Source organism: Actinoplanes sp. NPDC051475 (assembly GCF_040689425.1).
Taxonomy (GTDB): Bacteria; Actinomycetota; Actinomycetes; order Mycobacteriales; family Micromonosporaceae; genus Actinoplanes.
Genome location: NZ_JBFAZZ010000009.1, coordinates 228,158 through 284,302, shown reverse-complemented (window position 1 = coordinate 284,302; position 56,145 = coordinate 228,158). Strand labels below are relative to the sequence as shown.

The 56,145-nt window shown below is 72.4% G+C and carries 51 protein-coding genes and 2 pseudogenes (2 of these 53 only partly in view); 29 read left to right on the top strand and 24 right to left on the bottom strand.

Features of this window, described 5'->3' with window-relative positions:
• The 3 genes in view from AB0368_RS20500 to AB0368_RS20490 are tightly spaced (at most 10 nt apart) and all read left to right on the top strand, a layout consistent with a single transcriptional unit that may run on beyond the window.
• Positions 1-1,040, top strand: the 3' portion of a protein-coding gene (locus AB0368_RS20500) for a MoxR family ATPase (RefSeq protein WP_366155486.1). It extends 178 nt beyond the left edge of the window; 1,040 of the gene's 1,218 nt are visible here — the last part of the coding sequence; its start codon lies beyond the left edge, outside the window; it ends in the stop codon at positions 1,038-1,040.
• Between the two features lie 10 nt (positions 1,041-1,050).
• On the top strand, positions 1,051-2,067 hold the full coding sequence (locus AB0368_RS20495) for a DUF58 domain-containing protein (protein ID WP_366155485.1): 1,017 nt from the start codon (positions 1,051-1,053) through the stop codon (positions 2,065-2,067).
• Positions 2,064-3,014: a VWA domain-containing protein gene (locus AB0368_RS20490; RefSeq protein WP_366155484.1), complete on the top strand. Its 951-nt coding sequence runs from the start codon at positions 2,064-2,066 to the stop codon at positions 3,012-3,014. Before AB0368_RS20495 ends, AB0368_RS20490 begins: the two co-directional genes overlap by 4 nt.
• 56 nt (positions 3,015-3,070) lie before the next feature.
• Here AB0368_RS20490 and AB0368_RS20485 read toward each other — a convergent pair whose 3' ends face one another.
• Positions 3,071-3,469: a hypothetical protein gene (locus AB0368_RS20485; protein ID WP_366155483.1), complete on the bottom strand. Its 399-nt coding sequence runs from the start codon at positions 3,467-3,469 to the stop codon at positions 3,071-3,073.
• A gap of 262 nt (positions 3,470-3,731) precedes the next feature.
• On the opposite strand from AB0368_RS20485, the gene nhaA reads away from it, so the two are divergent.
• Positions 3,732-4,997 (top strand): Na+/H+ antiporter NhaA, encoded by a 1,266-nt coding sequence (gene nhaA / locus AB0368_RS20480; protein WP_366155482.1) that lies wholly within the window; start codon positions 3,732-3,734, stop codon positions 4,995-4,997.
• Between the two features lie 10 nt (positions 4,998-5,007).
• Here the strand turns inward: nhaA and AB0368_RS20475 are convergent, their stop codons facing one another.
• Positions 5,008-5,565, bottom strand: a complete 558-nt coding sequence (locus AB0368_RS20475; protein WP_366155481.1) for a F420-dependent NADP reductase — start codon at positions 5,563-5,565, stop codon at positions 5,008-5,010.
• Positions 5,566-5,730: 165 nt separating this feature from the next.
• On the opposite strand from AB0368_RS20475, the gene AB0368_RS20470 reads away from it, so the two are divergent.
• The 7 genes from AB0368_RS20470 to AB0368_RS20440 all read left to right on the top strand — a co-directional run bounded on the left by AB0368_RS20470 (position 5,731) and on the right by AB0368_RS20440 (position 15,830).
• A complete protein-coding gene (locus tag AB0368_RS20470; protein ID WP_366155480.1) occupies positions 5,731-6,735 on the top strand; it encodes a multicopper oxidase domain-containing protein in 1,005 nt (334 codons plus the stop codon).
• Complete coding sequence (locus AB0368_RS20465) at positions 6,732-10,649, top strand: ThuA domain-containing protein (protein WP_366155479.1); 3,918 nt, start codon at positions 6,732-6,734, stop codon at positions 10,647-10,649. Before AB0368_RS20470 ends, AB0368_RS20465 begins: the two co-directional genes overlap by 4 nt.
• Complete coding sequence (locus AB0368_RS20460) at positions 10,646-12,187, top strand: plastocyanin/azurin family copper-binding protein (protein ID WP_366155478.1); 1,542 nt, start codon at positions 10,646-10,648, stop codon at positions 12,185-12,187. The genes AB0368_RS20465 and AB0368_RS20460 overlap by 4 nt, the downstream gene beginning before the upstream one ends.
• Complete coding sequence (locus AB0368_RS20455; RefSeq protein WP_366155477.1) at positions 12,184-13,164, top strand: hypothetical protein; 981 nt, start codon at positions 12,184-12,186, stop codon at positions 13,162-13,164. The genes AB0368_RS20460 and AB0368_RS20455 overlap by 4 nt, the downstream gene beginning before the upstream one ends.
• On the top strand, positions 13,130-13,642 hold the full coding sequence (locus tag AB0368_RS20450) for a hypothetical protein (protein WP_366155476.1): 513 nt from the start codon (positions 13,130-13,132) through the stop codon (positions 13,640-13,642). The genes AB0368_RS20455 and AB0368_RS20450 overlap by 35 nt, the downstream gene beginning before the upstream one ends.
• A gap of 68 nt (positions 13,643-13,710) precedes the next feature.
• Entirely contained in the window at positions 13,711-14,490 is a 780-nt protein-coding gene (locus AB0368_RS20445) for a hypothetical protein (protein WP_366155475.1), read from the top strand.
• A 29-nt stretch (positions 14,491-14,519) separates the two neighbouring features.
• Positions 14,520-15,830, top strand: a complete 1,311-nt coding sequence (locus AB0368_RS20440) for a neutral zinc metallopeptidase (RefSeq protein WP_366155474.1) — start codon at positions 14,520-14,522, stop codon at positions 15,828-15,830.
• 7 nt (positions 15,831-15,837) lie between these two features.
• On the opposite strand, the gene AB0368_RS20435 is transcribed toward AB0368_RS20440, so the two are convergent.
• A complete protein-coding gene (locus AB0368_RS20435) occupies positions 15,838-16,932 on the bottom strand; it encodes a neprosin family prolyl endopeptidase (protein WP_366155473.1) in 1,095 nt (364 codons plus the stop codon).
• A gap of 290 nt (positions 16,933-17,222) precedes the next feature.
• Here AB0368_RS20435 and AB0368_RS20430 point away from each other — a divergent pair, with 290 nt between their 5' ends.
• A complete protein-coding gene (locus AB0368_RS20430; RefSeq protein ID WP_366155472.1) occupies positions 17,223-18,371 on the top strand; it encodes a HAMP domain-containing sensor histidine kinase in 1,149 nt (382 codons plus the stop codon).
• Here the strand turns inward: AB0368_RS20430 and AB0368_RS20425 are convergent.
• Complete coding sequence (locus tag AB0368_RS20425; protein WP_366155471.1) at positions 18,324-19,520, bottom strand: serine hydrolase domain-containing protein; 1,197 nt, start codon at positions 19,518-19,520, stop codon at positions 18,324-18,326. The genes AB0368_RS20430 and AB0368_RS20425 overlap by 48 nt on opposite strands.
• 229 nt (positions 19,521-19,749) lie before the next feature.
• Between AB0368_RS20425 and AB0368_RS20420 the strand changes: the two genes are divergently transcribed.
• On the top strand, positions 19,750-21,723 hold the full coding sequence (locus AB0368_RS20420; RefSeq protein WP_366155470.1) for a GGDEF domain-containing protein: 1,974 nt from the start codon (positions 19,750-19,752) through the stop codon (positions 21,721-21,723).
• Here AB0368_RS20420 and AB0368_RS20415 read toward each other — a convergent pair.
• From AB0368_RS20415 to AB0368_RS20375, 9 genes and pseudogenes are all read right to left on the bottom strand, one after another.
• Positions 21,697-23,007 carry a tannase/feruloyl esterase family alpha/beta hydrolase gene (locus AB0368_RS20415; RefSeq protein ID WP_366155469.1) on the bottom strand — a complete coding sequence of 437 codons (1,311 nt, stop codon included), beginning with the start codon at positions 23,005-23,007 and terminating at the stop codon, positions 21,697-21,699. The genes AB0368_RS20420 and AB0368_RS20415 overlap by 27 nt on opposite strands.
• A gap of 26 nt (positions 23,008-23,033) precedes the next feature.
• Positions 23,034-24,914, bottom strand: coding sequence for a helix-turn-helix domain-containing protein (locus AB0368_RS20410; RefSeq protein WP_366155468.1), 1,881 nt, complete (start codon positions 24,912-24,914; stop codon positions 23,034-23,036).
• Positions 24,899-25,654, bottom strand: a complete 756-nt coding sequence (locus AB0368_RS20405) for a 3-hydroxybutyrate dehydrogenase (RefSeq protein WP_366155467.1) — start codon at positions 25,652-25,654, stop codon at positions 24,899-24,901. Before AB0368_RS20405 ends, AB0368_RS20410 begins: the two co-directional genes overlap by 16 nt.
• A 62-nt stretch (positions 25,655-25,716) precedes the next feature.
• Positions 25,717-26,640, bottom strand: a pseudogene (locus tag AB0368_RS20400) (branched-chain amino acid ABC transporter permease); the annotation flags it as partial.
• Positions 26,637-27,509, bottom strand: a complete 873-nt coding sequence (locus tag AB0368_RS20395; RefSeq protein ID WP_366155466.1) for a branched-chain amino acid ABC transporter permease — start codon at positions 27,507-27,509, stop codon at positions 26,637-26,639. The pseudogene AB0368_RS20400 and the gene AB0368_RS20395, both read right to left, overlap by 4 nt.
• Complete coding sequence (locus AB0368_RS20390) at positions 27,509-28,762, bottom strand: ABC transporter substrate-binding protein (RefSeq protein ID WP_366155465.1); 1,254 nt, start codon at positions 28,760-28,762, stop codon at positions 27,509-27,511. Before AB0368_RS20390 ends, AB0368_RS20395 begins: the two co-directional genes overlap by 1 nt.
• 10 nt (positions 28,763-28,772) lie before the next feature.
• Positions 28,773-29,468: an ABC transporter ATP-binding protein gene (locus AB0368_RS20385; RefSeq protein WP_366155464.1), complete on the bottom strand. Its 696-nt coding sequence runs from the start codon at positions 29,466-29,468 to the stop codon at positions 28,773-28,775.
• Entirely contained in the window at positions 29,455-30,213 is a 759-nt protein-coding gene (locus tag AB0368_RS20380) for an ABC transporter ATP-binding protein (protein WP_366155463.1), read from the bottom strand. The genes AB0368_RS20385 and AB0368_RS20380 overlap by 14 nt, the downstream gene beginning before the upstream one ends.
• Positions 30,214-30,311: 98 nt before the next feature.
• Positions 30,312-31,280, bottom strand: coding sequence for a PHB depolymerase family esterase (locus AB0368_RS20375; protein ID WP_366155462.1), 969 nt, complete (start codon positions 31,278-31,280; stop codon positions 30,312-30,314).
• 145 nt (positions 31,281-31,425) lie between these two features.
• Between AB0368_RS20375 and AB0368_RS20370 the strand changes: the two genes are divergently transcribed.
• A complete protein-coding gene (locus AB0368_RS20370; protein WP_366155461.1) occupies positions 31,426-33,684 on the top strand; it encodes an EAL domain-containing protein in 2,259 nt (752 codons plus the stop codon).
• A 4-nt stretch (positions 33,685-33,688) separates the two neighbouring features.
• Here AB0368_RS20370 and AB0368_RS20365 read toward each other — a convergent pair whose 3' ends face one another.
• Together AB0368_RS20365 and AB0368_RS20360 are read right to left on the bottom strand one after the other, a co-directional pair.
• The gene (locus AB0368_RS20365; protein ID WP_366155460.1) at positions 33,689-34,441 is read right to left on the bottom strand and encodes an endonuclease/exonuclease/phosphatase family protein; all 753 of its coding nucleotides are present in this window, start codon (positions 34,439-34,441) and stop codon (positions 33,689-33,691) included.
• Between the two features lie 13 nt (positions 34,442-34,454).
• Positions 34,455-35,393 (bottom strand): LysR family transcriptional regulator, encoded by a 939-nt coding sequence (locus AB0368_RS20360; protein ID WP_366155459.1) that lies wholly within the window; start codon positions 35,391-35,393, stop codon positions 34,455-34,457.
• 50 nt (positions 35,394-35,443) lie between these two features.
• On the opposite strand from AB0368_RS20360, the gene AB0368_RS20355 reads away from it, so the two are divergent.
• Complete coding sequence (locus AB0368_RS20355) at positions 35,444-36,112, top strand: type 1 glutamine amidotransferase domain-containing protein (protein WP_366155458.1); 669 nt, start codon at positions 35,444-35,446, stop codon at positions 36,110-36,112.
• 22 nt (positions 36,113-36,134) lie between these two features.
• On the opposite strand, the gene AB0368_RS20350 is transcribed toward AB0368_RS20355, so the two are convergent.
• Together AB0368_RS20350 and AB0368_RS20345 are read right to left on the bottom strand one after the other, a co-directional pair.
• Positions 36,135-36,485, bottom strand: a complete 351-nt coding sequence (locus AB0368_RS20350) for an STAS domain-containing protein (protein ID WP_366155457.1) — start codon at positions 36,483-36,485, stop codon at positions 36,135-36,137.
• A 120-nt stretch (positions 36,486-36,605) separates the two neighbouring features.
• Positions 36,606-37,958: an AI-2E family transporter gene (locus AB0368_RS20345; protein WP_366155456.1), complete on the bottom strand. Its 1,353-nt coding sequence runs from the start codon at positions 37,956-37,958 to the stop codon at positions 36,606-36,608.
• A gap of 123 nt (positions 37,959-38,081) precedes the next feature.
• On the opposite strand from AB0368_RS20345, the gene AB0368_RS20340 reads away from it, so the two are divergent.
• The 3 genes from AB0368_RS20340 to AB0368_RS20330 are packed head-to-tail and all read left to right on the top strand — an operon-like array spanning position 38,082 to position 40,983.
• Positions 38,082-39,479 carry a ferric reductase-like transmembrane domain-containing protein gene (locus AB0368_RS20340; RefSeq protein WP_366155455.1) on the top strand — a complete coding sequence of 466 codons (1,398 nt, stop codon included), beginning with the start codon at positions 38,082-38,084 and terminating at the stop codon, positions 39,477-39,479.
• A gap of 17 nt (positions 39,480-39,496) precedes the next feature.
• Positions 39,497-39,949 carry an FMN-binding protein gene (locus AB0368_RS20335; protein WP_366155454.1) on the top strand — a complete coding sequence of 151 codons (453 nt, stop codon included), beginning with the start codon at positions 39,497-39,499 and terminating at the stop codon, positions 39,947-39,949.
• A gap of 26 nt (positions 39,950-39,975) precedes the next feature.
• Positions 39,976-40,983 carry a nitronate monooxygenase gene (locus AB0368_RS20330; protein ID WP_366155453.1) on the top strand — a complete coding sequence of 336 codons (1,008 nt, stop codon included), beginning with the start codon at positions 39,976-39,978 and terminating at the stop codon, positions 40,981-40,983.
• Between the two features lie 484 nt (positions 40,984-41,467).
• Here AB0368_RS20330 and AB0368_RS20325 read toward each other — a convergent pair whose 3' ends face one another.
• From AB0368_RS20325 to AB0368_RS20305, 5 genes and pseudogenes are all read right to left on the bottom strand, one after another.
• The gene (locus AB0368_RS20325; protein ID WP_366155545.1) at positions 41,468-42,514 is read right to left on the bottom strand and encodes an acyltransferase family protein; all 1,047 of its coding nucleotides are present in this window, start codon (positions 42,512-42,514) and stop codon (positions 41,468-41,470) included.
• Positions 42,511-43,125 (bottom strand): alpha/beta hydrolase, encoded by a 615-nt coding sequence (locus AB0368_RS20320; protein WP_366155452.1) that lies wholly within the window; start codon positions 43,123-43,125, stop codon positions 42,511-42,513. Before AB0368_RS20320 ends, AB0368_RS20325 begins: the two co-directional genes overlap by 4 nt.
• Before the next feature lie 25 nt (positions 43,126-43,150).
• A pseudogene (locus AB0368_RS20315) lies at positions 43,151-43,264 on the bottom strand (hypothetical protein); the annotation flags it as partial.
• A 191-nt stretch (positions 43,265-43,455) separates the two neighbouring features.
• Positions 43,456-44,115 carry a response regulator transcription factor gene (locus AB0368_RS20310; RefSeq protein ID WP_366155451.1) on the bottom strand — a complete coding sequence of 220 codons (660 nt, stop codon included), beginning with the start codon at positions 44,113-44,115 and terminating at the stop codon, positions 43,456-43,458.
• Complete coding sequence (locus AB0368_RS20305) at positions 44,112-45,329, bottom strand: histidine kinase (protein ID WP_366155450.1); 1,218 nt, start codon at positions 45,327-45,329, stop codon at positions 44,112-44,114. The genes AB0368_RS20310 and AB0368_RS20305 overlap by 4 nt, the downstream gene beginning before the upstream one ends.
• A 162-nt stretch (positions 45,330-45,491) precedes the next feature.
• Here AB0368_RS20305 and AB0368_RS20300 point away from each other — a divergent pair, with 162 nt between their 5' ends.
• The 8 genes from AB0368_RS20300 to AB0368_RS20265 all read left to right on the top strand — a co-directional run bounded on the left by AB0368_RS20300 (position 45,492) and on the right by AB0368_RS20265 (position 53,401).
• Entirely contained in the window at positions 45,492-46,196 is a 705-nt protein-coding gene (locus tag AB0368_RS20300) for a beta-ketoacyl-ACP reductase (protein ID WP_366155449.1), read from the top strand.
• A 21-nt stretch (positions 46,197-46,217) separates the two neighbouring features.
• Positions 46,218-46,985 carry an enoyl-ACP reductase FabI gene (gene fabI, locus AB0368_RS20295; RefSeq protein ID WP_366155448.1) on the top strand — a complete coding sequence of 256 codons (768 nt, stop codon included), beginning with the start codon at positions 46,218-46,220 and terminating at the stop codon, positions 46,983-46,985.
• A gap of 87 nt (positions 46,986-47,072) precedes the next feature.
• Entirely contained in the window at positions 47,073-47,627 is a 555-nt protein-coding gene (locus AB0368_RS20290) for a PadR family transcriptional regulator (RefSeq protein WP_366155447.1), read from the top strand.
• Between the two features lie 14 nt (positions 47,628-47,641).
• Positions 47,642-49,354: an acyl-CoA dehydrogenase family protein gene (locus AB0368_RS20285; RefSeq protein WP_366155446.1), complete on the top strand. Its 1,713-nt coding sequence runs from the start codon at positions 47,642-47,644 to the stop codon at positions 49,352-49,354.
• Between the two features lie 32 nt (positions 49,355-49,386).
• Positions 49,387-50,415, top strand: coding sequence for a ferrochelatase (locus AB0368_RS20280; protein ID WP_366155445.1), 1,029 nt, complete (start codon positions 49,387-49,389; stop codon positions 50,413-50,415).
• Positions 50,412-51,191: an HAD-IIA family hydrolase gene (locus AB0368_RS20275; protein WP_366155444.1), complete on the top strand. Its 780-nt coding sequence runs from the start codon at positions 50,412-50,414 to the stop codon at positions 51,189-51,191. Before AB0368_RS20280 ends, AB0368_RS20275 begins: the two co-directional genes overlap by 4 nt.
• A 2-nt stretch (positions 51,192-51,193) precedes the next feature.
• Positions 51,194-51,802 carry an SAM-dependent methyltransferase gene (locus tag AB0368_RS20270; protein WP_366155443.1) on the top strand — a complete coding sequence of 203 codons (609 nt, stop codon included), beginning with the start codon at positions 51,194-51,196 and terminating at the stop codon, positions 51,800-51,802.
• 72 nt (positions 51,803-51,874) lie between these two features.
• On the top strand, positions 51,875-53,401 hold the full coding sequence (locus AB0368_RS20265; protein ID WP_366155442.1) for a SpoIIE family protein phosphatase: 1,527 nt from the start codon (positions 51,875-51,877) through the stop codon (positions 53,399-53,401).
• A 9-nt stretch (positions 53,402-53,410) separates the two neighbouring features.
• Here AB0368_RS20265 and AB0368_RS20260 read toward each other — a convergent pair whose 3' ends face one another.
• Both AB0368_RS20260 and AB0368_RS20255 read right to left on the bottom strand, forming a co-directional pair.
• Entirely contained in the window at positions 53,411-53,797 is a 387-nt protein-coding gene (locus tag AB0368_RS20260) for an ATP-binding protein (RefSeq protein WP_366155441.1), read from the bottom strand.
• Positions 53,790-54,119 carry an STAS domain-containing protein gene (locus tag AB0368_RS20255; RefSeq protein ID WP_366155440.1) on the bottom strand — a complete coding sequence of 110 codons (330 nt, stop codon included), beginning with the start codon at positions 54,117-54,119 and terminating at the stop codon, positions 53,790-53,792. The genes AB0368_RS20260 and AB0368_RS20255 overlap by 8 nt, the downstream gene beginning before the upstream one ends.
• Before the next feature lie 333 nt (positions 54,120-54,452).
• On the opposite strand from AB0368_RS20255, the gene AB0368_RS20250 reads away from it, so the two are divergent.
• From AB0368_RS20250 to AB0368_RS20240, 3 genes are all read left to right on the top strand, one after another.
• Positions 54,453-54,974, top strand: coding sequence for an alpha/beta hydrolase (locus AB0368_RS20250; RefSeq protein WP_366155439.1), 522 nt, complete (start codon positions 54,453-54,455; stop codon positions 54,972-54,974).
• On the top strand, positions 54,938-55,354 hold the full coding sequence (locus AB0368_RS20245) for a MarR family transcriptional regulator (protein ID WP_366155438.1): 417 nt from the start codon (positions 54,938-54,940) through the stop codon (positions 55,352-55,354). The genes AB0368_RS20250 and AB0368_RS20245 overlap by 37 nt, the downstream gene beginning before the upstream one ends.
• A gap of 67 nt (positions 55,355-55,421) precedes the next feature.
• On the top strand, positions 55,422-56,145 hold the 5' portion of the coding sequence (locus AB0368_RS20240) for a methyl-accepting chemotaxis protein (protein ID WP_366155437.1). The gene runs 464 nt beyond the window's last position; only the first 724 of its 1,188 coding nucleotides appear in the window; it begins with the start codon at positions 55,422-55,424; the stop codon falls past the right edge of the window.

Sequence of the window (56,145 nt, the reverse complement as noted above, 5' to 3'; positions counted from 1 at the left end):
GCCTGCTCGAGGGCGTACCCGGGGTGGCCAAGACGCTCGCGGTCGAGACCTTGGCCCGGGTGGTCGGCGGTACGTTCTCCCGGGTGCAGTTCACCCCGGACCTGGTCCCGGCCGACATCGTCGGCACCCGGATCTACCGGCAGTCCAGCGAGAAGTTCGACGTCGAGCTCGGCCCGGTGTTCGTCAACTTCCTGCTCGCCGACGAGATCAACCGGGCCCCGGCGAAGGTGCAGTCCGCCCTGCTCGAGGTCATGGCCGAGCACCAGGTGTCGATCGGCGGCGAGACCCACTCGGTGCCTGATCCGTTCCTGGTCATGGCGACCCAGAACCCGATCGAGCAGGAGGGCGTCTACCCGCTGCCGGAGGCGCAGCGTGACCGCTTCCTGATGAAGATCCTCGTGGGCTACCCGACCGACGCCGAGGAGCGCGAGATCGTGTACCGGATGGGGGTCAGCGCGCCCGAGCCGAAGCCGATCTTCACCCCGGAGGACCTGCTCGCGCTCCAGCGCCGCGCCGACCAGGTGTTCGTCCACAACGCGCTGGTCGACTACACCGTGCGACTGGTGCTCGCGACGCGCGCCCCGGCCCAGCACGGCATGCCGGACGTGGCGCAGCTGATCCAGTACGGCGCCAGCCCCCGTGCCTCGCTGGGCATCGTGCGCGCCACCCGGGCCATCGCGCTGCTGCGCGGCCGGGACTACGCGCTGCCGCAGGACGTGCTGGACATCGCGCCCGACATCCTGCGGCACCGGCTCGTGCTCAGCTACGACGCGCTCGCCGACGACATCCCGGCGGACCACATCGTCGCCCGGATCATGGGCAGCGTGCCGATGCCGACGGTGGCCTCGCGCCAGGACGCGGCCGCGGGGAACGGCCACAACGCGCCGGCGTCCGGAATCCCGGCCGGCGTCCCGGCGAGCGGCGTACCGGCGTTCGGCGCGCCCATGCCGACCGGCGGACACGCGCCGGCCGGCGGCGGGCCCGCGTACGGCGCGCAGCCGCACCATCCACAGCAGCCGGCCTGGCCGGGACAGCAGTGACGGTCGGTCCGTGACCACCGCCGAGCTCCCGCCACCGGCCGCCGGCCCCGGCACGGCCCGGGCCGAGGCCGTCCTTTCGCGCCTCCAGCTGCTCGTCACCCGCAAGCTCGACGGGCTCCTGCAGGGCGACTACGCCGGCCTGCTGCCGGGACCGGGCAGCGAGGCGGGGGAGAGCCGGGAGTACCGGCCGGGCGACGACGTGCGCCGGATGGACTGGCCGGTCACCGCCCGCACCACGCAGCCGCACGTGCGGCGTACGGTCGCCGACCGCGAGCTGGAGACGTGGATGGCGATCGACCTGTCGGCCAGCCTCGACTTCGGCACGGCCCGGTACCTCAAGCGTGACCTGGTCCTGGCGGCCGCCACGGCGATGGCCCACCTGACCGTGCGGGGCGGCAACCGGATCGGCGCGGTGGTCGGCACCGGACCGGGCCGGGTGCCGGCGGAGACCGGTGGGGGCTTCCCGTGGCGCCGCCGCCGGCCGGATCCGGTCGCCGTCCCCCGGACGCCTCCGGTGGTACGCATGCCGGCGCGCCCCGGCCGCAAGGAGGCGCAGGGGCTGCTGCGGGCGATCGCGCGTACGGAGATCCGCCCCGGCCGCACCGACCTGGGCGAGCTGATCGACATGCTGAACCGGCCGCCGCGCCGACGGGGTGTGGCCGTGGTCATCTCCGACTTCCTGGCCCCGGCGGAGTCCTGGGCGCGACCCGTGCGCAAGCTCGGCGTACGCCACGACGTGCTGGCCATCGAGGTCGTCGACCCGCGGGAGCTGGAGCTGCCGGACGTCGGTGTGCTGACCCTCGCCGACCCGGAGACCGGCGTGCTGCACGAGGTGCAGACGGCCGACCCGGCGCTGCGGGCCCGCTACGCGGAGGCGGCGGGGCAGCAGCGGGGCGAGATAGCCCGGGCACTGCGCGCGGCCGGCGCCGCCCATCTGAGACTGCGTACCGACACCGACTGGCTGCTCGACATCGTTCGCTTCGTGGCGGCCCAACGACACGCTCGCACCCGGGGGACCACCCGATGATCCGTTTCCTGCAGCCGTGGTGGCTGCTCACCGTGCTCCCCGTCCTGCTGGTCCTGGGCGTCTACGTCTGGCGCCAGTTCCGCAGACGCCATTACGCGATGAAGTTCACCAACGTCGATCTGCTGCGCTCGCTGGCGCCGAAGGGCCTGGGCTGGCGGCGGCACGCGGCGGCGGGCGCGTTCCTGCTGAGCCTGGTCGCGCTGGCGCTCGCCATGGCCCGCCCGTCGATCGACCGCGAGGAGCCGCTGGAGCGCGCGACGGTGATGCTCGCCATCGACGTGTCGCTGTCGATGGAGGCCGACGACGTGCAGCCGAACCGCATCGAGGCGGCTCAGGAGGCGGCGAAGGCGTTCGTGCAGGAGCTGCCGCCGAGTTACAACCTGGGCCTGGTGAGCTTCGCGAAGTCGGCGAACGTCCTGGTCTCACCGACGAAGGACCGCGAGGCGGTGATCGCGGGAATCGACGGCCTGACGCTGGCCGAGGCGACGGCGACGGGCGAGGCGGTGTTCACGTCCCTGGACGCGATCCGCTCGGTCCCGGCGGACGGCGCGAACGGCGCGCCGCCGGCCCGCATCCTGCTGCTGTCGGACGGCTACCGGACGTCGGGCCGCTCGGTGGAGGACGCGGGAGCGGCGGCGGGGGCGGCGAACGTGCCGGTGTCGACGATCGCGTTCGGCACGGACGCCGGCATCGCCAACATCGCCGGCGACCTCAAGCCGGTTCCGGTCGACCGACTGTCATTGCAGGAGCTGGCGAAGGCCACCAACGGCCACTTCTACGAGGCGGCATCCCTCGACGAACTGCGTGGGGTATACGAGGACATCGGTACCTCGATCGGCCATCGGGTGCAGAGTCAGGAAATCACCCAGTGGTATGCCGGATTCGCCTTGCTGTTCGGCCTTATGGCAGCGGCTGCCAGCCTGCTGTGGACCTCAAGGCTGCCTTGACCTTCGAATGTGGCGGTCTTCTTCGCGAAGAAGACCGCCACATTGTTTATCTGTACTTAGGCCTGAATGAATTTAACGGAGCTGGCCTTGTTGTTCAGCCAGGCGTCGACACCGGTGAATTTGGTGCCCACCTGCGACCCGAGACCGATGCTCCGGCCGGTGCAGTTGCTGGTGTCGTAGATGAACAAGACGCCGTCGCCGAAGGTGTTGTTGAACGCGAGACTCGCCTTGTTGTTGAAGCCTTCGGGGCTCAGCTGCCGGCAACCGGAGATCTGGCTGGGAGTCTGCCGCCAGACTTGGCCGCCCCAGCTGGATGTGTCCGTCAGGCACACTGTGCCGTGATACGGCATGCAGTCCGATTGGGCGGCCATGGCGGGCGAAGCGACAATGGCGCTGCCGGCGATGGTCGTGGCCGCTACCGCGATTGTCGCGAAGACCCTGCTTCGTAGATTCAATTGTCTTCCTTACCAGGGTTGTGCCGAGATGCCGTTGCAGCAACGGACACTTCGGCGACTAAGGGGGCTATCCCACACGATCGAGTAACCGAAAACAACCCTTGACAACGGAAGCGGGTTGTGCGGGCCTACGGCGTAGGTGAACCGGGCGATAGTCGCCCTGATCGCGGCGCGGGGCGGCCGCTGCCGGTAGGGTGGACAGCGGTGCGCCGGGAAGTCTGGTCGGCAAGTGGATCGACGGACCCCGGAAATCGGAGCAAGCGTGCCCTACAACGTCCTCAGTCGCGGTTCGTGGTCCGAGGCCCGGCGGATCGCCGACATCCTGCGCAAGGAGACGATCGGCGGCGCGCTGCTCCTCGCCGGCGCCATGATCGCGCTGGTCTGGGCCAACTCGCCGTGGGCAGGCGGCTACCGGTCCCTGCTCGGCTACTCCGTCGGCCCGGCCGCGCTGCATCTGGACCTGTCACTGGCTTCGTGGGCGGCGGACGGCCTGCTGGCGATCTTCTTCTTCGTCGCCGGGCTGGAGCTCAAGCGCGAGTTCGTCGCCGGTGACCTGCGCGATCCGCGGCGGGCGGCGATCCCGGTCCTGGCCGCGGTCGGCGGGGTGGCCGTACCGGCGCTGATCTACGCCGGGGTGAACCTGGGCGGGGAGCTCGCGGGCTGGGCGGTCCCGACCGCCACCGACATCGCGTTTGCCCTCGCGGTCCTCGCGGTCATCGGGCGCTGCCTGCCGTCCGCGCTGCGGACGTTCCTGCTCACCCTCGCGGTCGTGGATGACCTGCTCGCCATCGTCATCATCGCGATCTTCTACACCGCCGGGCTGTCGGTGCTGCCGCTGCTCGCCGCGCTGCTGCCGCTGGGCCTGTTCATCGTGCTGGTGCAGCGCCGGGTCCGGTCCTTCTGGCTGCTGCTCCCGCTGGCGTTCGCGACGTGGGCGCTGGTCCACGCGTCGGGCGTGCACGCCACCGTCGCCGGGGTGCTCCTCGGCTTCGCGGTGCCGGTGGTGCGCCGCGACCGGGCCGACGGCCCCGGCCTCGCCGAGCACTTCGAGCACCGCTTCCGGCCGCTGTCCGCCGGCGTCGCGGTGCCGGTCTTCGCGCTGATGTCGGCCGGGGTGACGGTCGGCGGACCGGACGGGCTGCGGTCGGCGCTGACCGACCCGGTGGCCGTGGGCATCATGCTGGGCCTGATCCTCGGCAAGCCGGTCGGCATCACGCTCGCGACCTGGCTGACGGCGCGGTTCACCCGGGCCCGGATCGACCCCGGGCTGGCCTGGATCGACGTCGTCGGCCTGGCGGTGCTGGGCGGGATCGGCTTCACCGTGTCGCTGCTGATCGGCGAGCTGGCGTTCGGTGCCGGCAGCGCGCGCGACGAGCACGTGAAGGTGGCCGTCCTGACCGGTTCGCTGACCGCCGCCCTGCTGGCGACCGTGGTCCTGCGCGTGCGCAACCGCACCTACCGGCGGATCCACGAGGCGGAGCAGGTCGACGCCGACCGTGACGACATCCCCGACGTCTATCAGGGCTGACGGACCAGGCTCAGCCGAGCACCTGCCCGAGGACGGCCGTGGCGTCGTTGATGTCCACCTCACGCATCCGCAGCGGGCCGGACTCGGTGAGCCAGGCCCGGTCGGCGCCGCCGGCGTAGAGCGGTGCCAGCCCGATGTCCCGTACCAGCCGGGCGGCGGTGGTGCGCGCGTCGGCGTGGTCCGTGCAGAGGAACTCGGTCAGCAGCGGGTCGTGCCCGCGCCGGATGTCCAGGACCTCCGCCGGCAGCGTGTTGAACGCCTTCACCCAGTGCGCCTCCGGGCACCACTCCGTCAGCTGCTCGAGCCCGCTGCGTACGGGCGGCCCGCCGCGGGTGCGCGCCGGGTTCGTGGCATCGAGCACGGGCTTGCCGTCCAGGGCGTGTCCCACCCGGTCCAGGACGTCGTGCGCAGACGTCCAGCCCGGCGCGAACAGCACCGCCTCGCCGAACTCCGCGGCCTCGGCGACGGACGCCGCCGGCGAGCTCAGGGCCACCTCGTGACCCGCCTGTCTCCACCAGAGGGCGAGCGTGTCGCTGATCGCGTCCGCCCCGATGACTCCGATCCGCATACCTGACAGCGTGCGCGCGCGAAGCGTGCCGCCGCTGCCGAACCGGCGGAAAACAACCGGCACTTTCGAGCGTCATACCTTTACTTCCGTCGATGTCATGCATAGATTGCTGTCAATCGCACAAAAGTCCGGTCGCCTACCCACCCGATCCGGATGGAGATCGCTTTGGACGACAACGTTGTCGGCCGGGCCGTGTCCCGCCGTTCCCTGCTGACCGCGGGGGCGGTAGGGCTGGCCGCGCCCACGGCCGTGGCCGCCGGCATCGCGCCGGCCGCGCGCCCCGCGAGTGCCGCAACCGGCGCCACCCGCACGATCGCCATCTACGCCGAGGCCCTCCCGGGCGGCCGGTACGGCTACGGCCTCGCCCCGGGCCAGGCGACCGTGCCGGGCCCCGTGCTGGAGATGTGGGAGGGCGACACCCTCGAGATCACCCTGGTCAACCGCACCGACCAGCGGCTGTCCATCCACCCGCACGGGGTGGACTACCGCACCGACTCGGACGGCAGCCCGCTCAACGCCTCCTTCAACGCTCCGGGCGAGACCCGGACGTACGTCTGGCGCTCGCACGAGATGGTCGCGGCCGAGGGGCGGCGCTTCATGCCCGGCAGCGCCGGCTACTGGCACTACCACGACCACGCGATGGGCACGGACCACGGCACCGCGGGCCTCGCCAAGGGTCTCTACGGCGCGCTGATCGTCCGGCGCCGCGGCGACATCCTGCCGGAGAAGCAGTTCACCGTCGTCTTCAACGACATGATGATCAACAACCTGATGGCGCCGGACACCCCGATGTTCGAGGCGAACCTGGGCCAGCGGGTCGAGTGGATCGCCATCGGCCACGGCGGCACGTTCCACACCTTCCACCTGCACGCGCACCGGTGGGCCGACAACCGCACCGGGATGCTCGAGGGGCCCGCCGACCCGAGCCAGGTCATCGACAACAAGGACCTCAACCCGGGCAGCTCGTTCGGGTTCCAGGTGCTGGCCGGCGACGGCGTCGGCCCGGGCGTCTGGATGTACCACTGCCACGTCCAGTTCCACTCCGACGGCGGCATGGCCGGGCTCTTCCTCGTCCGCAACGCCGACGGCAGCATGCCGCCCGGCGCCGAGGAGGCCATCCACCGGTTCCACGGTCACGCCCAGCACCACGACGAGGGGGTCCAGGGATGAGACGTCGATCCGGTCTCGCCGCCGCGGCGGCGATCGCGCTGCTCGTGAGCCCCGTGCCGATGGCCGCGCCGGCCGTCGCAGCGCCGGAACCGTTGCGGGTGCTGGTCTTCCACGGGCCCGCGGCGGACCAGCAGGACCCGGTCGAGCGCGCGGCGCGCACCATGGAGGAACTGGGCAGCGCCGACGACGTCGCGGTGACCGCGTCGAGCGATCCCGCGGTGTTCTCCGCGGCCGGGCTGGCGGGATACCGCGCGGTGGTGTTCCTCTCCGCGACCGGCGCCGCGCTCAGCCGGGACCAGGAGACGGCGCTGCAGGGCTACATCCGGTCCGGGGGCGGCTTCCTCGGCATCGCCGATGCCGCCGGGGCCCAGCTGGACTCCACCTGGTTCACCGGGCTGATCGGCAGCCGGCCGGCGGGCGCGATCCCGCTGGCCGAGCCGGTCGCCAAGGTGGGTGCCAGCGCGGAGAACCCGCCCAACGAGACCAAGGAGAAGCTGACCGACGGCGACGCGAGCACCAAGTGGCTCGCCCGTACGCCGACCGGCTGGGTCACGTACGAGCTCAGCAAGCCCACCACCGTCACCGGCTACGCCCTCACCTCGGCCAACGACGCCCCCGGCCGCGACCCGAAGGACTGGACCCTGCAGGGCTCCACCGACGGTACGGAGTGGACGGACGTCGACCGGCGCACCGCCCAGACGTTCCCGGAGCGCTACCAGACCCGCCGGTTCGAGGTGGCCACCCCGCGCGAGTTCCCGCTCTACCGGCTGTCGATCACCGCGAACGGCGGCGAACCGCTGACCCAGCTCGCCGACCTGCGGCTGTTCACCGGCGCGACCACCCAGCCGCAGCCGCCGCCGGTCAGCCGGGCGGTCGTCGACGTCCTCGACCGGCAGCATCCGGCCACCCGTTCGCTGCCGATGACGGTGGAACGTTCCGACCGCTGGTTCAACTGGGACCCCAACCCGGTCGGCGCCGTGCACACCCTCGCCCAGGTCGAGGAGCGCTTCTACGCCCCCGGTCCCGGAGCCAACGGCCCGTTCCACCCGGTGTCGTGGTGCCGTGACTACGACGGCGGCCGCTCCTTCTACACCGGGATGGGCCATACCGAGGCCGGCTACGCCGAGGACGCGTTCCGCCGGCACCTGGCCGGCGCCCTGCGCTGGACCACCGGCATTCAGCGCGGCGACTGCCAGGCCACCATCGCCGCCAACTACCGGGCGGAGCGGCTCACCGCGGCCAACAAGGCCGGTGAGCTCGACCAGATCGGCGAACCGCACGGACTCACGATCGCGCCGGACGGCAGGGTCTTCTACGTCGGCAAGGCCGCCTGCCCGACCGGCCCGGTCGTCGACTGGGCCGATCCGGACGTAGGCCTGGGCTGCGGCACGATCCACACGTACGACCCACGGACCAAGCAGGTCAAGCTGCTCACCACGCTGCGCGTAATGGGTAACCGGGGCAGCGGCTCCGAGCTGGTGAAGAACGAGGAGGGGCTGCTCGGCATCGTGCCCGACCCGGCCTTCGCGACCAACGGATGGCTCTACGTCTACTGGATGCCGCACGAGTCGATCGACCGGGACCGGCGGATCGGGCAACGGACCATCTCCCGGTTCACCTACGACCGGACCACCGCGACGATCGACCAGGCCACCCGCAAGGACCTGCTGCAGTTCCCGGTGCAGATCCACAGCTGCTGCCACGCGGGCGGCGGCATGGCGTTCGACGACCGCGGCAACCTGTACGTCGGCTCGGGCGACAACAACTCCTCCGAGGGCTCGAGCGGCTACTCCGGCAACAACTGGACCGCCGAGTACAAGGGCGTCTCGTTCCAGGACGCGCGGCGTACGGCGGGCAACACGAACGACCTGGCCGGCAAGATCATCAGGATCCACCCGGAGCCGGACGGCACGTACACGATCCCGCAGGGGAATCTCTTCCCGCCCGGCACCGAGAAGACCCGGCCGGAGATCTACGTGATGGGCGTCCGCAACATCGCCCGGCTGGCGATCGACCCGGTGCACAAGTGGCTGACCGCCGGCTGGGTCGGGCCGGACGCCTCGGCGCCCAGCCCCACGCTGGGCCCGGCCAAGTACGAGACCGCCACGATCCTCACGTCCGCGGGCAACCAGGGCTGGCCCTACTGCATGGGCAACCGGCAGCCGTACCGCGACCGCAGCGACACCGACCCCACCGTCCTCACCGGCTGGTACGACTGCGACGACCTGAGGAACACCTCGCCGCGTAACACCGGGCTGACCGGCATCCCGCCCGCCCGCGACAACATGATCTGGTACTCGCCCGGTGGTGGCGGCCCGGTCTTCCCCGCCCGTACGGACGGCAGCGGCGTGCCCACGTACAACGCCGCCGACGCCACCTACACCCAGCCGTACCTGCGCGGCGGGGGACAGGCGATCATGTCCGGCCCGACGTATCACCGGGAGCTGGTGGACACGGGCAGCGGCGTGGCGTGGCCGGAATACTGGGACGACAAGTGGTTCATCGGCGACGAGTCGAACGCCCAGAACCGTGTCGCCGTCACCGTCGACCCGGCCGGGGTGCCGCGCCAGGCACCGCCGGTCTTCGGCGAGTCGCTGCGCGCCGTCATCCCGGGCGGCAACGGCGACACCCGGCTGCAGAGCTGGATGGACGCCAAGTTCGGCCCGGACGGGGCGCTCTACCTGCTCGACTACGGCGGCGGCTTCTTCAGCCTGCACGCCAACCAGAAGCTGATCCGGATCACCTACCAGGGCGGTGCCCCGACCCCCGCGCCGGCGGCATCGTCCGTGGCGGTGCAGAACAAGCCGCTGACCATCGCGTTCACCGGCTCCCGCTCCGGCGGGGTGTCCTACCGCTGGGAGTTCGGCGACGGTGCCACGTCGACCGAGGCGAACCCCCGGCACGCGTACGCCCGGACCGGCACGTACACGGCGAAGCTGACGGTTACGTACGCCGACGGTGAGACGGCGACGACGCAGACCACCGTCACGGTCGGCTGCGCGGTGCCCGACGACCGCGGCACGGTGTGGATCGGCGACGCGGACACCGGCGTGCCCAACCGGCAGGCCGGCGGCGGCTGCACGATCAACGACCTCATCGACGACGAGAGCACCTGGCCCGACCACGACAGCTTCGTCCGCCACGTCACCACGGTCACCGACACGCTCCAGCGCGACGGCGTGCTCAGTGGGCGGGAGGCCGGGACGCTGACCCGTACGGCCGCCGGGTCGCCGATCGGCCGCCCGGGCCACCACGGGTACGAACCCCTCTACGACGGCACCGCGGAGTCGCTGCGGGCCTGGGAACAGGCCGGGCCCGGAGCGTTCACCATCCAGCCGGACGGCTCGCTGCGGACCGGCGGCGGCCTGGGCATGCTCTGGTACGCCCAGCGCCCGTTCGCCGACTTCTCCCTGAAGCTGCAGTTCCGCGACGTGGCACCGGGCACCGCCCGCGCCAACAGCGGCGTCTTCGCCCGCTTCCCCGACCCGCGCATTCCGCTGGACCAGCGCCCGCCGGGAAGCTGCGGAACCGTCGGCTCGGCGCGGACCTCGCCGGCCTGGGTGGCGATCTACTGCGGCCACGAGATCCAGCTCTACGACGGCGAGACCGGTGAGCCGCAGAAGACCGGCTCGATCTACAACTTCGACCCGGTGCCGTTCGCGAACGCGGGGGCCACGCCGAAGAACCAGTGGAACGACTACGAGGTCCGGGTCACCGGCCAGCACTACACGATCGTCCGCAACGGCTTGGTCATCAATGAGTTCGACAACACGCCGGGCAAGCAGTCCTCACGCGCCGGTGACCCGCCGACCGACATGCGGCAGTTCGCCGGCGGCTTTCTCGGCCTGCAGAACCACAGCGACACCGACCTCATGGAGTTCCGCGACATCCGGATCCGGGAGCTCCAGCCATGATCCTGCGAGCACTGCTCAGCGCCGTCGTCCTGACCGCGAGCCTCGTGGCGCCGGCCCAGGCGGTCGCCGCCCAGACCCTCACCTGGACCGCGGACGACGACATCACGCGCTACAAGTCCGCGCCCGCGCAGACCGGGGCCGGGGCCGGGGCGACCACGATCGTCTTCGAGAACAGCGCGGCGACCGGCAACACCACCGGGATGCCGCACACGCTCACCTTCGACACCACCGCCGACGGCTACAACCACGACGTCACCGTCAACATCCTCGCGAGCCCGTTCGACACGAACAACGGCCGGCACGAGCAGGCGGTGACCCTGACGCCGGGCCGCTACCGCTACTTCTGCTCGATCCCCGGGCACAGCACCATGGTCGGTGAGCTGGTGGTCACCGGTGGCGGCGGGCCGGACACGACGCCGCCGACCGTCTCCGCCGCCGTCACGGGGGAGCGCAACACGGCCGGCGACTACCTCGGTTCCGCCACCGTGACGCTCAGCGCCTCCGACGCCGCGGGGTCCGGGGTGGACCGGGTCGAATACCAGGTCGACGACACCGGCTTCGCGCCGTACACGAAGCCGGTGACCGTTTCCGCGCTGGGCGACCACGCGGTGCAGTTCCGCGCCACCGACAAGGCCGGCAACGTCAGTGCGACCGGCTCGGTGCCGTTCCGGATCGTGGAGCCCGGCGACGAGGACACCACACCCCCGGTGGTTACCGCCCAGGTGTCCGGCTCCCGCGACCCGTCCGGCAATTACATCGGTACGGCCACAGTCACGCTGACCGCCACCGACGCCGGAGCCGGGGTGTCCCGAGTGGAGTACAACCTCGACGGCGGGGTGTTCACCGCGTACACCGCGCCGGTGGTGGTGAACGTGGTCGGGACGCACATGGTGCACTTCCGCGCCACCGACGCTGCCGGCAACACCTCGGCGGAACAGATGGTGAGCTTCACCGTCGTCGCGCCGCCCGCCGAGGACACGACGCCGCCGCAGACCTCGGCGGCGGTGAGCGGCGAACGGGACCCGGCCGGCGCGTACCGGGGCGCCGCGACCGTCACCATCACCGCGACCGACACCGGCTCAGGGGTCGCCACGATCCAATACGCCCTCGACGCGGGGGCGTGGACCACCTACCCGGCTCCGGTGGTCGTGTCGTCGACGGGTGCGCACACCGTCCGCTACCGGGCCACCGACGTCGCGGGCAACACAGCCGCGGAGAAGTCCGTCGCCTTCACGGTCGTGCCGCCGGGTACCGACGCCTGCCCCGGCTCCGACACCCGGGCCACGGTGGTCATCGGCGCCGAGGACACCGGCGTGGCCAACGGGGACACCGGGAACGGGTGCACGATCAACGACCTGATCGCCGAGCACGCCGCGTACCCCGATCACGGCAGTTTCGTCCGGCACGTCGAGACGGTCACCGCTCCGCTGGTCGCCGGCGGCCTGCTCACCCCCCGCCAGCAGGGCGTCATCGTCCGGGCGGCCGCCCGCTCGGACGTCGGAAACCCCTTCCCACCTCGACAAGGAGTAGCGCGATGAGACGTACCGTCGCCACGCTGGCCCTCGTGAGCACCGCCGTCGCCGTCTCGGCGCTGGCGGCCGCTCCGGGCGCCCGCGCCGACCTGGTCACCCACTGCGTCGGCACCGGCGGCCCGGTCACCGTGCCCAACGACCTGTACGTCCCGGCGGGCCAGTCGTGCGCCCTGACCGGCACCACGGTCACCGGCAACGTCAGCGTCGCGGCCGGGGCGAACCTGGTCGTCACCGGCGGCCGGCTCAGCGGCGAGATCCAGGTCGCGGCCGACGGCTACCTCGACGCCACCGACACGACCGTGGGCGGCGGGATCGACCTCGCCTCGGGCGGCTACGGGATCTTCCTCAGGAACGCCCGCAGCGGCGCGGTGACCGTACGCGCCAAGGGCTCGGCCACGATCGACAGCTTCCTGTTCGTGGAGCACAGCACGGTCGAAGGCACCGTGACCGCGAACTCCGGCGAGGTGCGTCTCGACCGCACGACGCAGGTCACCGGCAACGTCAGCAGCACCGGTACGTACTACACCGACGTGCACGACTCGTTCGTCGACGGCACGCTCTCCGTGCTCAACAGCGCCACCGGCAGCGTGGTGTGCGGCAGCGCGGTCCGCGGGCGGGGGACCTTCGCCGGCAACCTCGGCGGCGTGCAGCTGGGACCGAACGGAAGCCTCGACGGCTGCGCGTCCGGCGGCTACTGGGGCCGCGACGTCGGCATCTCGAACACCACCGGCCCGGCGACGGTCGACGACACCATCATCGACGGACAGCTGACCCTGTCCGCCAACAACCCGGCCGCCCGGGTGGCGGCGAACAACCGCATCCGCGGCGGGGTGGTGGGTGAACAGGCACCGGCCGCCACGGCCCGGGCCCGCTCGGCGCGGGGCAACACCGCAACCCGCGACGACGACGCCGGCCAGCGTGCCGCGGAGCGCCGGACCGCCGCCGTCAATGAGGCCCGCGCCGCCGGCGACGCCGAGCTCTGAGCGGCTCAGTTCGCTGCTCCGGTTCGGGGCCTTCGCCGCCGGCAACAACGGCTCGGATCCGACGTCCGCGATCTTCAACGGACGCATGCTGCTCTTCCACGGCCATGGCGGGTCGGACACGGGGCCCTCGCACGAGTACACCGAATACTCGGTCATGACCTCCACCACGTACCGGATGGGCGTGCGGCGGGCCGGCGGCCGCGGGACGATCGCCTCCGGGCCGGCTCTCGGCGCGGGGGTGCTCCGTGCGGATGCGTCGACGGGTCTCAGCTGCGGCACGAGGTGCTTCACGACCGTCCTGGCCGGGACGAGGATGTGGCTGCACGCCAGGCCCGCACGCGGATACCGGTTCGTCCGCTGGACCGGCTGCAACGCCACGCGACCGCGGGACTTCCCCGTGCCCCTGCCCGACGTCAAGCTGCGCTGGGTCAGCGCGACGAAGAACATGACGGTGACCGCACGGTTCGCGCGGGCCTGAGGCGTGGTGCTCGGCAATACCCGGCGAATCGTCGGGGACTGGGGCGGTCTCCGTGTCAGGCTGGCACCATGAGCTCTCTGCTCGCCGGGCCGATCTTCACGGACTGGTACTGGGGCCCGCTCTTCCTCGCCCTGATCCTGGTCCCCTTGGGCGTGGCCACCGGCGTGGCCATCACGCTCCTGTACGGGTTGTTCTTTCTGATGCGAAGGGCTGTCCGGCCGGAGGCGGCGCACAGGTTCGTCACGTGGCGGAAGGTCGTCGCCCTGCTCCTGCTGATCACGCTCGTCGACATTCCGGTCTATGTTCAGTACAGCTACATCAGCAGGCACGAGTCGAACCCGGCGTCGTACCCGTGCGAGCGGATCCTCTGTCTCGACAACTACTTTCCGGTGACCATCCCGGCCTCCGAGGTCGATACCAGCGGCATCGACTTCACGGTGTATCTGCCCGGTCCGCCACCGCGCGGATTCACACAGCGATTTTTGGAGCTCAATCCGGGCGAGACGAACGTGGCCAGCAGTTACTTGCGGAGCCAGACGTCGATCGTGGCGACCTATCGGCTCGACTCCTCCGCGTTTGAGCTCGTGGAGGCGAGACTCGGGCCCTATGGGCTCGTGAGTCTCGACGACAATCTCGGTGCAGCGCAGCGGACACCGGCGGGCCGACCCGTGTACCAGAGCGGCAACAGCCTCGCGGTCACCGTCATCGGGGAGACGATGGTATTTATCAGCGCCTACTACGCCCAAGAGGGAGAGCCGCTTCGTCCCGAACTGTCGGCGCTGGTGGACTCTCTACGGGAAGCGCCCGTGGACGAGCTCGTCTTCAAGCCCAAGGGGCGGCGAAGGTAGCGGGCCGCCGATAGGGGTAGAACTGGGGCGTGTCCGCGTACCGGGTCAGCAGGGTCCTGATCGTCCTCGTGTTCATCATCGCGGGATGCGCGGTGGGGTGGAAGTCGCCGGAGAACGACTCACCGGCGCCGCGCGGCACGTCCGGCGACGTCGTCACCAAGGCGCTGCGGGACGTCGAGCGCTTCTGGACGGCCACCTATCCCGAACTGGCCCGTGGACGGAACTTCAAGCCCGTGAGCGGCGGCTACCACCCGTACACCCGCGACGATCCCCCGCCGGCCTGCGGCGGGGAGGAGGCGGGTTACCAGCCGAACGCCTTCTACTGCCCGGCCGGCGACTTCGTCGCCTGGGACGCCGAGACGCTGATTCCGCAGCTCGAGGACGCCTTCGGGCCGCTGCTCGTCGGCGTCGTCATGGCCCACGAGTACGGCCACGCCGTGCAGAGCCGGCTGGGCGTGACCGAGCAGCCCACCGTCGTCCTGGAACAGCAGGCCGACTGCTTCGCCGGGGCCTGGACGGCCGACGTGCTCGAGGGGCGCTCGACCGCCTTCACCGGGGTGACGCCCGAGCAGCTCGACAACACGGTCGCCGGCCTGCTGCAGCTGCGCGACCAGCCCGGCACGTCCGCGCGGAACCCGCAGGCGCACGGCAACGCCTTCGACCGCGTCCGCGCTCTGCAGGACGGCGTCGAGAAGGGGGCGAAGGCCTGCGCCGGCTACCGGGCCGGCAACGTCCCGGTGACGGAGGTGCCGTTCAGCACCGAGGAGGAGGCCGCGAGCGGAGGCGACCTGCCGTACGACCAGGCGGTCAACTCCCTCGCCCAGGACGCGCAGACGTACTGGGGCAAGGCGTACCCGGAGCTGACCGGGCAGCCGTGGCAGACGCTGCGGATCGAGCCGTTCCGTGCCGGTTCGCCGCCGGAGTGCCCGCGGCCGGACGCCTCCGCCGGGGGAGCGGCCTTCTACTGTCCCGGCGCGGACTTCATCGCGTTCGACACGGCCGAGCTCGCCCCGACGCTGTACCAGCGGATCGGCGACAACGCCGTCGGGATGCTGCTCGGTGACCTGTTCGCCCGGGCGGCGCAGTCCCGGCGTGGCGCCGGCACCCAGGACCGGGCGGGCCAGCTGACCGTGGACTGCCTCGCCGGCACCTGGACCTCCGACCTGCTCACCCGCGACCAGGGCGCCGCCCTCCGGCTGTCACCGGGCGACCTCGACGAGGCGGTGGCCGCCCTGCTCGCCTTCGGCCGGGCCGGCGACGATTCCGGGACCAGCGCCTTCGACCGCATCGGCGCGTACCGCGACGGTGTGCTCGAGGGGCTGGACGGCTGCGGCGGCTGAGTTCCGCTCAGCAGTCGCCGTTACCGGGGCCGCCGTAGCGGATCGTGGTCGCGCTCAGCAGCTTCGAGTCGTAGTACTGGCTCGGGTCGGTGCTCAGCCGCTCGGCGTTGACCTCGGGACCGTTGGTCATCGAGATCGTGCCGAGGCGCGAGGCGGAACCGTCCGAGACCGGCAGGCCCTTGCCCATGTCGGTGCAGGTCGTCTCGGTCGCGGAGGCCACCTCGCCGAACCACTGGCTCAGCCCGCCCCGGGTGTAGTTGCCGTTCCACAGGCTGTCGGGGAACGAGCCCACCCACTCCGAGTCGTACGCGACCCACCAGGCGCCGCCCGAGTGCCGGATGCCGAACCGCTTCTGCGTGGCGGTCGGCAGGGTGTCGCCCGGCTTGATGGTCGCGTCCGCGTACATCTCGAAACCGCACGAGTTGTAGCAGGTCTTCTTGCCGTCTTTCCAGTAGTAGACGAAGAGGTGCGGATCGGTGTCGCCGTTGACCTTGCGGTCCACGTTCCAGCCGACCTCCACGATCTGCTTGCTGTCCGCGGACTGCATGGCGATCTCGGTGAGCGTGTGCGCGTCCGCAGTGGCGAGCTCGGGCTTGGCGATGCTGAGGTTGGCCCACGTGCCGTCGGTCGCCCCGACCTGGCGCCCGCCGGCGTAGTGGTAGAAGTCGTCCGACTTGGCCGCCGTCGCGACGCCCGGGGGAGCCGGTGCGGCAGCGTCGTCCTCGTCGGGTGCCTGGCCCTTCGGCGCGTACACCGGGACCGGGACGAGGGAGCCGCTCGCGTCGGCCGATGCGGCGTCCGCGCCGGCGGCGGCGACCGCGGCGCTGCTGGCGCCGGCCCGGGCCCGCGTCAGCCTCGAGGGGCGCTCACCCCAGGGCAGCAGGGACGGCGGCTTCCGCTGGGCAGTCACAGCGGCGGCCGGGTCTGCTGCGGCCGGGTCTGCTGCGGCCGGGTCCGCTGCGACCGGGTCGGCGGGCAGGGCCACGGCGGGAGCGGAGGGCACCTCCGCGGCGCCGGCGTTCAGGGTCCAGGCGGCTCCGAGGGAACCGACCACGGCTGCGGTGAGGCCGGCTGCCAAGAGGCTGCGGCGGGGGTTCGACACGTGTCCGTCCTCGTTCGTCGGGAGCTGACGGCCTTCAGTCCGGTTGTGGGTGGTGGGCGGGGCGGTTGGACGGGAAATCGTCGGTGACCATACAACGACCTGGATGTCTTTGGCTGCGGCCGCGTGCGCAATCCAACTGAACGGCTGAGGCCGGGTTCCCTGGACGCGGCCTACGCGATATTTGTCCGCTATAACCTTTCCGTATCGGCCGGACCCGGGTTCTACCCCTTTTCGGAGCCGGGCCGCGCATCGCGGCCCGGCAGGCCGCCGCGCTGTTCGCGCTCGCCGGGGTGCTGGCGCTGGTGGCCATCGGGAACGACCCCAGCCGCGCCGGCGACCTGCTGCTGATCGCCCTGGCGGACTTCGTCCTCGCCCTCGCCGGATGGCAGCTGCCATGGCGGCGGTGGCCACCGCAGCGGCCGGCCGTCCTGGCCCTGCCGGGGTTCGCCGTGCTCGGCTTCTCCACCTGGGCCTTCGGCGGGGTCGCCACCGGTACGGGACCCTTCCTCGTCCTGCTGTACACCTGGGCCGCCCTGCACTTCTCCCGGCGCGTCCTGCTCGGCCTGCTCGCGCCCGCGGCGATCGCTTACGTCGCCCCGCTGGTCGTGACGCACCAGCCGCCGGTCGTGCTCGGCAGCGCCCTCATCCTGCTGCCGGTCGCCCTTGCGGTGGCCCTGCTCATCGAGGCCCAGGCCCGGCACCTGCGCGACGACCGCGAGCGGCTGGCCCGGATCGAACGGTGGCGGGTGGCCATGATCGGGACGCTGGCCCACGACGTACGGTCGCCGCTGGCTACGGTGCAGATGACCCTGGAGGAGCTGCAGGACGGGGCCACCGGGCACACCGCGCGGATGCTCACCGCGGCGCTGCGGCAGACCTCGCGCATCGACCGGCTGGCCACCGGGCTGCTCGACCTCAACCGCATCGACACCAGCGGCCACCTGCACCTGGACCGTCGGCCGACGTCGGCCCGCCTGGCGGTGCTCGAGGCGCTGTCGTACGTGAGCTCCGCGGAGGTGCAGATCGAGATCGCGCACGACCTGGCCGTCTGGGTGGATCCGGAGCGCTTCGAGCAGATCCTCGTCAACCTGGTCGGCAACGCCCTGCGCTACGGCCGCCCCCCGGTCACCGTCACGATCACCTCCGACGAGGGCGTCGACCGGCTGGAGGTCCGCGACCACGGCCCCGGCGTCCCCGACGAGCTGCGTCCGCGCCTCTTCACCCGCTTCGGCGTCGGCGACGCCCGGGGCGTGGGCCTGGGGCTGTGGATCGTGCGCGAGCTGGCGCGGGCGCACGGTGGCGAGGCGCGCTATGAGCCCGCCCACCCCGGCGCCCGCATGATCGTCACGTTCGCGGCGGCCCCCGCGAGCTCGCTCAGCGCCGCCGGACGCTCATCCGCACAACGCGTGGTCGATGAGGGTCCGGGTGATGTCGCCTGACGGTGCCGGCACGCCCGGCTCGCGCTTCAGGGAATCCGTGTTGATCGTCACCACGACGCTGCGGCCGCCGTCCGGGGTGACCCCGTTGCGGGTCATGAAGCCCATGATGTCGCCGCCGTGCGACCACGAGCCGCCGCAGGAGTTGGGGATCCACATCAGGCCGAGGCCGTAGCGGGCGCCGGGCCAGTTCTTCCGGAACGAGTCGTTGGTGGGCACCGTACGCCGCATCTCGGCCAGCTGGGCGGGACGCAGCACCTCACCGCGCAGCAGCGCCCGCAGGAACCGGTTGCCGTCGTCCGTGGTGCTGATCATCTCGCCCGCGGCGCCCCCGAACGAGGGGTTCAGCCGCGTCGCGTCGATCGGCTCGCCGTAGCGCGGGTCGTCCTCCGTCGCGTCCGGGCCGGGGAAGCGCTCGTAGCCGACGGCGTGGGGGCGCGGCACCTGCGGGTACGTGCCGGGGGTGTACGTGTGGCGCAGCCCGAGCGGCTCCACGATGCGCTGCTGCACCTCCTGCTGCCAGCGGTGCCCGGTGACCCGCTCGATGATCATGCCGGCCAGGATGTAGTTGGTGTTGGAGTAGTTCCAGCTGGTGCCGGGGGTGAACTCGGGCTCGAAGGCCATGGCGAGGGCCACCGCCTGGGGCGGCGTGACCGTGCTGAAGCGGCTCTTCTGAAACCCCTCCTCGGTGAAGAGGTCCGGCATGCCGGCCAGGTAGTCCGGAAGGCCGCTGGTGTGCTGCAACAGCTGCCGTACGGTGATCTTCCGGCCGTCGTTGCCGTGGCCCCGGACCACCCCCGGCAGCCACTCCTCGACGGTGTCGTCGAGCGTGAGCCGCCCCTCGCCCACGAGCTGCAGCACGGTGGCGGAGACGAAGGTCTTCGTGTAGCTGCCGATCCGGAACCGGGCGTCCCACGGCACGGGTGTCCGGTTGGCGGTGTTGCCGTACCCGCTGCGGACCTTCGTGCCGCCCCGGGCGGTGTCCAGCCCGACCAGCACGCCGGGGGCTCCCTGTGCCAGCAGGGCGTCGGCGTCCCGCTGCAGGGTGGCCCGGATGCCGATGGGATGCGCGGCCGCCTGGGTGGCCGGCACGGTGCCGGCGACGGCGGCGACGGCGGTGGTCACGGTCAGGAAAGTCTTCGAGATCCTCATGCCTCCCACGCTAGGAACGCGGAGGAGTCATATCGATCCAGGACGCTGCCCGGCCGTGGTGGGGCCAGCACTACCACCGCGCTGCCACCGGGGTACTCCTCAACCTCATCGTCGTGCGGGCGATGGTGGGTTCATGCCCGCTGAGACGACGGCTCGCACGCCGCACGCCCGGTCCGGTCGCGTACCGGCCGTGCGGTCGAGTGCGCTGCGAGCCATGATCGTTCCCGGGATGGGGGGTCCCTACCTGGCGGCCACCTGGGGGGCGGGCAACCGGCCGGTCATGCTGGCGGTGGCCGTCGCGATGGTCGCCGTCTCCGGGCTGAACTGGTGGCAGGCGCCGGTCATCGCCCGGTCGGCGTACCCCGCCCTGCTCCGGGGCGCGGCCATGATCGTCACCGTCGCCGGCTCGGCGACGCTGACCCTGCTCGACGGCGGGGTGGGCAGCCCGCTGGGCGCCGTCCTGCCGTACGCCCTGCTCTTCTACGCGGTACGCCTCCCGGCCCGGATGTTCCTGATCGCCGGCGTGGTCATCGGCGTGGCGTACTGGACGATCGTGGTCCTGGGCGACCCGGTCCCGCACGGCTACGCCGTGGTGTACACCCTCGGGATCGGTGGCGTCTCGGCCATCTGCATGCGGCACGCCGCCGCGCTCCGGTCCCTTCGGCGCCGGCTCGCCCGGCTGTCCGTGTCCGACCCGCTGACCCGCTGCCTCAACCGGCGCGGCTTCGACGAGCGGCTGGAGCGCGCGTACGCCGAGGCCGTCCGCACCGGCGAGCCGGTGTCGGTGGTGGTCGTCGACCTGGACCGGTTCAAGGAGGTCAACGACGAGTACGGCCACCAGGCCGGCGACGACCTGCTGGCCTGGACGGCGAGCACGATGGCCGCGGAGCTGCGCCAGGAGGACGCCGTCGGGCGCCTCGGCGGCGACGAGTTCGCGGTGGTGCTGGCCGGCTCGGGCCCCGAGGCGGCCGACGCCGTGGTGGCGCGGCTGCGGGCGGCGCTCGACGGGGTGGCTCCGGCCAGCTTCGGCCGCGCGTCGTATCCGGCGGAGGCGGCGGACCTGGACGAGCTGCGCCGGATGGCCGACGACTGCGCGTACGCCGACAAGGCCCGCCGCGACAGCCGTGCGCCCAGCCCGGAGGGCGTCGCCCGGGCCCGGCGGGAGGCCGGCCGCCGGGCGACCGCCAAGGTGTCCGACCACGAGCGGCACCGGCGCTCGATCGCGGACATGGGCCGGCTCACGGCATCGGACAGCGCGGTCGGCCTGCTGTACGCGGCACTGTTCGCCCACGGGGAGCCGCACCGCGTCCTCATGGGCGTCTTCTGCGGCCTCGGGGTGGTCTACGGCCTGGCCGTGCTGGCGGCGGCGGATCGGCTGAGCCGGTCCCCGGCCGTCCGGCAGCTGATGTTCATCAACGCCCTTCTGCTGTTCGCGCTGGCGGTGTCCGTGCCCGTGCTGAACGGCGGCGCGGGCTCCCCGACCGCGGTGGGGATGCTGGCACCGATGCCGCTGGTCGCCCTCGGCGCGCCGATGCGGGTCGCGCTGCCGGTGCTCGCCCTGGGCGCCGGGTCCTACGCCGCCGTGGCCGCCTTCTGCGGCGCGCCCAGCCCTGCTTACGTCGTCATGCACCTGGCCGGCATCCTCGCGGTCGCCGCCGCCTGTGCCGTGCAGGGCCACGTGGCCGCCCGGCAGCGCCGGCTGCTGACCCGGCTGTCGAGGATCGACCCGCTCACCGAGGTGCTCAACCGGCGTGGCTTCGAGGAGCGGTGCGCCACCGAGCTGGAGGAGGCGCGCCGCGACGGGCGGGCGCTCGGTCTGCTGATCTTCGACCTGGACGGGTTCAAGCTCCTCAACGACACGGCAGGGCACGCGGCCGGCGACGAGCTGCTCCGCTGGGTGTCCGGCACGCTGCGGGCCGGCCTGCCCGCCGGGGACCTCGTCGGCCGGCTCGGCGGCGACGAGTTCGTCGTCGTGCTGCGCTCGGCGGCCGAGGTGCCCGCCGTGGCGGAACGGCTCCGCCAGGCGCTGGCCGAGCGCACGCCAGCCAGCCTCGGCACCGCGGTGCTGGACCGCGACGGGTCCGACTTCGAGGCGCTGTACCTCCACGCCGACGCGGAGCTGTACGCCGAGAAGGCGACCCGCGCCCGTACCCCTCGCCGTACCCGCCCGGCGCGGTCACCCGAGGGAACAGCTGTTCGCTAGGTCACCGGCGGCGGGGCGCGGCAGCGTGCTCGAGGCCGGTGGCGGCGTACCGCCCTCGACCCAGCCGGTCAGCGCGGTGAAGGCGCCGCGGAAGCACGGCAGGATCGGGCGCAGCTGGTCCGGGTACGCGTCGTAGAGCCCGTCGACGTGATTGCCGTCTTCGACGCGGTAGTAGCGGAAGATGCGGTCCCGGTGGCGTGAACGCACCATTCCCGCGTACACGTCGGAGTCCTGGGTGATCGGCAGCAGCGTGTCGAGGGTGCCGTGCAGGGTGATCATCGGTCGCTGGATCCGCCCGGTCAGGGCGATGCGCGCGATCGCCGCGCGTACCGACGGTGGCCGCAGGTCGTAGTCGTAGTCGGCGTCGCAGGCCGGCGTGCCGGAGGCGCAGAACGGCGTGCCGGCCTCGGTGGCGCCGTAGCCCGGGTCCAGTTCCTCGCGGTAGATGCGCTGGGTGAGGTCCCAGTAGACCTGGTAGTGGTACTCCCAGAGGAACTCGGAGCCCGGTGCGAAACCGGCGGCCAGGATCGCCGCGTGGTCCGGGTACGCCCGCAGCACCGGCGGCAGGAACGTCAGCAGGCTCGGCCGGTCCGGATGCCACAGCGTGCCCTCCCAGTCGACGCCGCCGTCGTACAGCTCGGGGTGGTTCTCCAGCTGCCAGCGCACGAGGTAGCCGCCGTTGGACAGGCCGGCCGCGTAGGTGCGCCGGGGCGGCCGCCCGTAGTGCCGTGCCGCCGTCGCCCGGGCTGCGCGGGTCAGCTGGGTGACTCGGTGGTTCCACTCGACGATGGCGTCGCCGGGGCGCTTCCCGTCGCGGTAGAAGGCGGTGCCCACGTTGCCCTTGTCGGTGGCGGCGAACGCGTATCCCTGTGCGAGCACCCAGTCGGAGATGGCGACGTCGTTGGCGTACTGCTCGCGGACGCCCGGGGAGCCCGCCACCACCAGGCCGCCGTTCCAGCGGTCGGGCAGCCGCAGCACGAACTGGGAGTCGTGGTTCCAGCCGTGCGTGACGTTCGTGGTCGAGGTGTCCGGGAAGTAGCCGTCGATCTGCACACCCGGCATGCCGGTGGGGTTGCGGGTCGCGGTGGAGGTGAGGCCGGCCCAGTCGGCCGGGTCGGTGTGACCGCTCGCCACCGTTCCGGCGGTGGTGAGGTCGGTCAGGCACGCCGCAATCTGGTACGCGGCACCCGGGACGAGAGGCGCGGGGGCACAAGCCGGCGCGGCGGGGGCGGGGACAGGGCCGGCGACGAGGGCGGCGGCCACGGCCATGGCGACGGGGAGCACGGCGGTTCCTCCACTTTCCAGAGGTGTCAGGGTTGCCCGTTCTGCAGGCGGTGCAGGCGCAGGGCGAGCTGGAGTTCGAGGCCGCGGTCGGGGCGGTGCCAGTCGGCGCCGAGGACCTGGCCGATCCGGGCGATGCGCTGGGTGACGGTGTTGACGTGGACGTGCAGCGCCTCTGCGGCCCGGACGGCGCTGGCACCGGACTCGAAGTAGGACTCGAGGGTGCGGACGAGGGCCGTGCCGCGCCTGCGGTCGTACTCCAGCAGCGGTCCGAGGGTGTCGCCGACGAACGCGCCGACGTCCCGGTCCGCGCCGACCAGCAGGCCCACGAAGCCCAGCTCGGCCGCGCTGGCGCCGTCGCCGGTGCGGCCCAGCGCGCTGAGGGCCGAGGCGCAGCGTTGCGCCTCCGCGTACGCCGACGGCACGTCCTGCGGTCCGGTGAGCGGGCCGGCGCCACCGCCCGTCACCGGCGAACCCAGGTATGCCCCGAGCTCGCGCACCATCCGGCGGGCGGCGTCGCCGGGATGCTCGCCGCCCACGAGCAGGGTCACGTTGCCGTCGCGCTGGGCGGCCAGCCCGCCGCAGGCCGCCGCGTGCGCGGCGCTCCACTGGGCGGCCCGGTCCCGCTGCCGGGGCGGGCAGGCCAGCACCACCAGCACGTGCGCGACGTCGAGGTCGACGCCGAGCCGGCGGGCCCGCTGCCGGACCCGGACCGGGTCGTCGACCCGGCGGCTGAGCAGATCCTCCAGCAGCTCGCCGCGGACGCGGCTCTCGGCCTGCGCGAGGCTGCGCCGGAACAGCAGCAGCAGGGCGGTGACGACACCCGCGCGTTCGAGGATCCGGGTGTCGGTCTCGCTCAGCTCCTTGGGCGCGTGCAGCACCAGCGTGCACAGCGCCTCGCTGCCGGCGCCCGCGGCGAGCACCCAGTGGTCGCCGGAGCGGGTCGCCCGGCCCAGGCTGCCCCCGGCGGCGGCGCCGGTGAGTGAGTCCAGGTCGGCGATGACGCCCACCGTGGTCAGGCAGTGCCCGTCGGCGTCGAGGATCGCCAGCTCGCCGCCGAGCACCTCGGCGACGACGGCGGCGAGGTCGTCCAGGTCGCCGCCGCGCAGGATCACGTCCGCCATCCGGTCGTGGGCCTCGGCGGCCCGCTCCAGGGACTCGCTGTGCCGGCGGACGACCGTGTTCACCGCGCTCAGTTCCTCCAGGGCGGCCCGGGTCTCGCCGAGCAGGCGGGTGTTGTCCAGCGCCACCGAGGCGTGCGCGGCCAGCGATCCCAGCAGCGTCACCTCCTCGCGGGTGAACGGCCGCGCGCTGCGGTTGGCGGCGAAGAGCACGCCGAGCGCCCGGGTGCCCAGCCGCATCGGGACGCCGAGGATGGCGACCAGCCCCTCCTCGATGACCGCGTCGTCGATCTCGCCGGTGTGCTGGAACCGGGCGTCGGCCGCGTAGTCGGCGGTGACGTAGGGTGCCGCGGTCTGGGCGACCAGCCCGCCGAGGCCCGCGCCGGGCGCCAGCCGCAGCTGCTGGAAACGGGCGGACACCGAGCCGTACGTCACCCGCATGTACGTGTCGCCACGCTCCTCGTCGTTGAGCGTCATGTACGCAACGTCGGCGTCGAGCAGCTCGCGGGCCCGGCGCACGATCGCGGCCAGCACGGCGTCGAGGTCGCGCAGGGTGGCCAGGTCCCCGACGGTGTCCACGAGCGCGCTGAGCTCGGCCTCCCGGCGGCGCCGGCGGTCCAGCAGTGCCCGTACCCGCAGGGCGGCCGTCTTCAGCCGCTCGAGCTCGGCCAGCGTCTCCGGCGGCGCGCCCTCGGCCCGTGCGTCCAGCAGCGGCCGCTCGAACTCGATCGGCGCGGCCTCGCGCAGCAGCAGCTCGAGGAACGCCGCCGCGGTCAGTGTGCCGTCCATCCGCCGTCCATCACGAGGGACGCGCCGGTGACGAAGGACGCGTGCGGTGAACACAGGTACGCGACCAGCTCGGCCACCTCGGCCGGCTCGACGAGGCGCTTGATGGCCGCCGGTGCGAGCATCACCTGCTCGACCACCTCCTGCTCGGGCAGGCCGTGGCTGGCCGCCTGCGCGGAGATCTGCGCCTCGACCAGCGCGGTACGCACGTACGCCGGGTTCACGCAGTTGGACGTGACCCCGTGCTCGGCCCCCTCCAGCGCGATGACCTTCGACAGCCCCTCCAGCCCGTGCTTGGCCGCCACGTACGCCGCCTTGTACGGCGACGCGCGCAGCCCGTGCACCGACGACACGTTGACCACGCGGCCCCAGCCTTGGGCGTACATGTGCGGCAGGCAGCGGCGCACCAGCCGGAAGGGCGCCTCCAGCATGAGCCGCAGCATGAGGGAGAACGTCTCGGGCGGGAACTCGTGCAGCGGTGCGACGTGCTGGAAGCCGGCGTTGTTGACGACGATGTCCACGACGGGGTCCAGGCGGTCGACGGCGTCCAGATCGGACATGTCGGCGGTACGGGCGCTACCGCCGATCGCCTCGGCCACCCGCGCGGCAGCGTCGCCGTCGCGGTCGAGCACGACGACCGAGGCCCCGGCACGGGCGAGCCGCTCGGCGCAGGCCCGGCCGATCCCGCTGCCGCCGCCGGTCACGAGCGCTGTCCGGCCGACGAGCTCCTTTTCCCTGTCCATGAACCCTCCACAAGGTTGTCGATCGGGCGCGGGGCGGTCGGGATCGGGGGCTTCAGGCGGCGGGCGGCGCCCCACAGGCCCTGGCGGAACAGCAGCACGACCAGGACGAAGACGGTGCCGGTGACGATGCCGATGCCGTCGAAGCCGGACGTCGACAGGTAGTCCTCGAGCTGCACGACGAGGGCGGCGCCGAGCGCGCTGCCCCACAGGGTCCCGATGCCGCCGAGGACGACCATCATCACGGCCTTGCCGGAGGTGGTCCAGTAGACCTCCTGCAGCGACGCGAAGCCGTGACTGATCGAGAACAGGCCCCCGGCCACGCCCGACAGCGCCGCCGACAGCACGAACGCCAGCAGCTTGTACCGCTCGACGGGATACCCGATGGCCCGCGCGCGGGCCGGGTTGTCGCGGATCGCGACGAGCACGTGCCCGAACGGCGAGTGGACGATGCGCCACAGGCAGAACAGTCCGGCGAGGACGATCGGCAGCCCGGCATAGTAGAAGACGAACGGGTCGCTGAGGTCGAGGCCGAACAGCGCGCGCGGGATGCCCTGCAGGCCGTTCTCGCCGCCGGTGAGGCCGCGCCACTGGTTGGCCACGAAGTAGACCATCTGCGCGAACGCCAGGGTCACCATCGCGAAGTAGATGCCGGTGTTGCGGACGCTCAGGTAGCCGATCGGCAGCGCCAGCGCGGCCGCGACGACGCCGCCGCCCAGCACCGCCACCGGGAACGGCAGGCCACTGTGGATCGCGATCAGACCGGAGGCGTACGCGGCGCTGCCCCAGAAGGCGGCGTGGCCGAACGACAGCAAGCCGGTGTAACCGAGCAGCAGGTCGACCGCCGCCGCGAACAGCGCCCAGGTCATGATGTCCATCGCCACCGGTGGGTAGATCAGCCACGGCAGCGCCAGCGCGACCAGCAGGCCGGCGGTGAGCAGCAGGCGGCGGCCGGTCGCCGGGGTGTGCCGCAGCAGGTGCCGGATCACGCGGGGGCCTCCTCGCGGCCGAAGAGTCCGGCGGGGCGCCACAGCAGCACGCCGGCCATGATGATGAAGATGAGGGTCTGCGACAGCGCCGGTACGTAGAGGTTGCCGAGCGCCTGGACCAGGCCGATCGCGAAGCCGGCCAGCACCGACCCGAACACCGAGCCGAGGCCGCCGATCACCACCACGGCGAACACCGCGATGATCAGGTCGGCGCCCATCAGCGGGTTGACCGCCCGCATCGGCGCCGCCAGCACCCCGGCCAGCCCGGCGAGCGCCACCCCGAAGGCGAAGACCGGGGTCACCCAGCGGCCCACGTTCACGCCCAGGGCCCGGCTCAGCTCCGGCCGCTCGGTCGCGGCCCGGACCACCATGCCGACCCGGGTACGGGTCAGCACCAGCCACACCGCCGCGCACAGCACGACGGCGGCGGCGAGCACGAACACCTGGTAGGCCGGGTAGTCGAACAGGCCCAGGTTCACCGATCCGGACAGCTCCGCCGGGCGCGGGTACGGCTGGGACTGCACGCCGTACTCGCGCTTGACGGCGTCCTGGAGCACCAGCGTGAGCCCGAAGGTGAGCAGGAAGTTGTACAGCGGGTCGAGCGGCGCCAGGTGGCGGATCAGCGTGCGCTCCAGCACGGCGCCGGCCACGAACAGCATCGCGGGTACGGCGGCCAGCGCCGCCCAGAACGGCACACCCGCCTCGGTCAGCAGCACGTACGCGCCGAAGGCACCCAGCATGAAGAAGGCGCCGTGGGCGAAGTTGACCACTCCCAGCATGCCGAAGATGACCGCGAGGCCCAGCGCCAGCAGCGCGTAGAAGCCGCCGCTGACCAGCCCGTTGAAGCACTGCTGCAGGAAGCTCGTCATCAGAGGGCGCAGCCGCCGGCGGTCTCCGGCCGGAACGCCTGCTCCGCCGGGATGGTCCTCAGGATCTTCTCGTAGTCCCACTCGGTGGTGACCTGGTTCTTGGGCTTGACCTCGGCCAGGTACACGTCGTGGATCACCCGGTGGTCCTTGGCGCGGATGGTGGCGTTGCGGGCGAACACGTCGTCGTACTTGTAGCCCTCCAGTTCGGACACCACGTCGTCGGACTTGTCGGTGCCGGCCCGCTGGACCGCCTCGAGGTACTGCATCGCGGCCGAGTAGTTGGCCGCGTGGGCGAACGACGGCCGGGTCTGCGTCTGCGCGGTGAACCGGTCGGCCCACTGCCGGTTGCGGTCGTCGAAGTTCCAGTACCAGGCGTCGGTGAAGGTGGTGCCGGCGAAGGCGTCCGGGCCCAGCGAGTGGATGTCGGTGATGAACATCAGGCCGACGGAGAGCTTGATGCCCTTGTCCCGCAGCCGGAACTCGTTGTACTGCTTGACCAGGTTGACCAGGTCGCCGCCGGCCTGCATGGTGCCGAGCACGTCCGGCTTGGGGCTGAGGCCGGGCGCCTTGAGCAGGAACGTGGAGAAGTTGTCGTTCGGGAACGGCGTGGGGTCCCTGGCGATCACCGTGCCGCCCGAGGCGCCGATCGCGGCGCTGAACGACTTCTCCATGTCCTGCCCGAACGCGTAGTCCGGGTAGACGATGTACCAGTTCTTGCCGCCCTGCTGGGTCACGGCCGACCCGGTGCCGTTGGCCAGCATGTACGTGTCGTACGCGTAGTGGAAGGTGTACTTGTTGCACTGCCTGCCGGTCAGCTCGGTGGTGGCCGCGCCGATGTTGAAGTAGAGCTTCTTCTTCGCCTTGGCCACGCCGGCCACCGCGAGGGCGGCCGAGGACGTGGGGACGTCCAGGATGACGTCCGCCTGCTGCCGGTCGTACAGTTCCTGAGCCTTGGAATTGGCGATGTCGGGCTTGTTCTGGTGGTCCGCGGTGACCACCTCGATGGCCGAGCTGACGGCCTTGTCGCCGTATTTGGCCTTGAAGTCGGCGACCGCCATCTTCACCGCCTCGACGCTGTTCTTGCCGGACAGGTCGGCGTAGACGCCGGACTGGTCATTGAGGACGGCGAGCACGATCTTGTCGCCGCTCACCTTCTCGTCGCTGCCGCCGCCGGGGCCGCCGCGGCCGCAGCCGGCGACGAGCAGGGTGCCGGCGGTCAGCGCAGCGCTGAGCGCTCTGGTGGTTCTTCGCATGGGGGATCTCCTAGATGCCGAGGTACGCGAGCAGCTCGTGTTCCCGCTGCCGGACGGCGCCGTTGTCGAGCGTCTCGACCACCCGGCCCTCGGCCAGCAGGTGATGGCGGTCGGCCACGGTGGTGGCGAAATGCAGGTTCTGTTCGATGAGCAGCACGGTCACGCCGGCCGCCTTGATCTCCAGCAGGATGTCGCCGATCTGGCGTACGAGCAGCGGGGACAGCCCCTCGGTCGGCTCGTCGCAGAGCAGCAGCCGGGCGCCGCTGCGCAGGACCCGGGCGAGGGCGAGCATCTGCTGCTCGCCGCCGGACAGGTTGGTGCCGGCGAACCGGCGCCGCTCGCGCAGCACGGGGAACGTGGCGTAGACCCGTTCCAGCGGCCAGGGATCCCGGCCGACGACCGGGGGGAGCAGGAGGTTCTCCTCGACGTTCAGCGTGGCGAAGATGCCGCGGTCGTCGGGGACGTAGCCGAGTCCGGCCCGGGCCCGCCGATGGGCGGGCCGGCCGGCGAACGCGCTGTCGCCGAGGAATGTGATGCGGCCGGTGCACTGGGCGTGCAGTCCCATGAGGCACCGCAGCAGCGTGGTCTTGCCGGCGCCGTTGCGGCCCACCAGCGTGACGATCTCGCCCTCGGCGACCTGGAGAGCGACGTCCCGCAGCACCTGTGCCTCGCCGTACCAGGCGCTGAGGCCCTCAATGGTCAGCACGGGACTCTCCCAGGTACGCGGTGATCACCCGCGGGTCGGCGCGGACCTCGGCGTACCCGCCCTCGACCAGCACGCTGCCGTGCTGGAGGACGGTGACCCGGTCGGCGAGGCTCGCCACGACCGTCATGTTGTGCTCGACGAGCACCACCGTGCGTCCCGAGCGCACCCGGGAGATCAGGTCGACCGTGCGCTCGACGTCCTCGCCGCCCATTCCGGCGGTGGGTTCGTCGAGCAGGAGCACGCGCGGGTCGAGGGCCAGCGCGACGGCGAGCTCCAGGGCGCGTTTGCGGCCGTACGCCAGCGCGCCCGCGGGCACCTCCGCGGCGTCGGCCAGTCCCACGGCCTCGAGCAGCTCCATGGCACGCGCCCGGAACCGGTCGAGCCCCCGGTCGGAGCGCCAGAACCGCCAGCCGAGTCCGGTCCGCGCCTGGAGGCCCAGCTCCACGTGCTCCCGGGCGGTCACCTGCGGGAAGAGGGTGGTGATCTGGAACGACCGGGCCATCCCGAGCCGGGCCACCCGGTCGCTCGGCAGCCCGGTGATGTCCCGGCCGTCGAGCGTGATGCGCCCCTGCGAGGGGCGCAGGAAGCCGGTCAGGAGGTGGAACAGCGTGGTCTTGCCCGCGCCGTTGGGCCCGACGAGCGCATGCACGCTGCCCGGCGCAATGTCGAGGTCGACCCGGTCGACGGCCCGGAAGCCCCGGAACTGCTTGCCGAGGCCGCGGGCCTGAAGGATCGGCGGCTGCATCTGCCCTCCCAGCGGGTGTCGTGCGTCACCCTGTGACGCGCAACACTATGGGCCGGGCCTGCGCTCCCGCTATGTGTGGCGGACCCATGGAAGTCCCGTTATGTATGGGGGAGGTCCACACCGAAGAAGACGGCGTCGTAGTACGCGGAGCAGATCGTGTCGAGGAAGTACGCGCCCGCGGAACCACACTGATCGGCGTGCGGCCCGGGATCGACGGGGATGCCGTGTCCCATGCCGGCGACCTGGTAGAGGCGGACCTGGTCGGCGCCGTAGACCTCGAGGCGCGTGCCGGCGGGCAGGGACGACACGGCGGACGGCTGCACGGGGACCCCCGCCACGTCGGTGAACTGATCGCGCAGCTCCCGGCCGTTGGCCGGCACGACCGTGTAGTCGGCCTGCCCGTGCCAGATCGCGACCCGGGGGCGGGGCCCGGCGTAGCCGGGATAGGCGGCGCGCACGAGGTCACCCCACTGCCCGGGCGAGCGGTCCGGGGGTACGTACTGACACAGGCTCGCCTGGCTCAGCGAACGGGCGCACCGGTACGGCAGCCCCGCCACGACGGAACCGCCGGCGAAGACGTCGGGGTACGCGGCCAGCATCACCGCGCTCATCGCGCCGCCGGCGGAGAGGCCGGACACGAACACCCGCCGAGGGTCGAGCCGCTGCTCCGCCACCGCGTAGGCGACCATCTGGCGTACGGACAGAGCCTCGCCCCGGTCCCGGCCGGTGTCCCCGTCCTCGAACCACGTGAAGCAGGAGGACGCGTTGTTGGCGGTCCGCTGCTCCGGGAGGATCAGCGCGAAGTGCCACCGGTCGGCGAACGTCCGCCAGCCCGAATGCTCGAAGTAGGTCGCGGCGTTCTGGGTGCAGCCGTGCAGCAACACCACGGCGGCGGCGCCGTCCGGCAGGCCCCCGGGCCGGTACGTGTACATCGCCAGGTTGCCGGGGTTCGAGCCGAACGACGCCACCGGCTCGAGGCCGCCGGAGGCCGAGGCCGGTGCCGGGTGCGCCACGACCGTGGGAATCGCCAGCAGTGCCGTCGCGATGCGGCGTCCGAACGTGCCCATCGTGCCCTCCTTTCATCGATGTGAGTCGAGGAAAGGTTACGAATTGTGATGGCTTCATGACATGTGGTGATCACCCACAATCGCGGGTCAGGTCACCCGCCGCCCTGCCGATAGGAGGCCCACGGACACCGGGAGGAGGGGCAGCATGGCAGGGCGTACAGCGTCGCGCGCGTCGGTAGTCGTGCTGCTCGCGGGCTGGTGCACGGTCGCCGTCTTCCTCGTCCAGCTGATCGTCTTCGGGGACCACGTCGACGTCTTCGTCAACGGTGCCCTCAACTTCTTCAGCCAGTTCCTGCCGGCGATCGCGTGCTGCATCGCCGCGGCCGGTGCCCGGGGGCGGCGCAGTGAGGCGTTCCTCGTCGCCGGCGGCGTCATGGCGTACTCGATCGGCAACCTGCTGCTCAGCGTGCTGACCGCCAGCGACGCGTACGTGCCCTTCCCCAGCCTCAGCGACGCCGCGTACCTGCTGTTCTATCCGGCCGTCATGGCCGCCCTGCTCATCGGCATGCGCCGCGAGCACCGGCGGATCCGGGCCTCCGTCGCGTGGGACACCGCCGTCGGCGCCCTCGGCGGCGGCACCCTGCTGGCGGTGGTGCTGCGCCCCGCCATCGAGCAGGTTGGCGGCAGCGCCCTGCAGATCGCCGTGGCCGTCGCGTACCCGCTCGGCGACGCGGTGCTGATCGCCGGGCTGCTCGGCATCGCCTGCCTGCACGGCGGCCGGCTGCCCCGGCGCTGGCTGCCGCTGATGGCCGGGTTGGCCATGTTCGCCGTCGGCGACATCATCTACTCCCTGCGGGTGTCCTCCGGCGGCTACGAGCTCAACACCCCGCTGGACGCGATCTGGTCGGTCGGGGTGGCCATGGTCAGCACGTGGGCGGTGCTGCAGGCGCAGCGGCCGGCGCGCGCCCGGGAATCCGAGACGCGCAACGCGGCCGCCCTCATCGTCCCGGCGCTGGCGAACGTCGCCGCGCTGGGCGTCCTGCTGGCCGCCTCCGCCGGGATGATGTCCCGCCTCGCGGTGGTGCTGGCCACCGTCACCGGGCTGGCCGCGGCGGGCCGCACCCACGTCGCCTACCGCCAGCTGCGCCGGATGGCCGAGCTGATCCGGCAGGCGCGGACCGACGACCTCACCGGCCTGGCGAACCGCCGGGCCCTCTACGACCTCGCCGCCGAGCGGCTCCGGCGGCCGTCCGCCGCGACCGCGGCGCTTTTGCTCATCGATCTGGACCGGTTCAAGGGGGTCAACGACGGTCTCGGCCACCACGTCGGCGACCGCCTGCTGGTGCAGGCCGGGCAGCGGCTGGCCGAGCGGCTGCGGCCGGACGACGTGCTGGCCCGGCTCGGCGGCGACGAGTTCGCCGTGATCGCCGACGTCGCCGACGCCGAAGCGGCCACCCAGCTCGCCCAGCGGCTGCGGGCCGCGCTGGCGACGCCGTTCGACCTCGAGGGCATCGCCGTACGCATCGACGCGAGCATCGGCATCGCCCTGCACCCGGAGCACGGCCACGACATCCACCTGCTGCTGCGCCGCGCCGACGTGGCGATGTACCGCGCGAAGACCACCCGCCGGGGCCAGTGCCTCGCCGCGCCGGTGGACGACGGGGTGGACGACGCCGGCGACCAGCTCCGCCTGCTCCAGGAGCTGCACGAGGCGCTCGCCGAGGACCAGCTGGTGCTGCACTACCAGCCCAAGATCGATCTGACCGACGGCACCGTCCGTGGTGTGGAGGCGCTCGTCCGGTGGGCGCACCCGACCCGCGGGCTGCTCTACCCGGACGCGTTCCTGGCGGCCGCCGCCGACGCCGGGCTCATGGACCGGCTCACCGAGACGGTGCTGCGCTTGGCGCTCGACCAGGCGTACCAGTGGCGGGAAGCCGGCCACGACCTCACCGTCGCGGTGAACCTGTCGGCGCACAGCCTGCAGGACACCACCCTGCCGGACCGGGTCGCCACCCAGCTCCGGGAGCGCGGCCTGCCCGGCTCCGCCGTCCAGGTCGAGATCACCGAGGACGCGCTCATGGGCGACCGGACGCACGCCACCGCGATCCTGTCGCGCCTGCGCGCGCTCGGCGTCCAGATCGCCATCGACGACTTCGGCACGGGCTTCAGCTCCCTTGCCTACCTGCGCGACCTGCCGGTGGACGAGCTCAAGCTGGACCGCTCGTTCGTCGCGCCGGTCAGCACGGACCGCCACGCGGCCGCCCTGGTGGCGTCCACCATCCACTTGTCGCACAGCCTCGGCCTGCGCATGGTCGCCGAGGGCGTCGAGGACGACACCACGCTCGGCCACCTGCGCCGTGAGGGCTGCGACCAGGCCCAGGGCTACGGCATCTGCCGCCCGGCCCCGGCCGAGGCGCTGATCGAGTGGCTGGAGAACGCCGACCGGCAGACCCTCCGCGTCTGACCGCTCACGCGGCCGTCACGTCGGCCTCGATGCCGTAGTGGTCGGAGAGGTGGGCCCGGCGACCCCCGGACAGATCCACCGGTGCCTTGAACACCAGCCGCGTGCGCGCGGTCAGCCCCGGTCGCAAGAGGACGTGGTCCAGCGCCGGTGGCGCCGGGAACCGCGATGTCGGCCGGAACGTGGGCTCCTCGTCGCCGGCCCGGGCATCCCGCAGCCCCGCCGCGGCGAGCAGCTCAGCGAGCACCGGCGACGACCGCGGAAGGTTGAGATCGCCGGCCACCACCACCGGTAGCGCCGGATCCAGGCCCGAAACCACTTCGGCGAGACGTCGTGCCTCCGTGCGCTGCATCGGGGTGTGGCGGTTGCCGGCCGACCAGTCGTCGTCGTGGTTGGCCGACAGATGGGTGTTGACCACGGCGAGGGTGCCGGCCCTCGTCTGCACCGTCGCCACCTGGACGCCCTTGCGCATGACCAGCTCCCGCCGCATCGGCCGGGTCACCGGATACCGGACGAACCGGGACGCCACGATCGGCAGGCGCGACAGGACGAGCAGGCCGCCCTTCAGCATCACCGCGCCGGTGCAGGCGTGGAACCCGTACGACGGGGCGATCCGCCGGAGCAGGACGGCGTGCGCCCGGAACATGACCTCCTGCAGGCACACGACGTCGTAGTCGCCGCCCTCCAGGGTCGCGGCGAGGACCCGCAGCCGGGACCGGACCTCGCCCCGCATGAGCGTGTTGAAGGTCAGCAGACGCACGTGCCCAGCTCTCTCACCAGTCCCGGGCCCGGCGCAGGAGCTCGCGGCGGACCAGGTCGACGTGGTGCAGGACCGGGGCTCCCGCGCGGTGCGCCAGGTAGCCGGTGTTGATCGGCGGATCCGCGGGTTCGAGCAGCGCCAGCACGTCGCCGGCGGCGAGCTCGCGGGTGCACAGGTAGCGCGGCAGGACGGTGATGCCGGCACCCGCGGCCACCACGGCGAGCACGGCGCGCAGGTCCGGTACGACCACAGCCGCGCGGGCCGTCAGCCGGCGGTGGAACACGTGGCGCCAGTAGCGGCGCAGGATGGGCAGGTCCTCGGCGTAGCTCACCAGCGGCAGGTCGTCCAGCTCGCGCGAGTCGTCCGGATCCACCGTGCCGATCCGCTGCGCCCAGGCCGGGCCGGCGACGAGCACGAACTCCTCGTCCATCAGCGGCGCGGCGGCCACGGCCCGGCTGCGCGGGCGTACGGCGGACAGCACGAGATCGAAGCGGCCGGCTCGCAGGCCCTCCAGGAGGTCGTCGGCGAGGCCGAGGGTGACGCGCAGGCGTACCCCCTGGCCGACGAGCGGGGCCAGCGCGGGCATCGCTCGGACGGCGACGAGCTCGGCCGGACCCGCCAGGTGCACCGGCTCCTCCGGGACGGCCACGTCGGGCGACGGCTCCGCGACGGCCGCGAGCCGGTCGAGCGGATCCGCGATCCGGGCCGCCAGTGCCAGCGCCACCGACGTGGGGGCGACGCCGTGCGGCAGGCGCTCGAACAGCTGCCGGCCGAGGTGCTGTTCCAGGGCCCGGAGCTGGCTGGTCACGGTCGGCTGGGAGAGGCCGAGCAGTCGGGCGGCGGCGGTGAGGGAGCCCGCCCGGTGCACCGCGAGGAAGGTGCGCAACTGCATCAGGTCCACCGGCCGGGTGGACGCCCGTACCGGAAGGTCATCAATTTTCTGATCGGCCATTGCAGGAATCCTATTGGTTGTTCGCGGTGCTGCGACCGTACCGTCGAAGCATGTCCAAGATTCTGTTCGTGATGACCGGCTCCGACCGCCTGACCCTCACCGACGGCAGCCCGCACCCGACCGGCTACTGGGCCGAGGAGTTCCTCGCGCCCTACCGGGCGCTGACCGCCGAGGGGCACGAGGTAGTGGTGGCCACGCCGGGCGGGGTCGTGCCGCCCGTCGACCGGGCGAGCCTCGCCCCCGAGCCGGTCGAGGCCGAGCTCGCGGCGGTCGCCGCCCTCAAGGATCCGGTACTCCTGGAGGACGTGCGCCTCGCCGACTACGCCGCGGTGTACTACCCGGGCGGGCACGGGCCGATGGAGGACCTGGCCGTGAGCCGCCCGTCCGCGGAGCTCATCCGGGCCACCCTGGCGGCCGGCAAGCCGCTCGCAGTGGTGTGCCACGGGGTGGCCGCGCTGCTGGCCACGGCCGACGAGAACGGTGCCTGGCCGTTCGCGGGCTACCGGCTCACCGCGTTCAGCAACGTCGAGGAGCGCGCGGCCGGCCTGGCGGACAAGATGCCCTGGCTGCTGGAGGACCGGCTGGCCGGCCTCGGCGCGGAGTTCTCGGCGGGGGAGGCGTGGGCGTCGCACGTGGTCGTCGACCGCACCCTCTTCAGCGGGCAGAACCCCGGGTCCTCGGCGGAGCTCGCCGAGAAGGTGGTCGCGGCCCTGCGCTGAACGCAGATGGCGCGCGCCGGCGTCACAGCTCCACAGGGGACGTGGACGTGACGCCGACGCTGCGCAGCCGGTGCTGCGGGACCCCGGCCGCGGTGAGCTGGCCGGCCACCACGGCCGAGGAGTTGTCGAGGAAGACCGCGACCTGGTGGTCGTCGCCCAGATGACAGGCGGCGGCGAGGGCGCCGAGGTTGATCGGATCCAGGCCCTGCACGTCCCGCAGGTCCAGGATGAGCCGCAGCGGGCGCACGTGCCGTACGGCGTTGACGAGGGCACGCCGCAACTCGGCCGCGTGGTCGGCGTCGAGGATGCCGTGGGGTTGGATGACGAGACTGCCGTCGGGACTGGTGGCGATGTCGACCGTGGCGTCGGCCATCGTGCAACCTTCCGTTACCTGCTGTTCTCCGGGCAGTCAGAGTAGAGCCCGGCCCGGGTCCCGGTCGATGGCCCGGCGGGAAATTCATCCGATCACGGCACCGTCACGACGCGGTCGTGCTCAGCTGCTCCGGGCGGCCGGCTCGGCCACCGAGGTGCCGGGCGGCGGCGGCTCGGCGGGGTCCGTGCGGCGCTCGGTGGCCTCGAGCTGATCGTCCGCCTCGGGCCGGTCGTCGTCGGCGGATTCGGTGCCGGGCGGTTCGCGGTCCGGGGTGGGCTCGCCCTCGGGGTGCCGCACGAGGTAGCGGATGGCGGTGTTCAGCACGGCGAGCAGCGGCACGGCGATCAGGCCGCCGACGATGCCCGCGACGACGATGCCGGTCGCGATCGCCAGGATGACCGCCAGCGGGTGCAGCGCGACCGCCCGGCCCATGATCAGAGGCTGCAGCACGTGCCCCTCGAGCTGCTGCACCGCGATGACGACGCCCAGCACGATCAGCGCGGTGACCGGTCCGTCGGCGACCAGGGCGACCAGGACGGCCACCGTGCCGGTCAGCGCGGCGCCGACGACCGGGATGAACGCGCCCAGGAAGACCAGCGCAGCCAGGGGCAGCGCCAGCGGCACGCGGAGGATGAACAGCCCGGTGCCGATGCCCACCGCGTCCACGAAGGCGACCAGCACGGTGGCGTGGACGTACGACACGAGCGTGTGCCAGGAGTAGTGCCCCGCGCGGGCGGTGGCCACCCGCGCTTCCCGGGGCAGCAGCCGGCACAGGAAGGACCAGATCTGGCCGCCGTCGCGCAGGAAGAAGAAGAGCGTGAACAGCACCAGGAAGAAGCCGGTGAGGACCTCGCCCAGCGTGGTGGCGGTGCTCAGGGCGCCGGAGGTGAGCGCGCCCTGGTTGTCGGTGACGGTCTGGCGGAGGCGGTCCACGTACTGGTCGAGCTGGGCGTCTGTGAGGTGCAGCGGGCCCTGGGAGAGCCACGTCTGCACCTCCTTGATGCCGTCGCTGACCTGCGCGGACAGGGTGTCGATCTGGGAGACGATGGTACTGATGATCAGGCTGAGGCCGCCGAAGACCAGCAGCAGCGCGGCGAGCAGCACCAGCCCGGCGGCGAGCGAGCGCTTCATGCCTCGCCGGGTCAGCGCGGCGGCCGCCGGCTGGAAGAGCGCGGCGAGCAGCATCGCGACCACCACCGGGATGATCACGATCCGCAGCAGGGACACGACCCGCAGGAACAGGTACGCGGCCGCGACCAGCAGGATGAACCGCCAGGCCCACGCCCCGGCGGTACGCACTCCGCGAGGCAGCACGTCGTCGGTGCTCGCCGGGCGCTGCACCACGACGACCGGCGTGGCGGGGTCCTGGAGCTCCGGCGCCACGGTGAACGGCGGCGGATCGGTGCGGCGGGCCGCCGCCGCGAGCCGGTTGCGGGCCCGTTCGCGCACCGACTGCGCCCAGGTGTTGGCCATCAGAGCCCTCCAGAATTCAGGTGTCGGCACCAGGGTGCCCCGATCGGGCCGGCTTCATACACGCACAGGTTTCTCACAGCCGGGGCAAAGAGTCCCCGTAGCCGGGCCGCCGATCTTAGGAGCATGACCACGACAGCCGGCCCGCGCACCATGCAGCCCCCTCCCGTAACCGTGCGGCGGGCGACTCCGCGGTGGTGGCCGGACGTCGGCGGGTCCGCCGCCGCGCTGAGCCTGCTGATCGTCACGGCGCTCTGGGTGGGCAACGGAGGCGTGCAGCAGGCGCTGGGCGGCGACCTGGAGGCGTTCGGCCGGCTCGCCGGGCTCTGGGCGTCCGACCTGATGCTGCTCCAGGTGCTGCTGCTGGCCCGGATCCCGCTCGTGGAGCGGGCGTTCGGCCAGGACCGGCTCGCCCGGTGGCACCGCTGGACCGGCTTCACGTCGTTCCACCTGATGGTGGCCCACATCGTGCTGATCACCCTCGGCTACGCCGCCACCGCGCACACCGGCGCCTGGGCCGAGCTGTGGGACATGCTGATCACGTACCCGGGCATGCTGCTGGCCGCCGCGGGCACCGCGCTGCTGGTCATGGTCGTGGTCACCTCGATGCGGGCGGCCCGGCGGCGGCTGCGGTACGAGTCCTGGCACCTGCTGCACCTGTACGCGTACCTGGGCGTGGGCCTGGCCCTGCCGCACCAGCTGTGGACCGGCGCGGACTTCATCGGCTCGCCCCTCTCGACGGCGTACTGGTGGACGCTGTACGCGGTCTCGGCCGGTGCGGTCCTGGTCTACCGGGTCGGCCTGCCGCTGTGGCGCAGCTGGCGGCACGGCCTGGTGGTGAGCCGGGTGGTGCCGGAGGGACCCGGCCTGACGTCGGTCTACCTCGAGGGCCGCGCGCTGGACCGGCTGCCCGCCCGCGCCGGCCAGTTCTTCCAGTGGCGCTTCCTCGACGGGGCGGGCTGGAGCCGGGCGCACCCGTACTCGCTGTCGGCGACACCGCACGGGCACCTGTTGCGGATCACCGTCAAGGACCTCGGCGACGGCAGCGCCCGCGTCGCCCGGCTCCGGCCCGGGACCCGGGCGCTCATCGAGGGGCCGTACGGGAAGTTGACCGGCGAGACGTACACCGGCGGGCCGGTGGTCATGCTGGCCTGCGGCATCGGCGTCACCCCGCTGCTCGCGCTGCTCGGCGAGCTGCCGTACGCCTTCGCCGAGGCGACCCTGGTGTACCGGGCGCGCAGCGAGGCCGAGATGGCGTTCCGGGGCGAGCTGGAGTGGTTCGCCCGCCACCGCGGGGTTCGCGTCGTGCCGCTGCTCGGGGCGCGCGCCGCCCGCCCGTCCTGGCTGCCGGACGCGTACGCCGACCATGCCGACGCGGACGCCCTGCGCCAGATCGCACCCGCGATCGAACACGCCCACGTGTACGTGTGCGGCCCGGAGGAATGGACCGAGGCGGCGGGCGTGGCAGCCCGTGACGCCGGGGTTCCCGCCGGCCGCGTACACACCGAACTTTTCTCCTGGTAAGCGGAAGAGAGACGACGATGCGACGGATCACCCTGTGGCTGCTCTCCACGGTGGCGGTGCTGGTGCTGCTGTTCAGCTACCGCACCAGCACGAACAGCCCGCAGACCGCGACCGCGGCCTCGGCGCCGCTCACCTCGTCCGACACCTCGTCGTCTGGCGGCACCTCGAGCGACTCCGGTTCCTCGGGCGGCGGCGAGACGTATGCCGGTTCGGTGGCCCAGACCCGGTGGGGGCCGGTGCAGGTCAGCATCACCGTCTCCGGCGGCAAGGTGACCGAGGTGACGGTGCCGGTCTACCCCACGGACAACCACCGCGACCAGGAGATCAACGGGTACGCGCTGCCGATCCTGCGCCAGGAGGCTCTGGCCGCGCAGAGTGCGGACATCGACGCCGTCTCGGGCGCGACCGTGACCAGCGACGGCTACAAGCAGTCGCTGCAGGCCGCCCTCGACGCCGCCCACATCTCCTGATCGCCGGTCCGAGGCATGATGTCTTCATGGTGTGGGAGTTCGACAGCCCCATGATCGTCGCGCCGATGGCCGGCGGCCCGTCCACGATCGGCCTCGTCCGTGCGGCCGCCACCGCCGGCGCCGTCGGGTTCCTCGCCGCCGGCTACAAGACCCCGGAGGCGGTCGCCCGGGAGGTCGGCGAGCTGCGGGACAGCGGTCTTCCGTACGGCCTCAACATCTTCCTGCCCACCGCTCCCGCCGACCCGGTAGCGGTCGACGACTATCGGCGCCTGCTACAGCCCGAGGCCGAGCGTTACGGTGTCGAGCTTCCGCAGCCGCCGCTGCACGACGACGACCACTTCGCGGACAAGGTTCGGCTCGCCGTGCAGGCCCGGGTGCCGCTGGTCAGCTTCACGTTCGGCGTACCCGATCCGGCGGTCGTCGCCGAGCTGCGCCGGGCGGGGTCCACTGTGCTCGTGACGGTGACGACCGCCGCCGAGGCGCAGCTGGCGGCGGCCGTGGAGCCGGACCTGCTGATCGTGCAGGCGGGCACCGCGGGCGCCCATTCCGCCACCACCGCGCCGGCCGACTACGACGGCTCGTCGACCGCGCCGCAGCTGCTGCGGGAGGTCGCGGCGGCCGTGGATCTGCCGCTCGTGGCCGCCGGGGGCACCGGGACCGCGGACGACGTACGGGAACTGGTCGCGGCGGGGGCCGTGGCCGTGCAGGCCGGCACGGCCTTCCTGCTCGCCGACGAGGCGGGGACCCGGCCGGCGCAGCGGGCCGCGATGCTCTCCGGGCGCTTCACGGAGACGGTCGTGACCCGTGCCTTCACCGGCCGGCCCGCGCGCGGGCTGCGGAACCGTTTCATCGACGCCTACTCGGCGGCCGCCCCGGTGGGGTACCCGGCCGTGCACCATCTGACCGCGCCGATCCGGGCGGCGGCGGCCGGCCGGGACGATCCCGAGGCGCTCAGCCTCTGGGCCGGTACGGCCTTCGCCGAGGCCCGCCCCGGGCCCGCCGCCGCGATCGTGGCCCGCCTCGGCAAGGGGTGACCGGCTTCCCTGCGGGACGGCGAGCCCTCCGCCCTGGTCGCGAGGGTGCGATGGTGCTGCGCGCCCCGGCTGCCCGGGGCGACGCGTGGGTGCCGGCCTGACGGCTCAGGGGGTGTTGTGGACGAGGACGAAGACCACCACCACCCAGGCGGCGGCGATGGTGAAGCTGAGCGGAGCGACAAAACGGTTCATGTCCATGACTTTCCGGCGAGCAGCGACAGGGAAAGTGCGCACACGAAGCGTCGCGACCGGCACCCTGCTCCGTCGCGGCGCGACGGCAGGGAGCGGGTGGGTTTTCGGTGTCAGCGGGCAGGCCCCGGCCTCACGGCGTGGAAAGTGCGTGGTGCACGGCGCACCGGAGGCGGGTCAGAGCGGCTGACAAGCGGCCCGGCCACGACTGGGAGGATCGCTATCTCGCACAGCGATCACCTCCATCAGTTGTGCGGGCATCGGACCGTCGAAGAGCGTACCCCTTAAGCACAACTTAAGAAACGCGGCCCCGCGCGTGTCGCCGGCCCCGGATCGCCAGGGCCAGCCCCAGCGCGAGGATCGGCAGCCACGCCACCCGCGCCGCCACCCACGCCGGACCGTCCGGCGCTCCTACGAGGCCGGGCAACCGGGTGCCCACCAGGGTGGCAGCGGCCAGCAGCACGCTCAGGTGCCCGAGGTAGACGGGCACGGCGACGCGGTTCAGGCCGCTCACCACCCGGGCGGCGCGGGACCGCCGCAGCAGCCCGCCAACAGCTCCGCGAAGGGCCAGGAAACCACCTGTCTGGGTGACCGCGAGAGCCACGGCGACCAGCGACGGCGGGGACAAATTCGACCGCCCTTCCCCGGGTACGCCCACAGCGCTCACCGGATATCCGCCCACCAGGATCAGGAGCGCCAGCAGGGCCGCGCCGCCGAGCAGGAGCAGTGCGGGCACCCGCCGTCCGCCCCACCGCCCGAGCGCCACGGCGTTGCCGAGCAGCCACGGGACCGCCCATGCGGCCGGGACGGCGAGCCACCCGGGCAGCAGGCCCCCGTCAGCCCCGGCGACGACCACGGCCGGGATCAGTGCCACCGCCGGCCCGTAGCGTTGCACCGCCTGGCAGAGCGGGCGTGCCGCGATCCGCAGCGCCACGTACGGGATGAGGAACCACAATGGACTGATGACGAGCCGGGCCGTGGTCTCGAGCGTCCCGGCCGGAGCTCCCAGCACCACGCCGGCGCCGAGCACGACCGCCCATCCGGCCAGCAGTGGCAGCAGCGACGCCAGCAGCCGTTCCCGCGTACGCAGCCCGCCGCCGGCGCCACCCCGGGACCGCGCGGCCGCGAACCCGCCGGCGAAGAAGAACAGTCCGAGCGTCTGGAAGAGCCACGTGAGCGGGGCGAGCTGGGGCATCGCGCTCAGCGGGCTGGCGGTGTGCCACCCGTCCGGCCCGGTCACCAGGCCCGTCACCAGCCAGTGCCCGACGACGACGCCGCAGATGGCGAAGGCGCGTGCGGCGTCGACCGTACGGTCGCGTTCCCCGGCCGCGATCGCCGTCATGCCGCGGCCGGCGTCTCGGCGTGGCCGGTCACGACGCCCGCGACCGCGCTCAGCGTGGCGGAACCGGGGCTCAGGTAGCCGTCGTGCCCGGCGACGCCCGTGGTGGGAAGCGCCCGTGCGCCGAACCGGGAGGCCGAGGGGCGCCGGCCGTGGCCCAGGTGCAGGATTCGCAGCTGGGGCACCCGCCGGATCCAGTCGTCCGTCGCCAGGGCCGACCACACCCGGGCGCCGCCCAGGTCGGACGCGTGCGCGGCGCCCATTCCCGGCGCGCCGAGCGCCACCACGTCGGCGACCCGGGGCAGCCGGGGAGCGGCCAGGCCGACGACCAGCGCCCCGTAGCTGTGGCCGATCAGCGTGACCGCCGCGCGCGCCGGCAGCGCCCGGACGAACGCGACCAGGTTCGCCGCCCCGGCGCGCGCCCGCAGGTCCCGCGCGGCCTCCAGCGACAGGCCCTCGGGCGGGTCGTATCCGAGCCAGGCGACCACCGCGATCCGGGCGCCGGGGTCGACCGCGCGCGCCGCTTCGTACAGGGCGCGGGCCTGGACCGCCGGTGCTCGCCGGGCGACCCCGCCGAGGCCGCGGTCGAAGTTGGGCAGGGGTGGTGTCCACACCGGGCACCAGGACGGCGATCCGGTCGGCGGTGGCGAGGTCGCCGACGACCTCGACGGCCCGCCCGTCGCCGCGGGGGTCGAAGGAGAGGAAATGCCGCCCGGAGCGTGCCCAGGCCGCGTACGGCTCGCCGGCCGCCATCATCGCGGCGGGCACCGGGATCCGGGACGGGGGATCGGCCGGGGGTGTGCCGGACCACGCCGCCGGGAGGTCGACGGAGGCCAGCGCGAGGACGAGGAGAACCGTGAAGATCCGCATGCCGGGCAGCGTGCGGGCGCGGCCTCCGGCGTCGCGTCACCCTCCGGTGCTAACTGCGGGGTGCTACCGCGGGGCTATTCGCCGGCGGCGACCAGACCCGACTCGTACGCGAAGACGACCGCCTGCGCCCGATCCCGCAGCCCGAGCTTCGCCAGGATGCGCCCGACGTGCGTCTTCACCGTCTGCTCGGCGACCACCAGGTCCGCCGCGATCTCCTGGTTGGACCGTCCCCGCGCGATGAGCCGCAGCACCTCCGTCTCCCGCGGCGTGAGGGCGTTCAGGGCGGTCGGCCGGGGCTTCTGCGCGCGGGGGCGGGCCGCGAACTCGGCGATGAGCCGCCGGGTCACCGACGGCGCGAGCAGCCCGTCGCCGGCGGCCACCACGCGGACCGCCTGGACCAGGTCGGCGGCGGGCGCGTCCTTGAGCAGGAAGCCGCTGGCCCCGGCGCGCAGCGCCTCGTAGACGTAGTCGTCCAGATCGAAGGTGGTCAGGATCAGCACCCGGGGGCCGCCGCCGGGGGAGGCCGCCAGCTGCCGGGTCGCCTCCAGGCCGTCCATCACCGGCATGCGGACGTCCATCAGGATCACGTCCGGGTCGAGCCGCCGGGCCTGGCTGACCGCCGCGGCGCCGTCCGCGGCGTCCCCGACCACGAGCAGGTCGGGCTGGGCGGCGAGCAGCGCGCCGAAGCCCTGCCGGACCATGGCCTGGTCGTCGGCGATCAGTACCCGGATCATGCGTCCTCCGTGCTGAGCGGCAACCGGGCCGCGATCAGATATCCACCGCCGGGCTGCGGTCCGGCATCGAGCGTGCCACCGAGCAGCATCGCCCGTTCGCGCATCCCGACGAGCCCGTGCCCGTTCTCGCCCGCCGGCCGCTCCGCCGGTCCGGCCAGGGCCGGTCCGTTGCCGACCTCCACCACAAGGACCTCCTGGGAGACGCGGACCGAGACCCGCACCGGGCCGCCCGGCGCATGCCGGGCCGCGTTGGCGAGCGCTTCCTGCACGATCCGGTACGCCGCCAGCCCGACCGGTCCGGGCACGTCCGCCGGTAGCCTGCCGTCGTCGAGGGTGACGGCCAGCCCGGCCCGGGAGGCGGTCTCGACGAGAGTCGCCACGTCGGCCAGTCCCGGCTGGGGCTCCCGGGGGCTCTGCTCGACGTCCGAGCGCAGCACGCCGAGCAGTCGGCGCATGTCGTTGAGCGCTGCCCGCGCCGCGCTCGCGATCGAGGCGAACTCCTCCTGCGCGGGTTCCGGCAGGCCGCTCACCCGGTAGGGCACCGTCTCCGCCTGGACGGCGATCATCGACATGTGGTGGGCGACCACGTCGTGCATCTCCCGGGCGATCCGGGTCCGCTCCTCGAGCACCGCCCGCCGCTCGTGCTCGACCCGGGTCAGCTCGGCCTGCTCGGCGAGTTCGTCGCGGGACCGCCGGCGCCGGGACACCAGGTCACCGGCGAGCGCGATCGCGACCAGCAGGGTGGCGGCACCCCAGGCGTTGGCCCGCGGCGCGAACGCGAAGACCGGAACGACGGTGAGCGCGGTTGCCCAGCCGATCACCCCGGATTCCTCCCGGAACACCAGCGCCGCGAAGACCACGAGGGCGGCCATGATCTGCACCACGCTCCACGGCCACGCACCGCCGCCGAAGTGCGCACCCAGGACGCCCAGGAACAGCATCGGATACTCGATCCGCCAGGCGATCAGCGGCCGGCCGACGGCGATCAACACGACCGGCAGCAGGGTGCCGAGAGTCAGCAGGGCGGCGACCAGCTCCGGCAGATTCCGGGTCGCCATCAGGTCCGCGGCGTTCGCCAGGCCCGCTCCCAGGAGCGCCAGCAGGCCCAGCGGTGCACCGTACAGGCGGAACTTTCGACGGCGCGGCGACCGGGCCGGCGGCCGCCGACGGTCCGGACCGGTGAGCAGCCGGCGTAACGGACCGAGCATCTCCATGCGAGGCAGGCTACGGGCCGCGCGCATCCCGGGTCGTGCCGCCGCGGACCGAACTTCCACCCCCTACCCAGGTATGACGCCCGGACCGGGTTCCGCCTACCTACTGGTAACGCCTAGTCTGCGAGCGGTCCGTTTCATGCACACGACAGAAGGAGCAGCGCGTTGGCCCGCACCGTTTTGGTGACCGGAGGTAACCGCGGCATCGGCCTGGCGATCGCGCGCACGTTCGCCGAGCAAGGCGACCGGGTGGCCGTCACGCACCGGGGCAGCGGCGCCCCCGAGGGACTGTTCGGCGTGAAGTGCGACATCACCGACGGCGAGGCCGTCGACGCCGCCTTCGCCACGGTGGAGAAGGAGCTCGGCCCGGTCGAGGTGCTCGTCGCCAACGCCGGCATCACCGACGACACGCTGCTGATGCGGATGTCCGAGGACCAGTTCACCCGGGTGCTCGACACCAACCTGACGGGCGCGTTCCGCTGCGCCAAGCGCGCCAGCACCAAGATGCTGCGGGCCCGCTGGGGCCGGATCATCTTCATCTCGTCGGTCGTCGGCCTCTACGGTGGCCCGGGCCAGGTGAACTATGCCGCGAGCAAGGCCGGCCTGGTGGGCATGGCCCGCTCGATCACCCGCGAGCTGGGCAGCCGTAACATCACGGCCAACGTGGTCGCGCCGGGCTTCATCGACACCGAGATGACCGACGTGCTGACCGAGGCCCGCCGCGAGGAGATCCTCAAGGCGATCCCGGCCGGCCGGCTCGCGGCTCCCGAGGAGGTGGCCCGGGCGGTGACGTTCCTCGCCGGGGACGGGGCGGCGTACATCTCGGGTGCGATCGTGCCGGTCGACGGCGGCCTCGGCATGGGTCACTGACCCTTGACATCAGGAGAGAGCGTGTCTGGACTGCTGGCCGGTAAGCGGCTGCTCATCACCGGCATCATCACCGACGCGTCGATCGCGTTCTCGGTAGCGAAACTCGCCCAGGAGAACGGCGCGACCGTCGTGCTGACCGGGTACGGCCGGCTGTCGCTGGTCGAGCGGATCGCCAAGCGGTTGCCCCAGCCGGCGCCCGTGATCGAGCTGGACGCGACCAACCCCGAGCACCTCGCGGGGCTCGCCGACAAGGTGCGCGAGCACGTCGACGGGCTGGACGGCGTGGTGCACTCGATCGCGTTCGGCCCGCAGAGCGTGCTGGGCGGCGAGTTCCTCAACGCGCCGTGGGAGGACGTGGCCACGGCGCTGCAGGTGTCGACGTACTCGTACAAGTCGCTGGCGACCGCCTGCCTGCCGCTGATGGGCACCGGCGGCAGCATCGTCGGCCTGACCTTCGACGCGACCAAGGCCTGGCCGGTGTACGACTGGATGGGCGTGGCGAAGGCCGGCCTGGAGTCGGCGTCCCGCTACCTGGCGCTGCACCTGGGCAAGCAGGGCATCCGCAGCAACCTGGTGTCGGCGGGCCCGCTGCGCACCATGGCGGCCAAGTCGATCCCGGGCTTCGAGCAGTTCGAGGAGGCATGGGCCCAGCGGGCGCCGCTGGGCTGGGACCTGGTCGACCAGGAGCCGGCGGCCCGGGCGGTCTGCGCCCTGCTCTCCGACTGGTTCCCCGCAACCACGGGCGAGATCGTGCACGTCGACGGCGGTTATCACGCCTTGGGCGCGTAGCTTCAGCTGAAAAGGGCCGGCGGTTCGTCCACCGGTCCTTTTTTGTGTTCTCTTGCTATGCAACTAGTTGCATAGCATGATGACGGCGTGGCGTTGGAACATGCGATCCTGGTCTCGCTGCTGGAGCAGCCGGGGTCCGGATACGAGCTGGCCCGGCGCTTCGAGCGGTCCATCGGCCGGTTCTGGACCGCGACACACCAGCAGATCTACCGCGTCCTGCGGCGCATGGAGGACGAGGGCTGGGTCACCGCGGAGGAGGTCGGCCAAGGCGGCCGCCCCGACAAGCGCTCCCACTCCGTGACCGGCGCCGGCCGGGACGTCCTGACCGAATGGCTGCGGGAGCCGGTGCAGCCGGAAGCGGTCCGGCACGAGCTGGCCGTCAAGGTCCGCGGCGCCGCGTTCGCCGACGCCGCCGGGCGCACCGCACTGGTGGCCGAGGTCGAGCGCTACCAGAAGACCCATGAGGCCACCCTGGACCGATACCTCGCCGGGGAGCTCCGCGACTTTCCGCAATCCGAGGCCCTCGACGACGGCCAACGTCTGCAACACGTGGTGCTGCGCGGCGGCATCGCGTACGCGCGGATGGTCCTCGCCTGGCTCGACGACGTCCTCGACACGCTGCGCGGCCTCGGCCGCGACTGAAGAAGGAGGCGGCAATGCTGCTGCTCAACCCGCACACGTACGACCCGGAGCACCTCGACCCCGAGTCGCGCCGGCTGCTGCGCGCCACGATCGACTTCTTCGAGACCCGCGGCAAGAAGGCGCTGATCGACAGCTATGTCGGCCGGGAGTGGTACGCCGACTTCCTCGACTTCGCCGCGAAGGAGGGCCTCTTCGCGACGTTCCTGACCCCGGCTGCCGACGGGGAAGGGGATCCCGCCAAGCGCTGGGACACCGCCCGCAACGCCGCCCTCAGCGAGATCCTCGGCTTCTACGGCCTCGGCTACTGGTACACGTGGCAGGTGACCGTCCTGGGCCTGGGCCCGGTCTGGCAGAGCGCCAACGAGGCGGTGCGCGAGCACACGGCGCAGCTGCTCGCCGACGGGCACGTCATGGCGTTCGGGCTGTCCGAGCGCGGCCACGGCGCGGACATCTACGCCACCGACATGGTCCTCACCCCGGACGGCTCGGGCGGGTTCCGGGCGAACGGCACCAAGTACTACATCGGCAACGGCAACGTCGCCGGCCTGGTCTCGGTCTTCGGCCGGCGCGCCGACGTCGAGGGGCCGGACGGCTACGTCTTCTTCGCCGCCGACAGCCGCCACCCGGCGTACCACCTGGTCCGCAACGTCGTGAACGCGCAGATGTACGTCAGCGAGTTCCGGCTCGAGGACTACCCCGTCCGCGAGCAGGACCTGCTGCACACCGGCAAGGCCGCCTTCGACGCCGCGCTCAACACCGTCAACGTCGGCAAGTTCAACCTGTGCACCGCCGCCATCGGCATCTGCGAGCACGCCATGTACGAGGCGGTCACCCACGCGCACCGGCGGGTGCTCTACGGCAAGCCGGTGACCGACTTCGCGCACGTACGCCGCGAGCTCACCGACGCGTACGCCCGGCTGGTGGCGATGAAGCTGTTCAGCGACCGGGCCGTCGACTACTTCCGCTCCGCCGGCCCCGACGACCGCCGGTACCTGCTGTTCAACCCGATGACCAAGATGAAGGTCACCACCGAGGGCGAGAAGGTCATCGACCTGATGTGGGACGTCATCGCGGCGAAGGGCTTCGAGACGGACACGTACTTCGACAAGGCGGCCAAGGACATCCGAGGCCTGCCCAAGCTCGAGGGCACCGTGCACGTCAACCTGGCGCTGATCCTCAAGTTCATGCCGAACTACCTGTTCCGGCCGGCCGAGTTCGCCCCCGTGCCCACCCGCCACGACGCCGCGGACGACGAGTTCCTGTTCCGCCAGGGCCCGGCCCGCGGCCTCGGCGCGATCCGATTCCATGATTGGCGCACGGCGTACGACGCGCACGCCGACCTGCCCAACGTCGCGCGGTTCCGGGAGCAGGCCGACGGCCTGTGCGCGCTGCTGCGCGACCACGCCCCGGACGAGAGCCAGCAGAGCGACCTCGACTTCCTGCTCTCGCTCGGCCAGCTGTTCGCGCTGGTCGTCTACGGCCACCTCGTCCTGGAGCAGGCCGAGCTCATCGGGCTCGACCGGCCGCTGCTCGACGAGATCTTCGCGGTGCTCGTCCAGGACTTCTCCGGGTACGCGACCGAGCTGCACGGCAAGACGGCCACCACCGAGGACCAGGCGGCCTGGGCGCTGGCCCACGTACGCCGCCCCGTCGCCGACGCGAACCGTACCGCCGCGGTGTGGGACCAGATCGTGGCCCTGTCCGGCACCTACGAGATGCGGCCGTAGGGAGCAGATATCCGCCGGGTAGATTCGATCCGGTGGCGTATGACGCGTTTCTGTTGCTGTCCTTCGGCGGCCCGGAGCATTCCGACGACGTGATGCCCTTCCTGCGCAATGTGACGCGCGGGCGGGGCATCCCGGAGGAGCGGCTGGCGGAGGTTGCCGAGCATTATTACCACTTCGGTGGGGTGTCGCCGATCAACCAGCAGTGCCGGGAGCTGCTCGCCGCGGTGCAGGCCGACTTCGCCGCGAACGGGGTGGCGCTGCCGGCGTACTGGGGGAACCGGAACTGGCAGCCCATGCTGGCCGACACCGTGGCGCAGATGCGCGACGACGGCATCACGTCCGCCCTGGGGTTCGCGACCAGCGCGTACGGCGGCTACTCGTCCTGCCGGCAGTACTGGGAGGACATCGCCCAGGCGCGGGCGAAGGTCGGTCCCGGGGCTCCGGCGATCACCAAGCTGCGGCAGTTCCACGACCACCCCGGCTTCGTCCGGCCGCACGTGGACGCGGTCCGGGCGGCACTGTCGACGCTGGATGCCGGGCGCCGCGCCACCACCCGGATCGTCTTCACCGCGCACTCCATCCCGGTGTCGATGGCCGCGACCGCCGGCCCGACCGGCGGCCGATACGAGGCTCAGCTGCAGGAGACGGCCGTGCTGGTGCACGCCGCGGCCGCGCCCGGGCTGCCCTGGGATCTGGTGTGGCAGAGCCGCTCCGGGCCGCCGCAGGTGCCGTGGCTGGAGCCCGACGTCAACGACCACCTCACGGCGCTCGCCGAGAAGGGCGTCACCGACGTGGTGGTGAGCCCGATCGGCTTCGTCTCCGACCATCTCGAGGTCGTGTGGGACCTCGACAACGAGGCCCGCGACACCGCCGCCGGCCTCGGCCTCGGGTACGCCCGCGCTGCCACCCCCGGCACCGACGCCCGCTTCGTCACCATGATCCGGGAGCTGGTGCAGGAGCGGACCGGCGACGAGCAGCGCGATCGGCTCGGTACGCTCCCGGTCTGGGACGTGTGCCCGGAAGGTTGCTGCCCGGCACCGCAGAGACGAGGAGCCCCATGACCGAGCGCAAGGCGATCGAGAGCTGGCTCACCGACATGGACGGCGTGCTCGTCCACGAGGGTGAGCCGGTCCCCGGCGCGCCCGAGTTCGTCAACCGGATGAAGGCGTCGGGCAAGCCGTTCCTCATCCTCACCAACAACTCCATCTACACCCCGCGCGACCTGCAGGCCCGCCTCGCCCGGATGGGCTTCGACGTGCCCGAGCAGTCCATCTGGACGGCGGCGCTGGCCACCGCGCAGTTCCTGGCCGACCAGCGCCCGGGCGGCACGGCGTACGTGATCGGCGAGGCCGGCCTGACCACCGCGATGCACGCGGCGGGCTACGTCCTCACCGAGTTCTCGCCGGACTACGTCGTGCTGGGGGAGACCCGCACCTACAGCTTCGAGTCGATCACGAAGGCGGTACGCCTGATCAACGACGGGGCCCGCTTCATCTGCACCAACCCCGACGCGACCGGACCGTCCAACGAGGGCGCCCTGCCGGCGGCGGGCTCGGTGGCCGCGATGATCTCGAAGGCGACCGGCGTGGAGCCGTACTTCGTGGGCAAGCCCAACCCGATGATGATGCGCTCGGCGCTGAACGTCATCGGCGGGCACAGCGAGAGCACCGCGATGATCGGTGACCGGATGGACACCGACGTGCTGTGCGGGCTGGAGGCCGGGCTGGAGACGATCCTGGTGCTGACCGGCATCAGCACCCGCGCGGAGAGCGAGCGCTACCCGTACCGGCCGTCACGCATCGTGGACAGTGTCGCCGACCTCATCGGGGAGATCTGATCGTGACGCGCACCCAGGGCGACGCCGAGGCGCCGCGGGCGACGGTCTCCGACGAGCACTTCCTCGGGATGTACCTGGCCAAGGACGACCCGTGGGACGTCGCGACGAAGTGGCACGACCAGCGCAAGTACGCGGTCACGATGGCAAGCCTGCCGCGCCCCCGCTACCGCAGCTGCTACGAGCCGGGTGCGTCGATCGGCCTGCTGACCCGGATGCTCGCGCCGCGGTGCGACTCGCTCCTCGCGGTCGACTGCGTGGACTCGGCCGTCGACCAGGCCCGCGAGGCGGTGCGCGACCTCTCCCACGTACGCGTGGAGCGGGCCATGCTCCCGGCCGAGCTCCCGGACGCGACCTTCGACCTCATCGTCATCGGCGACCTGCTCTACTACCTCTCCGCCGACGACCTGAACACCCTGCTCGACGGCCTGGTGGCGCGGCTCGAACCGGACGGGGACATAGTCGCCGTGCACTTCCGCGACCGCGAGCAGGGCGGCAACTACGACGGCTTCAATGTGCACGCCTCCCTCGCCGCGCGCCCCGGCCTCGACCGGATCGTGCACCACGAGGACGAGTGGTTCCTCCTCGACGTCCTGCGCCGGCTGCCTGCCTAGGTGTCGTAGCCGCCGCCGTCCCAGGGCGCCGCGAAGGCCCTGAGCCCTTCACCCGCCCGATAGGCTGCGCGCATGGCAGAGGGAGGCATCCCGGGAGAGCCGCCCGTCGCACTCGTGCAGGAGATCCTCTCCGCGATCCCGTCCGGGTGCACGTGGCTCCTGCCGGTGACCGGCGGCACCGGCGAGGTCGTCGACTTCACCGTCGCGGCCACCAGCGACCGGGTGCAGGACATTCAACGGAGGGGCGCCCGCCGCCGCCGCGCCCGGCTCAGCAAGCTGTATCCGAGCATGGTGGGTGGTCCGCTGTGGTCGCTGTACCACCAGGTGTTCGCCGACGGGATCCCGGGCGAGCTGGCCGACTTCGACTACGAGGACCGCAGCGCCGGGGTCGTCGCGCACTCGCGGTTCGTCGTCACGGTGCACCGGGCGCTCGGCGGGCTCCTGGTGTGGTGGCAGCGGTCGGACGAGCACCAGCGCCGGATGGAGCGTACCGAACAGCTCGGCAGCCTCGGCTGGGCCGAGACCGACCTGGTCACCGGCCGCAACGAGTGGTCGCCGGGCATGTACCGGATCTTCGAGCGCGAGGCCACTCTCGGGCCGCTGCCCCGGGACCGGCAGGCCGCTGCCATGCTCGCCGAGGACCGGGGGATCGCGGAGACCGCGTGGCAGACCCTGGACACCGGCGCAGCCTCCGACGTCACCGTGCGCTTCCGCATCGGTACGGCGGTCAAGCACCTGCGCATCCTGTCCGAGGCCGCGCGGGACGCCGAGGGCGCGGCGGTGAAGATCTACGCCGTCGTGCAGGACGTCACCGCCCGTGAGGACTCCCGCTCGGCCATCGAGCGGCTCGCCGACCAGCTGCGGACCCGGGAGACCACCGCCCTGGCCGAGCATCGCCTCGCCGGCCAGCTCCAGCATTTGATCCAGCCCGTACCCACGGAACCGCTGATGCTGCCCGGCCTGGAGGCGACGGTGGGGTACCTGCCCGCCGAGAAGGCGGTACGCGTCGGCGGCGACTGGTACCACGCCCAGCCGCTGCCCGACGGCCAGGCGCTGCTGGCGGTGGGGGACGTCGCCGGGCACGGGCTCGAAGCCGCCAGCGGCATGGCCCACCTGCGGTTCGCCCTCGTGGCGTGGCTGTCGATCGGCATCCACGACCCTGGCGTGCTGCTCGCGCACATGAACCGCCTGTGCGTGGAGCTCGGCATCACCGGTACGGCCGTGGTGGCCCGGCACGACCCGGCGACCGGGATGCTGTCGTGGGCCCGCGCCGGGCACCTGCCGCCGCTGCTGTCCCGCGCAGGGACCTCCACCGAGCTGCCGCGACCGCCGGGGCTGCTGCTCGGCGCCGACGTGGGAGCCGGTTACCCGGTGGTCTGCGCGCGACTCGAACGCGGCGACCTCGTGCTGCTCTACACCGACGGGCTGGTGGAGCGGAAGGAGGTCAGCGCCGAGGAGCGGCTGGAGCAGGTCAAGGCGAGCCTGTCGGCCGTCTCCGCGCGTCCGGGCGGGGACGCCCTCGACCGGCTGCGGGGGCTGCTGCACTCGGCGAACCCGGACGACGACACGTGTCTGCTCGCCGTACGCGTGCTGGCCTGATCCAGGCCGTCAGAGCCGCAGCCGGATGCGGACGCGGGTGCCCTCCGGGACCGCCGAGGTCTCCACCTCGTCGCAGACCCGTTCGACGATGGCGAGCCCCCGGCCGCCCACGGCGTCCGCGGCGGGCATGCTGCGTCCCAGCCGCCGCGCGGCCCCCTGGTCGACGACGTCGCAGACGAGCACCCCCGGCTGCGCGAACACCCGCACCACGCCGCCGCCGCGGGTGTGCTGCAACGTGTTGGTCGCCAGCTCACTGACCGCCAGGACCAGGAGCTCGACCCGCCGGGCGGGCAGGCCGATCGCCGTGGCCCGGGCCGCCACGAAGGCGCGTACGTCGGCGAGGTCGCCGGGCACGTGATAGCCGAGGGAATCGCTGCCGGAATTGGGCTCAATCATGGGCCGTGTCCTCGGTGCGGGAACCGAGCAGCCGGTCCACCCCGGTGAGCTCCAGGACGGCGGCGACCGCGCCGGACGCGTTGACCAGCTCCACCCGCCGGCCCGAGCTCTGCGCGGCGCGGTGCGCGGTGACGAGGCCGTGGATGCCGCTGGAGTCGATGAACGTCAGCCCGGCCAGGTCGACGACGACCAGTTCGGCGCTGTCGAGCGCCGCCCGCAGCACGGCGGTGAGCCGGTCGCGGCCCGCCAGGTCACATTCGCCCGTCAAGGCCACGACCGCCCTGTCCGCCCGGGTCGACGTCACCGCCTGGAAGTGCGCCATCGTTGAAGAAGCACCCTTCGCTCGGCAACGGAGATTCGCACATCATGCCATCGACCGCCGCCGGGTGGCGGACCGCATGAGCGTCCCCGTACGGCTGACCGGCCGGAACCGGGCGGCTCGCCGCTGTTCACCCGGCCGGGCCGCCGGAAATAATGCGGGCATGGTGACGACTGCGGGTGGTGGGCCGGTCAAGGTTCTGGCATTGCACGGCTGGTTCGGCTCGTCCCGGGGCTGGGGTCATCTGCCGCAGCTCATCGACGGTGAGCGCTTCACCTGGGCGTTCCCCGACTACCGCGGGTACGGCGAGCGCCGCGACGTCCCGGGCGCGGCGGCGTGCCGTTCGACGACGAGGGCTGGGCGCTGTTCGACGGGGCGGCGCGCAACCCCGCCAACCTCAAGGCGATCATCGATCTGACGACCGGCAACCGGCTGTCGTCGTACTGGCTCGACACGATGGTGCGCCGCAGCCTGGAGGAGTCCACGGTGGAGGCGTTCGGCGCGTATCTGCCGGCGTGGGCCCGTACCGATTTCTCCGCGTCCGTGCAGGGCAACCCGGTGCCGGCGCTGGCGGTCGTGGGTGAGCACGATCCGGCGCTGGGCGCCGGGACGATGCGGGCGACCTGGATGGCGACCTATCCGAACGCCCGTCTCGAGGTTCTCGCCGACGCCGGCCACTATGCGATGGACGAGACCCCGATCCGGCTGGCGACAATTCTGGAGCAATTCCTCGCCTCACCGGTTTGCCGCGGCCGTTTCTGGCCACCCCACTTCCGTGCGGCGGACGTCGTCGCCGACCGGAGCACGGGACGGATACCTCCATGGGTCGTACGGCGCCGCAGGTCGCACTGCTGGTGAAGCGGTTGCAGCACGGACACCATCGCGCGCTGACCGCCGCCCTCGCCGATCTCGGTGTCTCCCTCGTGCAGTGGGACACCCTGCGGCACCTCGACCGGCACCCCGGCGCCTCCCTGCACGAGCTCGCCCGGCTGACCTTCCAGACCGACCAAGCGCTGGGCTCGCTGGCGGCCCGCATGGTCGACCGCGGCCTGCTCGAGCGGATCCCGGGGCCGGGACGGGTGGTGCGGCACCGGCTCACCGAGCTGGGCGAGCGGCTGCGCCACGACGGGCAGGTCCGCGCCGACCGGGTCTTCGCGGAGACCTTCGCGCCGCTCGACCAGGCCCGGCTCGACCAGCTGGGCGACCTGCTGGAGACGCTGGTCGCGGCCCGGGTCTGAGCGCGGGCACCGCCCAAGATTGCGGAAAGCAGCTCAACTCGGATGATTTGCGGCCGAACAGTCGGACATGGTGAAGCTCCTGGAGCGGCTGCCCGTCAAGGCCCGCACCTCCCTCGCGCTGCTCTCCTTCATCGGCGGACTGATCGGCCTCGGCCTGCTCACCCGCTCGGTCGCCGGCTCGGTTGCGGAGACGCTGCCCGCCGGCTCGGACGGACGCGATGACCTGGAACGGCTGGCGAGCATCGCGACGTGGCTGCCGCTGGTCCTGGCGCCGATCGGTTTCATCATGCAGATGTCGACGTGGTTCAGCATCGTCAAGGTGCTGCGCATCGACGCCGGAGTGATCAAGACCGCCGCCGGCGGCGACCTGAGCCCCCGGATGCCGGTGGTCGGCAAGGACGAGCTCGGGCAGATGGCTCTCGCGTACAACGCGATGATGGACCGCTTCCAGCAGACGGTGGACGGCATCCGCCGAGCTGTCGAGGAGGTCAACACCTCGGCGGGCTCGCTGCAGCAGGTCAGCACCATCATGACGAAGGCCGCCGACGCCGCAGCCGGGGAACTGGAGACCGTGGCGCTGTCGGCGCGCCGGACCAGCGACGAGGTCGGGGCGATCGCCGACGGCACCCACCAGATGCGGGCGGCGATCGAGGAGATCAGCACCAACACCTCGGACGTCACCCGGATGACCGACGAGGCGGTGACCGGCGTAGCCGTCGCCACCGGCAACGTCACCCGGCTGCGGGACTCCAGCCAGGAGATCAACGACGTGCTGCGGACGATCAACGCGA

What these genes read in the sequence shown, in the direction of transcription:
- AB0368_RS20490 (WP_366155484.1), top strand. Translation starts at nt 2,064, where the DNA reads ATGATCCGTTTCCTGCAGCCGTGGTGGCTGCTCACCGTGCTCCCCGTC.
- AB0368_RS20475 (WP_366155481.1), bottom strand. Translation starts at nt 5,565, where the DNA reads ATGCGGATCGGAGTCATCGGGGCGGACGCGATCAGCGACACGCTCGCC.
- AB0368_RS20465 (WP_366155479.1), top strand. Translation starts at nt 6,732, where the DNA reads ATGAGACGTCGATCCGGTCTCGCCGCCGCGGCGGCGATCGCGCTGCTC.
- AB0368_RS20460 (WP_366155478.1), top strand. Translation starts at nt 10,646, where the DNA reads ATGATCCTGCGAGCACTGCTCAGCGCCGTCGTCCTGACCGCGAGCCTC.
- AB0368_RS20455 (WP_366155477.1), top strand. Translation starts at nt 12,184, where the DNA reads ATGAGACGTACCGTCGCCACGCTGGCCCTCGTGAGCACCGCCGTCGCC.
- AB0368_RS20450 (WP_366155476.1), top strand. Translation starts at nt 13,130, where the DNA reads ATGAGGCCCGCGCCGCCGGCGACGCCGAGCTCTGAGCGGCTCAGTTCG.
- AB0368_RS20445 (WP_366155475.1), top strand. Translation starts at nt 13,711, where the DNA reads ATGAGCTCTCTGCTCGCCGGGCCGATCTTCACGGACTGGTACTGGGGC.
- AB0368_RS20425 (WP_366155471.1), bottom strand. Translation starts at nt 19,520, where the DNA reads ATGAGGATCTCGAAGACTTTCCTGACCGTGACCACCGCCGTCGCCGCC.
- AB0368_RS20420 (WP_366155470.1), top strand. Translation starts at nt 19,750, where the DNA reads ATGGGGGGTCCCTACCTGGCGGCCACCTGGGGGGCGGGCAACCGGCCG.
- AB0368_RS20410 (WP_366155468.1), bottom strand. Translation starts at nt 24,914, where the DNA reads ATGGACGGCACACTGACCGCGGCGGCGTTCCTCGAGCTGCTGCTGCGC.
- AB0368_RS20405 (WP_366155467.1), bottom strand. Translation starts at nt 25,654, where the DNA reads ATGGACAGGGAAAAGGAGCTCGTCGGCCGGACAGCGCTCGTGACCGGC.
- AB0368_RS20395 (WP_366155466.1), bottom strand. Translation starts at nt 27,509, where the DNA reads ATGACGAGCTTCCTGCAGCAGTGCTTCAACGGGCTGGTCAGCGGCGGC.
- AB0368_RS20390 (WP_366155465.1), bottom strand. Translation starts at nt 28,762, where the DNA reads ATGCGAAGAACCACCAGAGCGCTCAGCGCTGCGCTGACCGCCGGCACC.
- AB0368_RS20380 (WP_366155463.1), bottom strand. Translation starts at nt 30,213, where the DNA reads ATGCAGCCGCCGATCCTTCAGGCCCGCGGCCTCGGCAAGCAGTTCCGG.
- AB0368_RS20375 (WP_366155462.1), bottom strand. Translation starts at nt 31,280, where the DNA reads ATGGGCACGTTCGGACGCCGCATCGCGACGGCACTGCTGGCGATTCCC.
- AB0368_RS20370 (WP_366155461.1), top strand. Translation starts at nt 31,426, where the DNA reads ATGGCAGGGCGTACAGCGTCGCGCGCGTCGGTAGTCGTGCTGCTCGCG.
- AB0368_RS20360 (WP_366155459.1), bottom strand. Translation starts at nt 35,393, where the DNA reads ATGGCCGATCAGAAAATTGATGACCTTCCGGTACGGGCGTCCACCCGG.
- AB0368_RS20355 (WP_366155458.1), top strand. Translation starts at nt 35,444, where the DNA reads ATGTCCAAGATTCTGTTCGTGATGACCGGCTCCGACCGCCTGACCCTC.
- AB0368_RS20350 (WP_366155457.1), bottom strand. Translation starts at nt 36,485, where the DNA reads ATGGCCGACGCCACGGTCGACATCGCCACCAGTCCCGACGGCAGTCTC.
- AB0368_RS20345 (WP_366155456.1), bottom strand. Translation starts at nt 37,958, where the DNA reads ATGGCCAACACCTGGGCGCAGTCGGTGCGCGAACGGGCCCGCAACCGG.
- AB0368_RS20340 (WP_366155455.1), top strand. Translation starts at nt 38,082, where the DNA reads ATGACCACGACAGCCGGCCCGCGCACCATGCAGCCCCCTCCCGTAACC.
- AB0368_RS20335 (WP_366155454.1), top strand. Translation starts at nt 39,497, where the DNA reads ATGCGACGGATCACCCTGTGGCTGCTCTCCACGGTGGCGGTGCTGGTG.
- AB0368_RS20330 (WP_366155453.1), top strand. Translation starts at nt 39,976, where the DNA reads ATGGTGTGGGAGTTCGACAGCCCCATGATCGTCGCGCCGATGGCCGGC.
- AB0368_RS20325 (WP_366155545.1), bottom strand. Translation starts at nt 42,514, where the DNA reads ATGACGGCGATCGCGGCCGGGGAACGCGACCGTACGGTCGACGCCGCA.
- AB0368_RS20310 (WP_366155451.1), bottom strand. Translation starts at nt 44,115, where the DNA reads ATGATCCGGGTACTGATCGCCGACGACCAGGCCATGGTCCGGCAGGGC.
- AB0368_RS20305 (WP_366155450.1), bottom strand. Translation starts at nt 45,329, where the DNA reads ATGGAGATGCTCGGTCCGTTACGCCGGCTGCTCACCGGTCCGGACCGT.
- AB0368_RS20285 (WP_366155446.1), top strand. Translation starts at nt 47,642, where the DNA reads ATGCTGCTGCTCAACCCGCACACGTACGACCCGGAGCACCTCGACCCC.
- AB0368_RS20275 (WP_366155444.1), top strand. Translation starts at nt 50,412, where the DNA reads ATGACCGAGCGCAAGGCGATCGAGAGCTGGCTCACCGACATGGACGGC.
- AB0368_RS20265 (WP_366155442.1), top strand. Translation starts at nt 51,875, where the DNA reads ATGGCAGAGGGAGGCATCCCGGGAGAGCCGCCCGTCGCACTCGTGCAG.
- AB0368_RS20260 (WP_366155441.1), bottom strand. Translation starts at nt 53,797, where the DNA reads ATGATTGAGCCCAATTCCGGCAGCGATTCCCTCGGCTATCACGTGCCC.
- AB0368_RS20255 (WP_366155440.1), bottom strand. Translation starts at nt 54,119, where the DNA reads ATGGCGCACTTCCAGGCGGTGACGTCGACCCGGGCGGACAGGGCGGTC.
- AB0368_RS20245 (WP_366155438.1), top strand. Translation starts at nt 54,938, where the DNA reads ATGGGTCGTACGGCGCCGCAGGTCGCACTGCTGGTGAAGCGGTTGCAG.